Here is a 48,034-nt window from a genome sequence, read left to right as displayed (position 1 = left end):
CTAGAGAGCGTACCGCCCGCGTAGCGGGCGGTACGCTCTGCAAGAGATGTTAAGTACCTCAGCATAATTAAAATCCACATCTAAAACCTGCGGCGCACGCTGCGCGTACGCCGCAGGTTTTAGGGTTTTATATTTAATTAAGCCCACTTACTTAAGTATCTGGGCACAATTTAAAGATAAAATCCAAGAACCTGTAGCGAACGTTGTGTAAGCCGCAGGATTTGACTCTGTTTTTTAATTATCAAGATCGCAATCGCATCTAAGACATACCCATAAATAACTTATGAGTCTTACAGTAGGTCAAATAGTCGGTGGTCATTACGAAGTGACAGCACGATTGGGTGGTGGAGGATTTGGCGAGACCTATCTCTCACAAGACTTACATCTTCCCGATCGCCCCATTCGAGTCATCAAAAGGCTAAGTCCGCATATTCAAGAAGCTAGCGTCTTGCAACTATCGCGAAGGCTTTTTGAGACCGAGGCTCAAGTTCTCTATCGTCTAGGAACCCATCCCCAAATCCCCCAACTATTTGCCCACTTTGAAGAACTATCCGAATTTTATTTAGTTCAAGAATATATCGATGGCAAAGATCTCAGCTACGAACTCCCGCGCGGTAAAATTTGGGAACAGTTCGCCGTTGCCGATCTATTACAAAGTCTCTTAACCGTTCTCAGTTTTGTTCATCAAAATAATGTCATTCATCGGGATATTAAACCTGAAAACATCATTCGTCGGCGGGATGGACAGCTTTTTTTAATTGATTTTGGCGTTGTCAAGCAAATTGTTACACCCACAGCCGTATTAGCAGCACAGGCGGATACGGGCTACACCGTAGGCATTGGCACTCCAGGGTATATGCCCAGCGAGCAGGCTCATGGAGAGCCAAAATTTGCCAGCGATATCTATGCGATCGGAATGATTGGGATTCAAGCCCTCACAGGAATCCCGCCCAATCATCTTGCGAAGGATGATAATCTTGAAATTTTGTGGCGAGCATCCGCTCCGAAGGTCTATCCTGAATTTGCCGACATTCTCTCCAAAATGGTGCGGTTTGATTTTCGGCAACGCTATCCTAGTGCCGAACATGTGTATCGGGAAATTGCCGAGTTTGTGAATCGCTATCCCGTCTCCAAAGTCAATCACAGTTTGCCAACCGTTCTGATGAGCGCGGAAAACTATCAAAGACGGAATTCCTATAGTCGTGACCCAGAGGAACCCATACGCGATCGCCAAGCTCAAACCTCCCAATCTCAAGCCCAAGAGAGTATCTGGCGACATTTTCAGCCTTGGCACATCGGCTTAGGCATTGTTACCCTCGGCGCGATCGTTATTACAGCCCTGATTCTCACCTTTGGGTATTCCCACAAACCCTCTAATCCTAACAATCCAGACCTATCCCCAGAAAGTTCCGAACCTTCCGAACCCTCTCCCGCACCAACACTCTCCACCAATGCATCGAGTTCTCTTCCCACTCTGATTAAGGAATTTTCGATAAATGGCTCTAAGGATGCCATTTATGGCGTGACCATTAGTCCTGATAGCCGCATCTTAGCAGGTGCAAGTTCCGAACGGATTATCGAGCTATGGGACTTACAAACCAGTAAAAAATTGCAGACCCTCAAAGGACATACTGGGCGGGTCTATGACATCCAATATAGCCCTAATGGCAAAAGGTTAGTCAGTGCCAGCGACGATCGCACTGTAATTATTTGGGATGTTGCCACAGGTAAGCTGTTAAACAAACTGGAAGGACATCAGGAAAGAGTCTATACAGCCATTTTCAGCCCCGATGGAAAAACGATCGCCAGTTCGAGCGGCGATCGGACGATCCGTTTTTGGAATGCCGAAACAGGGAAGTTAATCAACGTTCTATCGGAAACATCTTGGGTTTACGATGTTTCATTTACTCCCGATGGTAAATTTTTGATTAGCGGCTCTAAGGATGGTGCAATCCGCCTATGGAATGTCGAAACAGGAAAAGCGATTAAAACTCTAGTAGAGACTGGTAGCTCCGTGCGATCGATCGTCTATAGCAATGATGGAAAAACGATCGCTAGTGCCATGGAAGATAATACGATCCGCCTATGGGATGGGAAAACAGGGCAATTCAAGGATTTGCTCACAGGACATACGGGAGAAGTCCATACGATCGCCTTTAGTAGCGACGATCGTTTATTAGCCAGTGGCAGTGCCGATAAAACCGTACGTATCTGGTACTTAAAAGAAAAGCGAACACCGCAAGTTTTATCGCAGCACGAGCGCGGCGTTTCCTCGGTAGAATTTAGCGAAGATCGGAAATTGCTGATCAGTGGCAGTCTCGATGGTAAGGTAAAAATCTGGAAAATAGCCAATTAGAGAGTCATCAATTAAATCGCCAATTACAGCTATAGCCAGTTATGTTAAGACATAAAACCCAGAAGAGTGTTGCGGCGCAAAGCGCCGCAACACTCTTCTGGGTTTCGACTCCCCATTCACCACCCCGTTCTTTTTGGGTTTGGAACTGTTAAAATACAGGTAGCAGTTACGACAGCAACTATGTAAGCCTCATGACATTAACCTACGAAAAGACCTTGGCAGATCGGGTCAGAGCGGATTTTGAAATTTTAGATCAAGAGGTCAATGATAAGCCCCTCATTTATTTTGACAATGCCGCCAGTTCTCAGAAACCCAAGTCAGTAATCGCTGCTTGGAAATATTATTACGAACATGACAATGCCAATGTTCACCGTGGCGCACATACCCTCAGCGCCCGCGCCACCGATGCCTATGAAGGAGCGCGGGACAAAGTAGCCAAATTTGTTAAGGCAAAGTCCTCTGAAGAAATTATTTATACCCGCAATGCCAGCGAAGCAATTAATCTCGTTGCCTATACATGGGGATGGACAAATCTGAAGGCGGGTGATGAAGTCATCCTTTCGGTAATGGAGCATCACAGTAATATCGTGCCTTGGCAGTTAATCGCCCAAAGAACGGGGGCAGTTCTCAAGTTTCTCGAACCTACGGTTACAGGCGAACTGAGCATAGAACAATTTAAATCGCTACTTAATGCGAAAACGAAACTAGTGGCGATCGTCCATGTTTCCAATACCCTTGGCTGTGTAAATCCAGTGGAAGAGATAATTGCTTTGGCTCATGCCCAAGGAGCGAAGGTCTTGTTGGATGCTTGCCAGAGCGTCCCCCACATGCCGATTGACGTACAGAAACTTGATTGCGATTGGTTAGTTGCTTCAGGACATAAAATGTGTGCGCCCACGGGAATTGGTTTTCTCTATGGCAAACGCGACCTCTTACTAGAGATGCCTCCTTTCATGGGTGGTGGAGAAATGATCGCTGATGTGTTTCTCGATCATTCTACCTATGCGGGTTTGCCCCACAAATTTGAGGCGGGTACACCTGCCATTGGTGAAGCGATCGCTCTGGGTGCAGCAGTAGATTATTTAATGGCGATCGGGATGGATAAAATCCACGATTACGAACAGGAATTAATTAATTACATGATGGACTATCTCGATGATATTCCTGATATCAAGGTTTACGGGCCGCGCCACCATCGCGCAGGTTTGGCATCCTTTTCCCTCGATCATGGCATCCATGCCAATGACCTATCAGCCATGCTCGATCAAGATGGCATTGCGATCCGTTCGGGACATCACTGTACACAGCCCCTCCATCGATTTTTAGGAATTAGCGGTACGGCAAGAGCTAGCGTCTATTTCTATAACACTAAAGCGGAAATTGATACCTTTATCAATTCCCTTAAAGAAGCGATCGCCTTTTTTAAACATGTGATGGCTTAGTCCTATGACCAGAATCGTTCTATTAGGTGCATCGGGTTCAGGACGAACTACCCAAGCTCTACATTTACAGGCTCGGTTACGCTTGCCTGCGATCTCAACTAGCGAAATTTTGCGTTTAGAGATCGCAAACGCCACGGATCTGGGCTTAGAAGTAAAAAGATTTGTTGATGCTGGTGAGTTCGTTCCCGATCGTCTCACGATCGAGCTAGTGCGATCGCGTTTAGGAATGCCAGATGCCCAGCACGGATGGATTTTAGAGGGTTATCCCCGTACAGCTTTTCAAGCCGAGGAGTTAGATTTTCTGCTAGATGAATTAGCGACTCCCCTTGACTATGCGATCTATTTACAGGCTTCTGAAGAGACATTAATGCAGCGATCGCGAGCCCGTGGTGGCTCTGACGATAGGATTGAGATCGTGCAAAAGCGCATCGAGCAGTTCTTTGAATTGACTATTCCTCTATTGGAATATTACGGTTATAAACAGAAATTACTAACAATCGATAGTGAGTTAGACATCGCCACGGTTAGTACTCGTATCGAATATGGTATCGAACATTTAGGGCAATAATTGTTAAAACCCATGAATCTCAGTCCCAATTCCGAAAGAGCCTATTGGTTAGCATGGTCGCAGATACGCGGCATTGGGTCAGTATTAACCAAGCGTCTGTATCAATCCTTTGGTTCCATGTCCGAGGCTTGGCAAGCCTCCGCAAGCGCTCTACAAGAAGTCGAAGGGATCGGCGGTCAGACCCTTGAATCCATACGACAGGCTCAGGGTGAGGTGGAGCCCCTGTCTTTATTGGCGGTACATGAGCATCGCAATCTCAATTTTTGGACACCTAGCGATCGCGAATATCCTCAACTACTATGGGAAATTCCCGATCCGCCACCAATTCTCTATTATCAAGGGCATCTCACCACTTGGAACGAACGCAATACCATCGCGATCGTCGGTACGCGCAGCGCCACTCCCTACGGGAAGCGTTGGACGAAAAAACTTGTTTCCGCTTTAGCCAGTCACGGATTTACAATTATCTCTGGTATGGCGGAAGGCATTGATGGCGAAGCCCATCGAGCCTGTTTGGAAGTTGGGGGACAGACCTTAGCGGTAATGGGAACGGGGGTTGATCGCTTTTATCCCCCCAAGCACAAGTCTCTTTACGAGCAGATCCTCGCTTCAGGGCTAGTCTTGAGCGAATATCCCCAAGGGACTCCTCCTGACAAAAAACATTTTCCAGCCCGCAATCGCATTATCGCAGGGCTCAGCCGCGTTACCTTGGTGATGGAAGCACCCGAACGATCGGGAGCCTTAATCACCGCCTATCAGGCAAATGAGTATGGACGCGATGTCTATACCTTACCTAATTCCCTTGAAGTGAATGAAGCAAGAGGTTGCTTAAACCTATTGGGCAAAGGCGCACAGGCCATTTTAGGTGTAGATGAATTACTAGAAGCCTTAGGAACATTGCCGAATTTAGATACGCCTACACCAACGATCGCCATTACCGATTTGCCTCCCATGCAACAAACCATTCTCCAAGCGATCGGTTTCGGTGACCCCGTGGGCTTAGATTGGATTGTCGAACAAACTAAAATCCCTTCAGGGGAAGTGTTAGGAACCTTAACCCAATTAGAACTAATCGGGGCGATCGCCATTTATCCAGGAATGCGATATCAAAGGTTGACGTGAGATTAACTTGAGAAGAGTTTGACGTATAGAGATAGCTATGTGGCGTTGCAAAGCAACGCCACACAGCTATCAAGGTTTTTCAATTGAAGAAATGGCGTAGCCATTTCTTCAATTGGGATAATACCAATTCCCCATAGAACGAAGATGAAGTAGCGATCTGTTATAGTGATGACTGCGTTACAAAGATTAATTTATCAAGAAACTGGAGAATCGGTAATGACCATTTCGATGTATCAGGTTGCAGTGCCTTCCGTAGTGCGATCGCTAAATAATTTAATCGCAATTCTCGAAAAGGGGGCTGCCCATGCTGAAGCCAAAAAGATCGATCCTTCAGTACTAATTGCCAGCCGTTTGTATCCTGATATGTTGCCTCTCAGCCGCCAAGTTCAGATTGCGTCGGATATTGCGAGACGTGGCATAGCAAGATTGGCTGGCACAGAAGCTCCTGCCCTAGAAGATAACGAAACTACATTTGCGGAGCTAGGCGATCAGTTGCGCAAAGTGCTTAGTTTCATTGAGACTTTTACTCCCGAACAGATTGATGGTTCTGAAGAGAAGGTAATCGCTTTACCTATCGGAAAAGAGACAATGACTTTTGCGGGACAAGCCTATTTATTGTTCTTCATTTTGCCCAATGTTTATTTCCACGTAACGACTGCCTACGATATTCTCAGACATTGTGGGGTGGAACTGGGCAAACTCGATTTCTTGGGCGCACGTCGGTAAGTAGCTGGGCATAAAGCCCAAAAGAGGGTTGCCGCGCTCCGTGCGGTAACCCTCTTTTGGGCTTTATGCCCAGCTACAGTAAGGGTTTTAAAATCACAAAATGGCTACGCCATTTTGTGATTTGGTATAAGCTGCCTAGGCAACTTATTGGCTAATCTCCATTCAGTTGCAAAATTGCCATAAACGCTGCTTGTGGAACTTCTACGGTTCCAATCGACTTCATCCGTTTTTTACCTTTCTTTTGTTTCTCTAACAATTTCTTCTTCCGCGAAATATCGCCGCCATAGCACTTACTCAATACATTCTTTCGCAAGGCTGAAATATTTTCCCGAGCAAGAATCTTAGAACCGATCGCCGCTTGAATAGGAATCTGGAACTGTTGCTTGGGAATCAATTCCCGCAGTTTCGACACCAGCGCCCGACCGACATTGTAGGACTTGTCACGATGGACGATGCAAGCCAAGGCATCCACAGGCTCCTCATTCACGAGAATATCTACAAGGACAAGATCGTTAGGACGATAGCCGATGACTTGATATTCCATGCTGGCATAGCCCTTGGTGCGAGACTTCATCTGATCGAAGAAATCCGTCACCATTTCCGCCAAGGGTAGTTCGTAAATCAGGGTAGCCCGTTCCGTGGTGATGTACTTCGTATCCACAAATACGCCCCGCCTTGCCACACATAACTCCATCAATGTACCGATGTAAATTTGGGGAGTCATAATTTCGAGCTTGACATAGGGCTCCTCGATCGATTGTCTTGCGTTGGGTGGCGGTAACTCACTGGGATTGTCCACCATTAAAATTTCGCCCGTGTTAGTAGTGACTCGATAAATTACCGATGGGGCTGTCACAATCAGATCGAGGTTGTACTCGCGTTCGAGCCGCTCCTGCACGATCTCCATATGCAGCATCCCCAAAAATCCGCAACGGAACCCAAAGCCCATCGCGTTTGAGGTTTCGGGTTCGTAGTTGAGTGCTGCGTCGTTGAGCTTGAGCTTGGTTAAAGCTTCACGTAATTCCTCAAACTGATCGGCATCCGTGGGAAACATCCCGCAGAAAACCATGGGCTTAGCTTCTTCATACCCAGGAAATGGCTCAGGCGCAGCATCGATCGCAGAGGTAATCGTGTCACCGACCCGTGCATGGGCAACCATCTTGATCGCCGCCGCTAGATAACCCACCTCACCCGCATGTAGTTCGTCAACTTGGATTTGTCCAGGAGCTAATATACCGAGTTCATCGATGACATATTCCTGTCCCGAAGCCATAAACTTAACGCGATCGCCTTTTTTGACCGTGCCATCCATCACTCGAAAGTAAACGATTACCCCTCGATAGGCATCGTAGTAGCTATCAAAGATCAAAGCGCGTAAAGGCTGATCGACCGTATCCTTTGGAGGTGGAACTTTTAAAACGATCGCCTCAAGGATCTCGCGAATCCCGATCCCCTGTTTTGCCGAGGCATGAATTGCATCCGCACAGTCTAAGCCAATTAATTCTTCAATTTCATGGGCAATGCGATCGGGATCGGCTCCTGGTAAATCGATCTTATTTAAAACGGGGACAATTTCGAGATCGTTTGCCAGAGCCAAGTAAACATTAGCCAGAGTCTGCGCCTCCACGCCCTGCGATGCATCCACTACCAGCAAAGCCCCTTCACAAGCCGCCAAACTCCGCGACACCTCGTAGGAAAAGTCCACATGTCCTGGAGTATCAATCAAATTAATCGTGTATTCATCACCATTGAGAGCCTGATAGCGCATCCGTGCCGCTTGCAGTTTAATCGTAATTCCCCGCTCTCGCTCTAAGTCCATGTTGTCGAGAAACTGCGCTTTCATATCCCGATCCGCCACTGTGCCTGTAAATTGCAACAAGCGATCGGCAAGCGTAGACTTACCATGATCGATATGGGCAATGATTGAAAAGTTACGAATGCGGGAGACGGGTACGTTGGTCATAAATATCAAAACTAAATATCAAAATATCAAAACTAGGTATCAAGACTAGGTATCAAGACTAAGTATCAAGACTTAAGCATCAAAACTAAATAAGTAAGTGGGCTTAACTAAATATAAAACCCTAAAACCTGTGCCGCAGCTTGCGCCGTAGGTTTTAGCTCTGGATTTTAATTGTGCTGAGGTACTTATCAAAACTAAATATCAAAATAATCGGGAAAGCAAGTCAAAACAGTAGAGCGACAAAACATGAGAGACAATTCGATCCTACCTTAAAGTAAATTAATGTAAACAACTATCAAAGGTGAGGACAATTAAGTTAGCCAACTAAAACCCCTAAAAAGCCCTAAAAGCTTGCTCAGAGCATTAGTACAGTACCTTAAATCTTTAGGTGAAACCAAGCAAAGTGTTACATTGTCTGGATTTGAGCCTAATATCAACATAAAGAGCTATATTCCAAAAAATCTCTTCTCAAAAATTGTGTTTAGGGTTAATGTACAAGAGCTAGTAAACTGAATGAGATTTTGCCAAATTTTATGAGCTAAGTTATCTAACTTCTCATATTACTAGGTTGTATGAGTAATAATAGCTATAGTAGTTTCATCTAAAAATTGAAACTGACTTGAAAACTATTCGGGCTAGCCTGTGCCGCAGGGATAGCTAGGCGCTTCTAAGATTAACTATGGTCAATGTAATTCAGTCAATGTAATTCAACCTAGCAAAAGATAGGAAGCAACTTCTATGTAAATTCAATTTCATCGTGTACAACAGTTACGCAGGGCAGAGTAAGCAATGAGTATAAGCAATCGAGTTCGACTATATGAACTCTCACGAGAGTTAGACCTCGACACCAAAGATGTAATCGCAGTATGCGAACAGTTAAATATAGTTGTTAAAAGTCATAGTAGTACAATTACAGAATCAGAGGCGGCATTGGTACGCATCAAAGCCCCTCAACAACACCCTAAGACTGCCGATCCCAGAGCTTCTGAAAAGAAATCTGTGACTGCGGCAAAGACCAAAGAGTCAGAGGCTCGTACTGCTAAGCAGCAAATTCTTGCCGTTACCAAGCCTACGATTCGTCTGAATACTCCGCCTGTCTCTGGTAATGTAGGAGCAGTACCTCCTCTCACTCCCCCACTTAATTCACCCCCACTGAATTCATCTAGTGCGATCGCTGAGCTTAGCTCAGAACCTCCTGCCAAAACTGCTGTTATTAACCCTTCCTTGCCCATGCCCTCTGCTTCTCCATTAGTTAAGCCTCCGCTTCGTCCCTCTGTCCTAGAGGTCGATCTGCCCGAAACCACTACTGCGTCCACTACTGCGTCCAAAATTGAATTGACATCAGAAACAGCATTGACCCCACCAGTAACTCCTAAAACGATCAAAGAACCTCAGCCCACGGCTCCAAGATCGGAATTAATTGCGCCTCCTATCCCTCCCAAGTCCCCAGAAAAGACTGCTTCTGTGGCGATCCCAGTCAAGGCTCCAGTTGAAGAGGCGGCAACAAAGGCAAATCCAGTCAAGCAAGCGCCCAAGGAACCAGCCGTTGCGAAAGAACAGGCTCCAAGAAAGGAGACTCCCAAGGTAGAGCCGCGATCGCAGACCGAAAAGACCGAGCGCCCTCTAGCACCCAAGCAAGCCTTAGTGAGCGTATCGCCGCCTCAAGTTAAGTTAAACAAGCCCGTTGCCCCAGAGCGTCCCAAAACGCCTGCGGTCACACCTAAAGTTATTATTGCGCCTAAGCCACCTGCCGCCAGACCATCCGATGAGTCACGAGTTTCGGCAAAATCCAACCAGAGTAAGTCTGAACAGACTAGGGTTGCGGCAATTTCAGCGGAGGGGAATCAAGAAACAGCAAAGGTTAACAAGCCCGAAAGACCAAAGCTCAATAAACCCGTCGAACAACCTGTGGCAATTCCTGCTGGTGGCAGACCGCAGAGCCGTGGACCAAAATTAGTCAAGGACTCGGTACTCATTGAAAGGGGAATCACGGCTCCTACCGAACCACCCCATAATTTGCGTCCACCGATGCCCACCTTGATGCGTGCTCCCGAAAAGCCCGTCATTGCGGATAAAACTGGCAAAAAGCCTGAAACCGTAGGTGGGTTTGCCCCCGTATTGCCTGAACTTTTAGAAAAGCCCACCTTACCGAATAAAGCCAACAAGCGTAAGGGCAAGTCCAAGGAAGAAGAAGAAAAAGATCTTCTTGAGCTAAAAGAAAAGAATCGTCTCAACAAGCCCAAGCGCTATCTGCGTGACTTTGCTGATGATGATGACGATGCCGCCGATCTTGAGGCAGCTAATGAGCTTGCGCAGATCAGTCTGTCCCTAGCTCGTCCTGCGGCTCGTCCTAAGGCGATCGCCGTGCCATCGAAGCCAACTATGGCGGCAGATATTAAACCAACGCAAAAGGGTAGAAAATCCGCACCTAGTCGCGATCGTCGTCACCAACAAGTCGAGGTCATTCCTGAAAAGCCTACTTCCGTTGAGATCGAAGAGGGCATGACCGTAGCCGTACTTGCTAAGCGTCTAGTCCTTTCTGAGACAGAGGTAATTCGCACCCTATTCATGAAGGGGATCATGGCGAATATTAACCAGACTCTTGATGTCGGTACGGCCAAGATGGTAGCGGCAGAGTTGGGCTATGAGGTACATGATCCTGAGGTCGTAGAGCTAGCGCTCAAGACGGAAATGATCGATGTTGGCGACCTTGATAAGCTTCAACGTCGTCCTCCCGTAGTGACCATCATGGGACACGTTGACCATGGTAAAACCACATTGCTGGATGCCATTCGTAAGAGTAAGGTGGCTCAAGGAGAAGCAGGTGGTATTACCCAGCATATTGGTGCATACCACGTTGATGTCGAACATAACGGTCAGAAACAGCAGATCGTCTTCCTCGACACCCCCGGACACGAAGCCTTTACCGCCATGCGTGCGCGTGGTACGAAGGTTACTGACATTGCCGTACTGGTTGTTGCTGCCGATGATGGAGTCCAACCCCAGACCATTGAAGCCATCAGTCATGCCCGTGCTGCGAAAGTACCTATTGTTGTTGCCATTAACAAGGTTGACAAGATCGAGGCTCAGCCCGATCGCATTCGCCAAGAATTAACGGAATATTCCCTTATTGCGGAAGAATGGGGTGGCGATACCATCATGGTTCCCGTCAGTGCGATCAAGCGTGAGAATCTTGATACCTTACTGGAAATGATCTTGCTGGTTGCTGAAGTCGAAGACTTACAAGCTAACCCCAACCGTACAGCTAAGGGCACGGTCATCGAAGCTCACCTCGATAAGGCTAAGGGACCTGTAGCCACCTTGCTCGTCCAGAATGGTACGTTGCGTGTGGGTGACATCTTCGTGGCTGGTGCTGCCTTTGGTAAGGTCAGGGCGATGGTTGACGATCGCAGTGTGCGCGTCGATAAAGCTTCGCCATCCTTTGCCGTCGAAGTCCTCGGACTGGGCGATGTCCCTGCGGCAGGTGATGAGTTTGAAGTCTATCTAGACGAAAAACAAGCTCGGGCGATCGCTGATCAACGCACCATGGATCAACGTCAAGCCCGCTTGGTACAGGCCATGGCTTCCCGTCGTGTCACCCTCGGTACTTTGTCCGAGAAGGTCAAGGAAGGCGACCTCAAGGAACTCAATATCATCCTCAAGGCAGACGTACAAGGCTCCCTCGAAGCAATTCTCGGCTCCTTGGCTCAACTACCTCAACGCGAAGTCCAACTCCGCATCCTCCTCTCTGCTCCTGGGGAAATCACCGAAAACGATATTAGTTTGGCAGCAGCTAGCTCGGCGGTCGTGCTTGGCTTTAACACTACGATGGCTCCTGGAGCAAGACAGGCTGCTGACGACCTTGGTGTTGACTTCCGCGATTACAACGTCATTTATAAGCTCTTGGAAGATATCCAAGATGCGATGGAGGGCTTACTCGATCCTGAAATGGTCGAGGAGTATCTCGGTCAAGCTGAAGTCCGAGCGATCTTTACAATTGGTAAGGGTGCTGTGGCTGGTTGCTATGTCCAAAATGGCAAGCTGGTTCGCAACTGTAATGTCCGTGTCAAACGTGGCAATGAGGTTGTCCATGCCGCCGTGCTTGACTCGCTGCGACGGGTTAAGGACGATGCCAAGGAAGTCGCCGCTGGATTTGAGTGCGGTATCTCCCTTGCTAAATTCACCACATGGAAAGAAGGCGATATCATCGAAGCCTTCCGCATGGTCACCAAGCGTCGTACGCTAGCTACTTCTTAATAAATGAAGAAGCGCCCCTAAGGGGCGCTTCTTGGCAATTTTTGAGATAATACCAATTCATGAAAGTGTGACAACCCTTTTGTAAATTAACAAACAAACTCAGTAAAGGTTTTCAAAGCTCAAAATGGCTACGCCATTTTGAGCTTTGGCATAAACACTCAGTACTTATATTAATTAAACGTAAAAATAGCTAAAATGCTTAGATTCATCCAAGTTTTTTGCAATTTTTACACTTTGGAATTTTTCATTTTATGCTTCAAAGACTATATGTGCATAACTTCAGATGCTTAGAAAATTTTGAGTTAGTCCTCAAGGATCTCCCATCTTCCCTTCTAATCGGCAAGAACGGTGCAGGTAAATCGACTATTGCTTTTGCATTAGAAATATTACAAAGTATTGGTCGAAGTATCAATAGAGTTGATCAACTCATACAGACTAAGGATTTCAATCGCGGTAGGTCTGATGTTCCTATTCGATTTGAAGTAGAAGTATTACTTAAAAATCAACTGTACAAGTATGTTCTTGCATTAGCGTTGTCTGATAATTCCAGAGAAATTCGTATATTTGAAGAACAATTACTCGTTGCAGGCAATCCAATCTATTTACGCGAAGGTGCCCAACTCAAACTTTATTCTAACAATATTCAAACTCAAACACCTCAAGGTTATCGGATTGCAATTCTTTCTAACCAGTTCCCATTAACTAGCCAATTGATGTCTGAATTTCAAGTGGATTTGCATCTTGTAGCTCTTCCATTAATTCAGGTGCAATCAGAAGACGATCCACTTTATATTTTCAAGAATTGGCTATCTCGGATGATCATTTTAGCTCCAATACCAAGCTTAATGACGGGAGAATCAAGTGGTGAAACTTTGGAGCCAAAACGAGATGGTTCAAATTTTGGTGAATGGTTTTCTGGATTGCTTAGCCGTTACCCCGCCGCTTATGCGCAGGCTGATCGATATCTTCGAGAAGTTATGCCTGATATTGAAGATTTTCAAAACGAAAAGATCGGTAAAGATGCGAAAAACATGATTGTTCGGTTTGAGGCAAATAATGCAGAACTTAGTGTTGATTTTAAAGATTTATCGGATGGAGAAAAATGCTTTTTTCTCTGTGCTGTGGTATTAGCTGCCAATAAGTACTATAGTCCTTTTTGCTTTTGGGATGAGCCTGACAACTATCTTTCTCTATCAGAGGTAGGGCATTTCATTACAACTTTACGACGCTCATTTAAGAATAGCGGTCAGATTTTAGTAACCTCACATAACGGAGAAGCAATTAGCAAGTTTTCAAATGAGAATACCTTTTTCCTTGATCGCAAAAGTCATCTAGAACCAACGTTAATTAGATTATTAAGTGAGATTGAGATTCCCATAAAGGATGATATTGTCAAGACTCTGATTCTTGGTGATATAGAACTATGAGTGTCAACAGACATCAGCCAAATCTTCTAGTATTACCAGAGGACAAAGCTAACCGTCAAATTGCTAATGGATTTCTCCTTGAATTAAGCCTCAATAGTCGAGCAATTCAAGTCCTTCAATTTGCTGGTGGCTGGGGAGATGTCGTACAGGAATTTCTGCACGATTATGTTCCGATAATGCGAAAATATCCTCAAACAATGATTGCTTTACTTATCGATTTTGACGATCATAAGCTAAACTTTTCGGGATATGAAGATCGATTAAACTATATTAAAGGTCAGATTCCAGATGATTTAAAGGAAAAAGTATTTATTCTTGGCTCTCGAACTTCGCCAGAGAAGTTAAAAACAGCCATGAATAGTAAATCTTTTGAAGCAATTGGGGAATCTTTAGCCAAAGATTGTGCTAAAAATACTAATGAAACATGGGGACACGATCTACTTAAGCATAACGGAAAAGAAATAAGGCGAATGATTTCAAGCGTCAAACCATTCTTGTTTTATTAACTTCAGTTTATTGAAAATATTTTGATTTACAAAATATTCTATTATTTCAAAGTACATAATATTAAATCAAATACATAATATTAAATCAAATATTAGTATATAAAAATCACCCTAAATTATATACAATAAACCTGTGAATCCAAATTAAATATTTCCGCAAAGGTTTGCGCGATCGCCTTAGCTATAATGAGGAGGGATACCTATCGATTGCAGCTTCGATTAAATACACTACTACCAGAATATTGGCTAGCGATCGCTATTTGAGAAAGCGCTTAATAAATAATATGACTATCACCGTCACCATCCCCGAAGCCAGTCAACAATTTTCTCAATTAATGGGACAAGTCCTGCTTGGCGAAGAAATCATCATCTGTGAAAACGGCATAGCAGTAGCAACAATTACACCTAGCAAAAGGAAACGTCAACCTCGCGTAGCAGGACAAGACAAAGGCAAAATTTTTATCGCTCCCGACTTTAATGCTCCATTACCCGATGAAATTCTTGCTGACTTTCTAGGCTAATGGGCATGAAAATATTACTTGATACCCATACCTTTCTTTGGTGGGTTGCTGATGATCCACAAATATCTGCCAACGCCAAAGAGATCATTAGCGATCCAAATAACGAAATTTACTTTAGCGTTGTCAGCGCTTGGGAAATTATTATCAAAGTTGGTACTGGAAAACTTTCTCTATCTGAACCGCCAGAAATCTATATTCCCAGTCGTATTGCCTCTAATCAGTTTGAGATCCTCCCCGTCCAGATGTCTCACATTTTAAGAATTAACAGTTTGCCTAACTTCCATAAAGATCCATTCGATCGTCTATTGATCGCCCAAAGTTTAGTTGAAGACTTATCGCTAATAACATTAGATGGGGCGATCGCACAGTATCCCGTCAAAACTATCTGGTGATTTATCACAGCTTAGAAATAGACCATTGTATTTTTGGGGTGATCGCTTGAAATTGCATTTCCAAATTAAATATTTCCGCAAAGGTTTGCGCGATCGCCTTTTTTACGTTTACAAACTCAATATCTGGGACAAACTGATTCAGATTACAAACTTGGCAATCGGAGATTCCGCAGGGAACAATGCGGTTAAATCCTGTTAGATCCATACATACATTTAGCGCAAAGCCATGCATCGTAATCCATTGACTTACTTTAATTCCAACTTGCGCGATCTTTTGAGCTTGACCAACATTATCAATCCACACACCCGTTAAGCCTTGAATACGCTTTGAAGTTACATTAAATTTAGCTAGAACTTGAATAATTACCTCTTCAAGCTGCCTCAAGTACCAATGCAAATCATGCTGATGGTGATCCAAATTCAAAATAGGATAGGCGACCAACTGCCCGATCGCATGGTGTGTAACTTCCCCACCTCGCTCAATGCGATGACACTCGATATCAGGTTCATCAAGCTTGAATTTGAGAAACTCCAAACTTGAACCTTGACCAAGGGTATAAACGGCAGGATGTTCTACCAGCAATAGCACATCGGGTAAATCCTTACCCTCACGTCTTGCTTGTTTGCGCTCCGCTACTAGCTCTTTTTGCCATTGCCATGCTGTGAGATAGGGAATTGGGCGATCGCTTTGGTAAAGCAAACAGGGGCGGCGCATAAATAGAGATTCCACGACCATTAAGGAAAATGCAGAAGTTTATTAGCGAAATTATTGACGAGATTTAGAGAGTTGCGTACTCAGATTCAAAGCGATCGCTATCCCGTTCCATTTCCATTTCTAAAAGGGAAGTGGATTGCTGCGCCTCTTGAAAATAAATAATATCCTTGCGGGGATCGACTTCACCCGTCTTAATGCGCAGATTATCGCCTACTTGAATCTGACGATTAATTCGCATAGGTAACTTCAAACCTAGATCTTCGATCAGCACTAACGCTAGTTTTTCGTTTTCGCGCAACCAATCCAACATGAGAGCTTCCCACACCACATCCTTATTGCGTCGCAGATATTCTAGGCTCCAATAACGAACTGATTGTTTCTCAACCTGATTGGCATCCCAAATCGCAGGATCGATCGCCTGCAAAATGGCTGTGAGCATTTCAGCCGTAAAGGGCAAAGATTCCTGACGCAAAAAAGCTTTGATTTGCCAATGGGCAAGTAGATCGCTGTAACGACGAATCGGCGAAGTTACCTGAGCATAGGCATCAAGCCCCAAACCTGAATGACGCGAAGCATATAAACCTAAGGAACCTTTGGTCATGCAGCGACAGATTGCAAATTCGCGCACAGGTCCCGATGGCAATTGCATCAAAGTATCGAGAGGAGGCAATTCGGGCTGTTCCTGATATCGATAGGGAATGGGAATATTATTGGCTTGGGCAAATTTTGCAGCTACTTCCCCCGCGAGAATCATCATCTCCGCAACCAATTGTCGCGAAAAAGTATCTTCCATTAGTTCTAAGGTCAAGCCATCGCCACTCTGAGAATTGACCTTGACCGTAGTATCGGGTAAATGAATTTCGATCGCCCCCTGCTCGACGCGCCATTTTTTGCGGAGACGGGCAAAGTCGGCAAGGCGATCCAGATCGTCCTCTACCCCTAGTTGCAACATTTCTTCTACATCTTCATAGGTGAGGCGATAGTTTGGCTTTACTAAACTTGCCACAATTTCATAATGGGCAACCGCACCAACCCGATCTAGATCGACGGCAAACGAAAGCGCATGGCAGACCTTATTTTCGATCAAGCTCATGGGACCTGCGGCTAACTCGATCGGGAACATGGGGATCACCCCCGTGGGCAAGTAGACACTTGTGCCCCGCTTGCGTGCATCCTTGTCTAAGGGACTATCAGGATCGAGCAATCGAGTCGGATCGGCAATGTGAATCCATATACGTTTGCCACCATCACTGAGCGTTTCAATACTCAGTCCATCATCAATTTCCGTCGTGCTGATATCGTCAATTGTATAAACATGGAGATGGGTGAGATCGCGCCGCAAGTTCTGCATATTGTCGGGAATTGGCGCATTTAGACAATCTTGGGCAGCCGCAACCACCTCATTGGCAAAATGTAGAGGAACTTGACTACGCAGCAAGTTAAGGTTTTCATGTTCGTTCCAAATGCCCAAATCAACGAGCATTTGAAAGGCGGACTGTTCGTTTTTAGAGCGCTTGGCAAAGGTTAATAACTCTTGGGCGGCGGACTTGTCTGAAGCCTCATCACCATAGAGGGCATAGCGCTCCAGACAGTCCAGCCGACTGCGATCGCTCGCAGTCCAAGTTACCTCACCGCCAGATAACCTAGTTGATAGCTTTTGTTGAAACTCTTCAATTAATTTAGCTCGTTGGGCAGCAGCTTCCGCTTGATGCTTTAGTTCTGAGACTTGCGAACTCGATCGTGGCTCGTAGAGATCCCCTTTCTGCTTAAAGTAAATCTTGTCATTATTTAATAAGCAATAGGATGCATAACAGGTAACCGCTGAGGCTTCAGAAAACAAAAGGTTGGCAAGGTTGGTGGGATTTGTTGCCTGATTTTCTTCAATCAAAATCTCCCAAGCCACTTCTAGGCTGCTGGGATCGAGAAATTTTTCGACCTTTTGTAAAAATGAGGGAATTTGGGTGTAGGTAAAACTGGCGCTTTCGCCATTCGCTTTGATGGTGTAATTTATTTCACGGGGATGGATGGTATGGCTGTTCCCATTTTCATCGATCGCTTGAAAGTGTTTCTTCCCTTCAGGACGATCGATTACGACAAGGCGGCGATCGCCATGCAATTTCACTTCGATTAGCGTACCTTTTTCCAAAATTGCCCCTTGTCCACCAAAGCCAAAAATTGTCTTTAATATTCTACCGTTTTATCTATCGGTCACCGTAGGAAAAAACAAAAAAGAGAGGTATTGCTTGACGATGCTTCTCTTTTTTGTTTTCTAGCAAGTTTAGTAAATGTTTGTTTCAAAATTCATCTAGTAAAAACGATAATTATTACCGCGTTTACTGGATGAATTTTGGACTAAACAATTTCATATTGCATAGTACTGGCGATCGCGCCTAAGGCTGAGGCGGCGATCTCAGATTGGTAACCAATAAGCGCGTCTAACGTTGATTTTGCTGGTTGTGTGGGGGCTGCAAGCATAGCAACACCCAAAACTAGCAAGGCGATACTAGATTTAATGCTAAATGTGCTATTCATCTTCATATTCCTCCAACAATGTTGTCCCAACGAGCGCAGTGACTAAAATTTACGTCTTTTTGTTTCCCGAACTTTAGCTGAGTACTATTTATAAACTTGTTACCTAGAGACTAATTGCAAGTTTAGTCATAAAGGGGAAATATAACTAAACTGTATGATAATCGCCTAAGCCATATAAGAATGTAATTTAAGCGTCAGGTTTGCAGTGATTATCATCACATTTAGCAATTATTTCTACCCCCTACAGCATAAAGCCCATAAATAAAACCCATGAATAAAACCCATGAATAAAGCCCATAAAATTAGAGATATGCCTTTTCGGGCTACTTCTAAATTTATGGGCTTTATCAAAACTTGCAAAGCTCTAGGTGGATGAGCTATCTGGATGATTTAATACCAAAACTAAAAATGGCGTAGCCATTTTTAGTTTTGGTATTAAAGCCAGAGAGAGTACCGCCCGCATAGCGGGCGGTACTCTCTCTGGCTTTCGTTTTTAATTTTGGGGATAGAGTCGTTTGATATAGCGATTAATTTGGGATTGGGCATAGGCTTTAGCCTGTGCTGAATTCACTGCAAGTGCTGACATATCTGCTTCCGTCGGCTTTACTTCATCAGGAATTTGCTCAACTTGTTCGTTGGCCGAGGTGACAGTTTCTAGCGATCGCTCACCGATCACTTCCGTAGGAATTTCAACTTGAGTCTCGGTTACTGTCCGTTCAATAGAATTAGCAATCACACTCTCAGGGGTAGCGGTGACGCTAGTATGCAAGTAGGTTTCCGTGGTTGAGCGTTCGATAAAGTTATCAGAGATGGCATCCTCAGCCATAGAGTTAGCCGCATTTTGGGCAATCCCTTTTCTAAATATCGAGCCCTGCATGAACTGATTGCCTAAAGGTTGGCTAGCCAAGGGTTTTGCAGAGGAATAAGTGTGGGTGAAAGAATGATTTGTAGGTGAAGTGGCGCTACTGCCTATCTCCAATTCTTGGGCGATCGCAGGGCTTGTTTCTTTTTCCGCCGCGCTCTGCTCTAAGCCACTGATCAAGGAACAAGGAGGGACGATCGCTCCTTTGGCAATCACCGCCCGCACAATGGAACTCGATGCGCCTATGCAGGCTCCTTCTCCGATCTTGCTATTGCCATAAACCAGCACCCCAGCCCCCAAATTTGCCCCAGCCCCAATTTCTAATAATCCATCTTGGGCGTGAAGTACAGCCCCCATGCCAATACATGCACCCGCAGCAATGGTAATACGGCTTCCCAAATCAGCTTGAATCAAAACTCCCGAAGCGATCGCTGCATTCTGATCGATTACTACATCCCCACAAACGTAGGAGCGAAAATCTCCGATCGGTTCTAAAGGTGGTAAGTAGTTCGATTGCATTACATTAATTGTTAAATTCTTTAATTCGATGACCTTGGGATCACCTAATACCGAGTTAAGAAATGGCTACGCCATTGCTTAACTCGAAAACCCTGACTAGGTTTGGTTTTTAATTCACGAAAGTGTGACAACACTTTTGTGAATTGGTATAGCTTTGTAGTCAAACCCGATTTTATATAGGCTTGGATAGAGAACCTCGCTTCGTGAGGCTCTCTAAAATCATCTCTAAAATCATCATTTATTGCGGTTTTCCAATGAGTGCGTACTCATTGGAAACCAAAAACAATCCTACTTAGCAGGGCGTTGGATAATGCCTTCAAATACGCGGCGCTTTGCCTTGGTATCAATACCGAGCAAACGCACGTATTCATCACCATGTTCCGCCAGACAAGCTTCTAAAGCCCGAATTACTTCAGACTCATTTGCCGCTGCGATCGGCGAACAGCTATGCCAAGAACTAGTACGGAAATGACGCTCATCCGCATGTTCTGTACCGATACGATAGCCTTGAGACAATAGCTGACGAATCCGCGCCAACATATCCGCACTGAGTTTGCCAGCAGCACCACCACCGTAGGAACTATTACTAGAGTTGCTGACCTTAACTGCCGTCCTTGTTGCGGCAATGGGTTGACCGCCAGGACGATGTACTAGCAATTCCACCACGCGACGTTTTGCTTTGGTATCCACACCCACAAGACGCACATACTCATCACTATATTCAGCAATATAGGATTCTAAAGCAGCGATCGCTGCCGATGGGCTATTTGCAGTGATGGCGGGAAGGGTTTGCCAAGAAGTTGTCCGAAAATGACGCTCGTCGGCATGTTCGACACTAATGCGATGACCTTGCGCCAAAAGCTGCCCCACGGTTGTCGATACATCACTGGCAGCACCATTACCATTGCTACTGCGAGGAGCGCTATAGGTCGTAGCAGCATTACCGCCACTGGACTGACCAATGCTCACCGCATTGCCGTCAGCCCGTTGAATGATGGTTTCGACTACACGACGCTTAGCTTTAGGATCGACTCCTACTAAACGTACATACTCACCTTCATGCTCTGCCAAGATATTATTTAAAGCCGCAATAACGCTGGATTCGCTTGAAGCATCGATCGCAGGACCAGTCATCCATGCAGCCGAACGAAAACGGCGAGCATCGGCATACTCAGTACTAATGCGATAGCCTTGGGCAAGGAGTTGACGTACTTGACCCGCAATATCAGCATTGCTACTGCTAGCTGCGCCATTAGACGAGGCTTTTGGGGCGCTATAGCTAGGGCTAGCCCCATTGGCGGTGGCGTTGCTGATTACCGCAGGCTTGTCGCTAGGACGCTGGATGATAGTTTCGGCAAGACGACGCTTTGCTTTGGGATCTACACCAAATAAGCGTACGTACTCGCCTTCATTTTCGACCAGTGCTGCTTGAACTGCCGAAATTACGGTTGAGGCTTCAGATGAGTGTGGAATTGCACAGGATTGCCAAGATCCAGTGCGGAACCGACGCTCATCGGCATACTCCGCCGCGACATGATATCCCTGAGCTAAGAGTTGTCGTATTTGCTGCGCTAAATCCCCAGTCATAGGTTCGTTCCTCTGTGCGTTTGTATTTGTGCTTGGGTATGTACTTGAGTTTGTACTTGAATTTGTAAAATTTTGATTGGTTTGATTAGTTTGATTAAAATCTTGCTTCTTAATTTGCGTGCTAGCAGCAGAGTTGCTAATGGGCGGTGACGAATTCTGTTGCTGGCGAATCGGTGTAATGCAGGCAATATCAGCAGCACAGCGATAGCCCTGTCGCAAGGAATCGTTGATACCGATAACATGACTCGCAAAATTTTGATCTGATTCCCGTACATTCGGTAGCAGATCGGCTTGTTGCTGCGTTGTAATCACTGCACCAGAGGGAACATATCTACCCGCAGGAATTTCTACATCTTGGACGAGAGCATGTAAGGAAATAATACAGCCGTCTCCAACTCGCGCATTAAATACCGTCGAGCGGAACCCTATAAAGCAATTATTGCCAACATATGCAGGGCCGTGAATTAACGCCATGTGCGTGATTGAGGTACTATCGCCAATCCAGACGGAATATTCTTTTCCGTCATCGCCAATCACGCGACCTTTTTCGAGCCCATGAATAACAACCCCATCTTGGACGTTTGTACTATTACCAATGTGAAAAGGATTGCCCTCATCCGCACGAATTGAGGTGCCTGGAGCAATCAAGACATTAGCGCCGATATATACGTCGCCAATTAGATTGGAAAAAGAATGAACGTAGGCGGATGGATCGATTTGGGGTTCTGCCAAATTCCTAGACCAAGGTGTAGGTGGGGCAGCAAAACTACGAACTACCATAATGAATCTGCACTTCTAAGATTTTTGCCTATATCTGGATTCGCAAAACCTAGACTATAAGAGCTTAAAAGTACTCCTCCAAATAACAACTTAATCGACAAGGTTGGAGAAATATATTGACTAGCGCTGATTGCCGAATATCTAACTTTGAATTAACTTTGAATATTTAGTTCTGATTAGTTCTGAATATTAGGTGGTACTTGCCAATAAATTATTAGTAAATTTCAATAAGCTATTAATAATTTATTAATAATTTATTAATAAAAGCCACTATTGCATTCTCTCACTATATTTTTTGCTATAGAGAGTGCGATCGCTTAGGCTCACAGTGTCGATGATCGCAATAACTGCGGCATCAATCGGACGGTTCTCGCTGTTCAGCACCTGTCTTGCTCCACTTCCACGGGTGAATAACACCCATTCATCCACGCCAGCGCCAACCGTATCAGTTGCCACTTCATAGTCTGAAAGCAACTGCCCTTGCAGATCAACAAGCTGCAAAAGCAGAAACTTGGTTCCCGATAAATTGGACTCTTTGTAGGTACTGACGACCGTACCGCAAACTTTAGCGATTTGCATATCGTTATGAGTACGTAACCATAAGTACGTAAATAGGTGTGAATACGAACAAGTCAAGTGCTGGACTAAAGCGATGCTGCTACCCAAGCATAAAAAGCGACAGCGCTAGTTAAAACCTAACTATGGACGATTCATAGGACGGATAGAGTTAACATTGTCACGGAATTGCTCGACTTCTTCGGTGTAGCGAATAGGTAGAACGTATTCGAGGTTTTCGTGAGGACGAGCAATGATGTGGGTGGAAAGCACTTGTCCGCCGTTTACACGTTTGACAGACTCAGTACCAGCGGCTACAGAAGCTTGCACTTCGGATACGTCGCCACGAACGATTACGGTCACACGACCGCTACCGATCTTTTCGTAGCCAACCAAGGTTACGCGAGCAGCCTTGACCATAGCATCTGCTGCTTCTACAACGGCAGGGAAACCAAGGGTTTCAATCATTCCAACTGCGATCGCCATAATTCATGTTCTCCTAAAAAACAAATAATGAAATTAATGAAAATTTAGTCTTTTGATACCTTTTTCCGATTGGCTTTTTGAGACAATCTTAAAAAGCATATTTAAAAGGCAACCTTAAGAGGCAACCTTAAAAGGCAACCTCAAAAGGCAAATTGTTCTACTTCTCGCGTATAACGAATAGGTAGCACATACTCTAGGTTCTCATGTGGTCGAGCAATGGTGTGAGTCGAAACAACTTCGCCCCCATTAACTCGATTGGCACCTTCAACACCAGCAGCGATCGATGCTTTCACCTCAGAGATATCTCCTCTAATGATGACAGTTACTCTTCCGCTGCCGATCTTCTCGTAACCCACAAGGGTGACACGAGCTGCTTTGACCATGGCATCAGCCGCTTCTACAATTGCGGGAAAGCCTCTAGTCTCGATCATTCCAATAGCGATTGGCATAATTTAAGCCAGTATCCTTACGAATCTCTAAAAAACTGAAGTTCTCGCGGTTGTATCTATCAAAAGATGTAGATGCACGAGCGCAACTATTGATCTTAGCTACGATCGGTTCGCTTGAAACATCAAATTTCAAATTTTTAAAACAAAATAAAAAAAGAGATGACGCTTGGCGCACTTTTGCCGCTACTTTTTAGTAGCTGGCTTTTCGCAGCTAATTTACAGATGTTTGGTGACTCCTTGTGGCAATTAATTCCTCAATCAATCATTCAAAATAATTGATAAGTATTTATTACTACGGATATAGCCATTTTAAATCTGAATAATCAGAGAAACTGAATAATATAAATATATTCAACTCTATCTTTATATCTACGATAACGAGTGGCGGTACATTTGACAATATAAGCCGTCATGATAAATCTAAATAATGGATATAATCTTGGCTTATTCCCATTGCTACGCTGGATTTGCGGTTAGGAATCTGGTCGGTCAAGATTTGCGCTCAAGGTTTGCGGTCAAGATTTAGCGATCAAGATTTAGCGATCAAGATTTAGCGATCGCCAATGGCAATAGTTTCAACTTCAGCAATTTCTAAGTTAGGTAATTCGACTAGCTCTCGTTCCTGCTCTTGGAGCGCAATCATCGGAATATTTACGGGTACTGGGGTTTCAATCCAATATTCTGAGGTTGGCAAAGTTTCTTCGAGATCGTCTAGAGGACGAGGAATGATCATGAGAGTATGAAATTCACCAATACGCTCGGCTTCGTACATGCCTGCTTCGATCGCGATCGCCACATCAGCAACATTCCCCCGAATAATCGCCGTACATAAACCCGCCCCAATGGTTTCATAGCCTGCGAGATGCACATCAGCAGATTTCAACATCATATCGGCAGCGCCAACCATCGCTGGAAATCCGCGTGTTTCTAACAGCCCGATCGCTTGGTTGCTGAGGCGACTATAGCGCCCATCAGTCAACTGGCTGAGACGGCTACTAATGGGTAAAATTGCCTCCAAATTTGGATAGGGACGCGGGATCACTATGGTTGACACTAGCTGCCCAAATTCCCTAGCAGTTTCGGCTCCTGCCTCCACAGCCATGCGGACATCCGTAATCTGTCCCCTCACAATCGCTGTACAAAAACCATTGCCGACTTTTTCATATCCTACTAGTCGCACTGTGGCTGATTTGAGCATCATATCAGCCGTGCCCACGATCGCAGGAAAACTAATAGTTGAGACCATTCCCAAAGCACTTCCTGAGAGATCGATTCTTTGAGATGCACTACTAGACATTAGCTAACTACGGTTAAATACTGTGGGTAAATATGGGTGTGGGTAAATACTGTGGGTAAATACTCTGGGACTACAAAAGAGAATTAACAAAAGAGAATTAAAAGAATTCCCCAAAATAATAGCCAAAATAATAGAGATAGTCAGATGAACTATCTTCACTGTTTATCCTCATTGTCTATCTTCATTGTATTTTACTCTCTTCCTACTAAAAAATTTGGGGAGCGCCAAATAGGTAATGTAGCTGTCGTCAATGTACTGAGACACAAAATCCAAGAATTGATTGGCGGCGCGGAGCGCCGCCAATCAATTCTTGGATTTTGATTTGTTCTAAGTCAAGTGACCGTAGCTATTAAATCGGTAAATGGGTAAAGTTAGGATTGCCATATGCGCCATATAAGCATACGCTATTCGCCTAGTCTGGATGTTTTGTGTTTCCTACCGAACTATTTACCAACCAAGATCGCGGTATTTTCAGGTTAGGATGGGCTATACGAATTATTGAGGCTGATATTGCTTACTGTCTGCTATCTTTTGGTTGAATAATGGTGAATAATCTACTCAATATGTTCAAGATGTCTTGACGCTAGGAAAATGCAACTGCCCGAAGCCATACCTAAAAAAGAGTGCGTTTTAGTCGTAGATGATACGCCGCCTAACTTACACTTGCTAATTACCATGCTAACTCGCAAGGGATATCATGCAAGAGGTGTAGAGGATGGTTACATGGCTCTGTCAGACATCCATAGCGATCCGCCTGATTTGGTGTTGCTAGATATTAATATGCCCCATATGAACGGGTTTCAAGTATGTCAGCAATTAAAATCCAGCGCATTGACCCGTGATATTCCTGTAATTTTTATAAGCGCACGGGATGAAGTATTAGATAAAGTTGAAGCTTTTGCTGTCGGTGGGGTGGACTATATTACCAAGCCATTTCAAATTGCCGAAGTGCTAGCAAGAATTGAGAATCAGTTGACCTTGCGACGATTACAAAGACAGTTGCAAGAACAAAATGAGCGGTTAAAGCAAGAGATTCACAGCAGAATTATTGCGGAAACATTGCTACAGGAAGCCAATGAGAAGTTAGGACGCTTGGTCAACTTAGATGGATTGACGCAATTAGCCAATCGTCGGTGTTTTGATGAGTACCTTGAACAGGAATGGCAGAGGTTAGCAAGGGATCAATTGCCACTGTCTCTGATCATGTGTGATATCGATTTCTTTAAAAACTACAACGACACCTATGGACATGTGGCTGGCGATGACTGTCTGCGCAAAGTATCTTCGGTGATCAAACAATCGGTGCGTCGTCCAGCGGATTTAGCGGCTCGTTATGGTGGCGAAGAATTTGTTGTCGTTTTACCAAATACTGATATAGAAGGTTCTATGGCAATTGCGGAAGTTATTCGCAAGGGTCTAATGGATTTGATGATTCCCCATGATGATTCGGCAGTTAGTACATTTGTGACCTTGAGTATGGGGGTAACTTCCTTAGTACCTATGGCTGATTCCCATCCTTCGGTACTACTTACGGCTGCTGACTACGCCTTGTACCGAGCTAAAGAGTTAGGACGGAATCAAACCTACCAGATTGGTTAGTCAGATTGATGAGGGAAAGAACAGCCTAAAGGACTACCGAAGAATTAATTCGATCAATCCATCTAGCAAGCGATCGCGTTCTATCGGTACGATATCTCCACTTTGCAAGACATCGCGAAGCATCACAAAGTGAATTAAAGTGCCAATAAATGCACGGGCTGTAACTTCAGGATCGGCTATTTGCAGTTGTGGATGTTTGGTCAAGTATTGCGTGAGGAAGTCCAAACTAACCTTCTCAAGATTCACCACAAAAGCTCTTGCCAGTTCGGGAAAGCGTCCAGATTCACCAATAATAATTCTTAAAAATGTCAGGATTTGGGGATCTGTGGCAACATTTTCCAGCATGGTAATGGCATATTGTTTTAAAAATGCGCTTGGTGATTCTTCAACAGCCTGCTGGATTTGCAACTCAAATATACTCTTGCGGCATGACATCCGCTGGATCAGCGCTGTAAATAGAGCTTCTTTATCGGGGAAGTGGCGGTAAACGGTCGCCTTAGAGACTCCTGCTGCCTCCACAATGCGATCGATGCGAGCGCCTGCATAGCCATGTTCTAGAAACTCTTGCATTGCTCCTTCAAGGATTAATTCCGTTTTCTTAGAAGATAGCTCTCGCTCCACAGGTTTTGCCTTGGTCATGATTGGGTCATTCATATACTTTTGATGTGAATTTGAATCGCGTTTTGCGCGATTCAAATTCATTTGGATAAATTATTTCGCAAGAGGGAAGAAAAGCGATCGCTTTTCTTCCCTCTTATTATTTCTATCATACTGCTTGACAAACTAAACGAAACAGTTTAGTTTAGTTTTAAAGAAAACGAAACAGTTTAGTTTTATTAGGGTGTCGCCATGCTGCAAAGTTCTTCTGATGGTGGGTCGGGTATTAAGTCTCAGCGCTGGCTTGCGGCGACGGTTGGTGTAGTTGTAATCGGTGTTGTCGGTTATGGGGTCTGGCGATCGCAGGCTAGCCAAACTGCCGCGAGCCAAACGGTCATTGCTCCTGTTAAAAGTAATACGGTAACTGCCCTAGGTCGTTTAGAACCTCAGGGAGAAGTGATTAAACTCTCAGCAAACTCGACTAATAGCAATCGGTTAGAGAAATTACTAGTGCAAGAAGGCGATCGCGTGCAGGTCGGACAGGTAATTGCGATTCTCGATAGTCGCGATCGCTTGCAAGCGGCTTACGAACAGGCTCAAGAAGATGTCAGAGTGGCGCAGTCAAAACTGGCGATTACCCAAGCGGGAGCCAAGCAGGGCGAAATTAATGCGCAACGGGCGGAAATTGTCCGTTTGCAAGCTCAGCGTCAGGGAGATGTGGAAGCACAAGCGGCGACCGTCGATCGCCTAAATTCGGAATTACAAAATGCGGAATTGGAATTTAATCGCTATCAACAGTTAGCGAGGGAAGGGGCGATTTCTAACTCGACTCTGGATAGTAAGCGATTAACTCTGAATACGGCTCAGCGCAATGTACAGGAAGCGAAAGCCGTATTAAATCGGATTCAAACTACTAGCCCTGCTCAAATTTATCAAGCGGAGGCGAATTTAGCGAGGGTGGCGGAAGTGCGGGCGGTGGATGTGGAGGCAAATCAGGTGGAGATCGATCGGGCGATCGCTGCCATGAAACAGGCGAAGGCAAATCTCGATCAAGCCTATGTCAAAGCAACGATCGCGGGGGAGATTCTTGAAATCCATACTCGCGCTGGGGAAGTTGTTTCTGATAATGGCATTGTTTCCATTGGCAAGACCCAGCAAATGTATGCGATCGCGCAGGTCTATCAGAGCGATATCCAAAAGGTCAAGCCCAACCAAAGGGTCAAGATTTTGAGCGATTCTATTTCGGGTGAATTGCTAGGGAAAGTCGAACGCATTGATTCGCAGGTGAAGCGGCAAACCATTGTCAATACCGATCCGAGTACAAATATTGATGGTCGGGTTGTGGAAGTCCATGTCGTTCTGGATCGAGATTCGAGCCAAAGGGCGGCGAAGTTTACGAATCTGCAAGTGACCATGGAGATCGAGCAATGAGCATGATCCAACAAATTCAACGCCGAACTCCCTTGGGGTGGTTGCAACTGAGTCGCGAACGTGGGCGATTGGTGGTAGCTCTTGCGGGCATCGCCTTTGCCGATGTGTTGATGTTTATGCAACTGGGATTCCAAAGCGCTTTATACGACAGCAATACGAAGCTTAGCCGCTCCCTAGATGCCGATATTGTGTTGGTCAGTCCTCAAGCTCGGAATACCCAAAATTTGAGTACATTTTCCCGTCGCAGGCTCTACCAGTCTAAGGATATTGCGGGTGTTGATTCGGCTGAAGCCTTTTATTCCAATATCATTACTTGGAGAAATCCCGATAGTCGCAAAGAAACTTCCGTACAGGCGATCGCCTTTAATCCTGAAAAGCCAGCTTTGAATCTGCCTGAAATCAATCAACAACTCGACCAAATCAAAATTCCCGATCGCGTGCTATTTGATCGCAAGTCGAGGGGCGATTATCAACAGGCGATCGCGATCGTCGAACAGGGCAAACCCGTTCAAACCGAAGTCGATCGCCGCAACGTGTTAATTACAGGGCTGTTTAGTCTGGGCGCATCCTTTGGAGCCGATGGCATTTTGGTGATGAGCGATCAGACTTTTCTCCATTTCTTTCCCAAACGCGATGTGGCAAGTATCAGTTTAGGGCTAGTTAAAGTTAAATCGGGTCATGACCCTCAGCAAGTTGCCACCGAGTTAAAAGCCTATTTACCCAACGATGTCCGCGTTCTCACCCATGCCGAATATATTGAATTTGAAGAGAGCTTTTGGAAGACCGAAAGCCCGATTGGATTCATTTTTGGTTTGGGAACGGCGATGGCGTTTGTGGTGGGGGTGGTGATTGTTTATCAAGTGCTTTCCACCGATGTTAATAGCCATATTAAGGAATACGCCACCTTTAAAGCGATGGGCTATCGCAATCAATATTTGCTAGCGATCGTGTTTGAAGAGGCGATCATTCTCGCGTTCTTGGGATTTATTCCAGGAGTGATTATCCCGATTGGGTTATATAGCCTCGCCGCAGGGGCAACCGCCTTACCGATCGCCATGACTACGGCAAGAGCTACTACGGTTTTCCTTCTCACTGTTGCTATGTGTGTTCTTTCGGGGGCGATCGCTACGCGCCGCCTACAATCCGCTGACCCTGCTGACATGTTTTAAAACCCTTACTGGTTTTGGTTTTCAATTCACAAATAAGGAATCACGATTATGGCATCATCCCTATCTTCGCTAAGTCAAACTCGAAATTCAGGCGATCGCTTTAAGCTTTCGGCAAGAGAATTTGAAGTACTTTCCATGCTTGTCGAGGGCAAGAGTAACCCTGAAATTGCCTCTAATCTCTATCTCAGTATCAATACGATTAAATCCCATGTCAATGGCATTTTCAACAAACTGGGCGTAAACGATCGCGTCCAAGCCGCAGTTTTTGCCGTTCGCAATCAGTTAGTTTAAGAAACCATTAAAGAATTACTTTCTGCGGTCAAAACTCTAAGAGATCCCCCTCAATCCCCCTTAAAAAGGGGGAAGAAGATGCATTCTCCCTCCTTTTTAAGGGGGGCTGGGGGGGATCTATCCAATTCTTAAATAGGTTCTAAAACCAGATTTTTTACAACCCAACATCCCTACACAAACCCATGCAAACATTAATAGCCCATGAGAGCGATCGCGCTACGACCAAAGATCCTGTCATCACTGTCCAAAATCTCAACCATTTCTTTGGGCATGGACAATTACGCAAGCAGGTTCTATTTGATATTAATTTGGAAATCCATGCGGGGGAAATTGTCATCATGACGGGCCCCTCAGGTTCAGGAAAAACCACATTATTGACCCTAAGCGGTGGCTTGCGTTCGGCTCAAGAGGGAAGTTTAAAGGTCTTAGGACAAGAACTATGCAGAGCCAGTGCCGAAGCCCTAACCATCGCGCGTCGGCAGAATGGTTATATTTTCCAAGCCCATAATCTGCACCATAGTTTAACGGCTTTACAAAACGTGAAGATGGGGCTGGAATTGCATAATCATCTATCCCTACAAGAAATGCGCGATCGCGCGGCTGCCATGCTCGATCATGTGGGTCTGGGCAATCGCTTAGACTATTACCCTGACGATCTATCAGGTGGACAAAAGCAAAGAGTAGCGATCGCCCGTGCGCTCGTGAGCCATCCCAAGATCGTGTTAGCCGACGAACCGACAGCAGCCCTAGATAGTAAATCTGGGCGCGATGTGGTGAACTTGATGCAAAACCTAGCCAAAGAACAAGGATGTACGATTTTGCTGGTCACTCACGATAATCGGATTTTGGATGTCGCCGATCGCATTGTAGAAATGGAGGATGGTAATCTCACCAATAACTCAATAAACAGATAAGAAATTTGAGAAGATGCGGGAGATGCGAAAAATCGCTTGGTATTTGTAGAGTGCTTTAGTCTAACGCTCGGCATCACCCGCCGCCCCGAAACTCTAGCGGAGTATGAGAAGCAACATGTCGGCGGTCGGGTGAATACCGTTGTTAGCTGGCGCGTTCGGCTAAAACGATCCTTGCCATCCTCTCAATTCACCTGACATACGATGAGTTGCTTCGGCGAATCATTGCCGAATGCCGCCTCCTCATAATTCCCATACTTCCTCTCTATAAGCAGCCTGTTATAAACGAGCAAAGCGTCGATCTCCTGCGGAAAGAACTGTCGCATCTCGAACGACAATACTTCCCCTTCGCCCTTCTCGGATTGGAAGTAGTAATGGATGTGATTGACCTGCGTCGCCGCGTCATACCGCGCCCGTGCGGTGACAATAACCCGTCCGCTCCCGTCCGCTTCTTTGTGTTCGCCCCTCCCTACCGGGTAGTGCTGCTCCGGTTCGCGGGCTAGGAGCTTCACCGACGGGTTGAATAGTTCGATTAGGAATCTGCCTCCTTCCGCCAAATGCTGCCGCACACACGCGAAACAAGACTCCAGCTCATCCCTCTTGTGAAGATGGGACAAGGATTGTGCCGAGATGAAGATGAATTTAAACTTTCTGCCGAGATCGAAGGCGCGGACATCACCTCGTACGAAGGGGATACGGAGGTGACGCTCCCGGGCTTTCATCTCCGCTAGTTCGAGCATTTGCGGTGAGATGTCGAGACCCACGATGTCAACGCCGTCTTCTTCTGCCAGAGGTATGGTTAAGCGACCTGTACCGCAAGCAAGCTCAAGTACCGGCTGACCATAATAGGAAATCTGCCTTCTGTAGAACTCCAGCATGTCACTGACGGCGTATTCGCCCATGACGAGATCATACCGCCGTGCATCACAATAGAGTTCTCCCTCTTGCATACGTTGAAACATACACCTCCTTCCTGAGAAAGCCAGCTAACTATGTATTAGACGGAAACTTTCTGTCTAATCTGAATATAGGCGATTTAGCCCGAAAGTCAGATTTCCGCCTAATCACCCTATACGTCACATTATACGAAAACTTTCTGCCTAAATACCCCATACGTTATGTTATGAAGAAACTTTCTGAATAACTACCAAAATGGCGTGTTAGCCCCACTAAATGAGCCTGACGCATTAAGTCCAGTCATCCTCTAATTTATCATCTTGACCTGTACTTGTATCGCGTCTCAATAGATCATCAATCTCTTGCCAATTAACCAGACTCGCCTCAGCATCCTGCACTAATTCCCCCTTATGCAAACAAATGAGGCGATCGCACCATGGTTGCACTAGATCAAGTTGATGGTTAATCATCACTACGGTTACAGGTTGAGGTAATTGAGTTAGCTCGGTTAAGGTATCTAATAGCAAATGGGATAAACCTCGATCTAAGGCAGAAGTTGGTTCGTCCAGCAAGATGACCTCTGGCTCCATAATTAAAGCTCTGGCGATCGCAATCCATTGCCTTTGCCCAAGGGATAACTCTAGCTCAGAGCGATTGAGCAACTTGTGATCGATTTGCAGTTTATCAATCCATTTTTGCGATCGCGCTTCAATTGCGCTCGGAGTAAAATTTTGCAATTGTAAAGGATAGGCGATCGCTTCCTTAACCGTCATCCCTAATAGGCTCGGCTCCTGTGGCACAAGCAAAACACGTCGTCGCAGGGTTTGAATGGGAAGTTCTTGAATATTTTTGCCGTTTAACAAAATCATCCCTACCGATGGATCGATTAAACGATTGAGCAAGCGTAAAAATGTGGTTTTCCCCGATCCCGTTGCCCCAATTAATGCGGTTTTGTTACCCTGTGCGATCGCTACGGAAATACCTGTCAAAAGTGTGCGAAATTTAGTTTGGTAACTAATTTGCTGCATAGCGATCGCCACATTATTGGCGATCGGCATGGATGTCAATGAAACCTTTTGCATAATGTAGCTGTCTTTGCGATTAGCGATCGAGAAATTGGGACGCACCCTCAAATTCATTAAACCCTGTCTCAAGCGAAATTAGAGAGAACAATCACATATGTACATATGGAATCTTTTTCAAAAGTTTTCGATGAAAATTTTTAGGCTACCTCTTCAAAAGCGACTGGCTCTTTTCTTTACAGGTTTATGCATATTTGCTTTAGCTACGCCGCAACTTGCACCAGTATCCGCTCAAAGCGTCCAAGCAACCGTACAGGAAATCCTTGATGGCAATCAAGTGTTTATTCAAAATAGACGTGCATCGGTCAATGATATCGCCAACCAGCAGCAACAAGTACGCACGGGATCTTCTCGCACAGCACTCAAATTTAATTCTGGGGCTGTGGCGCGTCTGTCCGCTAATTCGGTACTAACCATCGGTCAATGTGCTCGCCTGCGACAGGGGACGATTTTAATTAATGGGGCGGTGAATGCTTGTTCCTCATCGATTACAACGGGAGTGCGCGGCACGACTTATTTATTGACCGTCGATACAGCAGGAAACCAGATGGTCAAAGTATTAGAGGGAGAAGTTGTCGTTAAGCGTAGCGCTAATCCTGAAGTTGAGCCAGAAACGCAACCAACCACAAAACCTACAAATAAACCCACAAATACAAAACCCACAAATACAAAACCTTCGATCGATTCCTCATCAACTGAGACGGATAGCGGAACTTCGGTAACTCCTAAAGTTAAGCAGTTTTCGGCACCACCAACGACTCCCCCTAGCAATAACGGTAACAGACCAGTTCTTCCCCCAACCAATCCTCAAGACAGTCAGCCGCTCGATCCTCTAAACGGGCAGTTACTCAATGACAAACCCATACTCAAAGTCGATCCGAGTCTAAATTCTGGTACTCAGCTATCTGAGATCGTTTTAAAGGCTGGGGAAAAGGTCGAGGTCGATCCGATCGGGGCTTTGGGGCTAATCCAAAAGTTAAGTGAAAATGAGTTTGTCCAACTGCTCCAAAGCGAGTTATTTAAAGGTTTTACCAATCAAATTCCAGGCATTAATAAAGTTCGCGATGTTTTTAATGGTTTATTCCCTGGCGCAAACTTCCCAATTTCACTTCCCAATATCCCAACACCCAATATCCCTAGCGTTCCCAACATTCCGATTCCGAGATTCCCATTTTAATGACATATATCTGTCGCCAAACCCCAGAAGAGAAGGTTGGCGCTTTGCGCCAACCTTCTCTTCTGGGACTTTGATCTTGTCGTAAGTAGCTAAGCAAACCCCAACAAACAAGTGGCGGCACGAAGTGCCGCCACTTGTTTGTTGGGGTTTTGATTTGTCTTGAATTGGTGAATTTTAAGGATTTTGAATTTTAGCGGCGATCGCCTTGGCAATCTCCCTTAAAGCTTTCGCTGATGCAGATTCTGGATGACCTAAGACAATCGGCACACCGCGATCGCCACCTTCGCGCAGACTGATTTCTAGGGGTACACAACCAAGCAGATCTACACCCAGCTCATCGGAAGCCTTCTTGCCCCCACCAGAACCAAAAATATCGTACTGTTTGTCGGGCATATCAGGGGGAATGAAATAGCTCATATTCTCGACAATCCCTAAAACAGGAATACCCATATTCTGAAACATCTTCAAGCCCTTACGCGAATCCAAAAGGGATACGGTCTGAGGAGTAGTCACGATGACGGCTCCAGCAAGGGGAACAGACTGAGTAAGGGTTAACTGTGCATCCCCAGTTCCAGGAGGCATATCCACAATTAAATAATCTAGTTCGCCCCAGTTAGCTTGATAGAGAAACTGCCGAATCACACCATTAAGCATTGGACCACGCCAAACTACAGGCTGATCCTTAGCGATTAAAAATGCCATCGAAATCATTTTTACACCATAGTTAAAGGCTGGCTCCACCACATCCGCGCCATTTTCCGCCTTAACTACCTTGACCTGTGCTGCTTCCATCCCCAACATTACGGGGACATTTGGTCCATAGATATCTGCGTCAAGAATGCCCACCTTAGCACCCATGTCAGCTAGAGCGACCGCCACATTAACCGCTACTGATGTTTTACCGACACCCCCTTTCCCACTGGAAATTGCCAGAACATACTTGACCCCTTCAATGCCTTGTAAAGCATTGGTTGGCGCGGCTGGGGTGGCGATCGCAGGACTAGTCGCGATTACTTTTACCCAGACATCGGGAACCGAACCGATCGCCTTAATCGCTGTCTTACATTCTTGAATCAAAGGATCGCGTTTGGGGCTGTTGGGATCGTTCAACAATAGGGTGAAACTAACTACCCCATTGGACTTAATCGCAATATCGCGCACCATATTCAGATCGATAATACTTTTTTGGCGATCGGGATCGACAATGGGGGTTAGCGCTTGTTGGATCGCCTGAATATCAAGTAGATCGGTCATAGATTTTAGAGATTAAAAAAATAAAAAATTTTACTTACAGGATTTTATAGAGTTGCTAGGATGACAAGATGCAGTCAAAACATTGGCTAGCGTGGCTTTTACTGCATTTTTAGATTTATTGTCATCACAAGATACTATTACCTTGCCAAGATTTCATTAAAACCTAAATAAGAGCCAAAATAATCGATAAAGACTTATGCTTATGGGGAAACATCCTAGGGTGTTGTTAAATTATTACTCTAAGTATCTCAGCATAATTAAAATCCAGATATAAAATCTGTGGTGCGTGCGCCGCGCCCGCCGCAGGTTTTAGGGTTTTATATTTAATTAAGCCCACTTACTTATACCCCTGCAATTACCAAAATCAGTAGCTCTTTAAGATCAAAAACACTATGAGCAATCAAGTAAAAATTATGCAGCCTTCAGGAAGACTTGATGTCACAACGGCGGCTGATTTTCGACGACAAGTCAACGATATCGCCTCGGCTCCGACTCCACCTCAATACTTATTAGTCGATCTTCATGAAATCACTTTTATGGATAGTTCGGGTTTGGGGGCATTGGTTTCCGCGTTAAAATCAATTCGTAACAGTAATGGGGATATGGTCATTTGCGGTGCTAATGATCAAGTGCAGATGCTTTTTGAACTCACAAGTATGACTAAGATTTTCAAAATCTATACAACCATTGACGAATTTAACGCCACCTTAAGTTAACGTCAGTTCAGGTTAAGCTGGCAAATTTTAAAAGCCCAAAAGTAAAAGCCTTGCTACGCAAGGCTTTTACTTTTGGGCTTTGAGGAAGGGTTTGCTAAGCAAACCCTTCCTCAAAGCCCGTTTCAAATTATTTACAAACCAAAACCCGTAAAGTTGCGCCCCCTACGGGGGCGCAACTTTACGGGTTTTGGTAATTTTTGCACAAACACTCATAAAGCAAAAGAGCCGCAAAACGGCTCTTTTGCTTTAAATATGAAACTCAACCTCTAGAAGTGATAAATCATCTTCAAAAGGACGATTATGAGCTGCTTCTTTAACACAGGCTAATATATGCTCGATTCTTGAGGAGCGATCGCTAGGAGTGCGAATAAAAGTATCGATGAGGGCATTAAATCCCCAGATGCTATCGTCTTCTTGGGGAATTTCGTAGACACCATCACTAAATAAATACAACCTACTACTCGTATCAATCTCGCATACCTGCTCTTGGTAATTAATATCAGGCATCATGCCGATGGGTAGTCCCGCCGTTTTTAATAATTTAATTTTAGGAATTTCCTGATTAGAAATTAATACGGCTGGAGGATGCCCGCCACTGGCATAGATTAATTTGCGTTCTTGCTTGTCATACACCCCATACCAGATCGTGAAATACATCTCATTATGTACAGACATCTGAAAAGTATTATTGAGATCCTGCAATACCTCACTGGGGCTGTAGAAATTAGTTGTGTCCTGAGATGTCCTGCTCCGTCTGAGGCTGCGCGTCCGCATTAAATTTAACACGGAAACCGAAAGCAGAGCCGAGCCAACCCCATGTCCCGATACATCGAGTAAGTACAGGGCTAAATGATTTTTATCAAGCCAGAAATAATCAAAACTGTCACCCCCAAGCTGGGTAGATGGCAAGAAACTCGACTGAATCGAAATACTGCCTTCGATCGGTGCAGGTAAAAGCGATCGCACATACTGTGAGGCTTGGGACAGCTCTTGCTCGATTAAGCGCTTTTGCCTTTGGATTTCTTCAGTTGCTTGATAGAGTCTTAGCCCCGCTCTAACCCTTGCGCGTAACTCATTGATCCTTGGCGGTTTACTCAAAAAGTCATCGGCTCCCATTTCCAACCCACGCACCAAGTCGCCCTCTTGGTCTCTCGCTGTCAATAAAATGAGATAGATATGGGACAGTTCGACGCTGCTCTTAATTTGGCGACATACCTCTAACCCGTCAAGGATGGGCATCATCCAATCACAAATAATTAAAGACGGATTTAGCTCTCTAGCTTTGATTAATCCTTCCTCGCCATCCTTTGCTATAACCACGTCATAACCTTGACTCTTGAGAAATCTCTGAAGGGTCATTCTGATCGTTGGATCATCATCAATGATGAGAATTTGCGGCATATTGCTGTACAAAGCTTACAAAGCTATCTGTTGCTATTCGTCGATGGTGAAAGATTTGGCAACTCTAGCAAATAAATCTTTGACTTTATCCCAACGTCTTTCAGAGCTAGAAATGCTGAGAGTGTAGAGGTTACCACGATTGGTAGATACAGTCACGAGATCATGACGGGGAGCCCCCTGCAACCGTTCAACTGCATATTCAAACGTGTAATAGTTGCGATCGCCAGATTCTTTCTGAGTTGCACTGATAAGTTTGGCTTGACGACCAGAACCTTCAGGGGCAACTACGCGCTCTTTTAAGCGCAAACCAATTGCTTCAGGATTACCAATTTCTTCAAGGCTTTTGACGGTTTCTAGTTTGCTAATGGCAACAGATACGTTTTCTGAGGGTTCAATGATGTCGTGGAATAGGATATCAATGGCGGAGTTACCTTTAGTTTCTGTCCAGCCATTGGGATATAAAAAACGGTAGCCATCCTTGCTATCGGCAAACGGTACTAGACCACTTGTAGGAGTACTAGCACAACTGGTCAGAAACAAAGCAAATACTACAAGTAAGGTAGAGACGGCGCGTTTGAGCATGATTAAAGAATTTAGTGAAATATTTAGTGAAATAAATAGCAAAAATACTAGAGAATCTTATCAAAAAACAATCAAGCCTATGTGGTGCTAACTACTTTGTAAGACTTGCCAATACTAGAATACAGTACCTTAGACTCCTCGGTGAGTCTGAGACACACCAAGCCAGAAAAAAAGCGCTTTGCGCTATTTTTCTAGCTCTTGACTAGTCCTGTGAGGGGGGAGCTAGCACTAGCATAGGGTTTGACAGGAATGCGACCAGACAAATAAGCTGCACGACCTGCCTCAGTTGCCATCCCCATTGCCCGTCCCATCGCGACAGGATTGCTAGCACAGGCGATCGCCGTATTTACCAATAAAGCTGAGGCTCCTAACTCCATGGCTGCGGCTGCTTCACTCGGTACACCGATACCAGCATCGACCACCACAGGAACCTTAGCTTCTTCAATGATGATGGAAATATTGGCAGCATTGTTTAACCCTTGCCCCGAACCAATGGGAGAACCTAGGGGCATCACGGTGACGCAACCTATTTCTTCAAGGGTTTTCGCCAAACGGGGATCGGCATTGATATAGGGCAATACGGCAAACCCTTCTTTGACTAATTGCTCGGCGGCCTTGCAAGTGCCAAGAGGATCGGGCAGCAAATATTTCAGATCGGGAATTACTTCGAGCTTGACAAAATTATTATCTTCTTGCCCCAAGATTTTAGCCATCTCGCGCCCCAGTCTAGCCACGCGCACCGCTTCATCGGCGGTCTGACAACCAGCCGTATTCGGTAAAAGCCAATATTTGCTCCAGTCAATTGCCTCGGCAAGTCCTTCATGTCCTGCGGCATTGGTCTGGATGCGCCGCACGGCTACGGTGACAATTTCACAACCACTTGCCGCGATCGCCTGACGCATGACTTCAAAGTTAGAATACTTGCCCGAACCAGTCATGAGCCGTGATCGGAACTTACGTCCCGCAATTTCCAGCATATCTGCCAATCCTTCGTCAGAATTAGCATCAGTATCAGATATTTGGTTGTTTAGCGTAAAAATTGGGTTAAAAGAAGGGGAGGAGGCGATCATATCGAGGAGTTAAAAGTTGGCTTCTAGATTTGTAGGAGTAAATGCGCTTAAGTGCATTTACTCCTACGATAATCAATTTCAAGGATATATATTAGTTTGCGGTTTGAAGGCGCAATTTTTTATTAAGATACTTAGGATACTTACGTGTCTTCTGTGATATTCCCAATTTTCCATAGTATTCAATAGCAAGTAGCAATTTAGTTTCATGGCTAACCTCAAATCTATCCGCGATCGCATCGGCACTGTTAAGAATACTCGCAAGATTACTGAAGCAATGCGTCTTGTCGCCGCCGCAAAGGTCAGACGCGCCCAGCAACAAGTTCTTGCCACCCGTCCCTTTGCCGACCGTCTCGCTCAAGTTCTATATCGTCTCCAGCAGCGCATCGCTTTTGAGGATGTAAGTCTGCCCCTACTGGATAAGCGTCCTGTTAAAACTGTTGGTCTTCTAGTAATTTCTGGCGATCGCGGTCTTTGTGGTGGCTATAATTCAACTATTATCCGCCGTGCTGAAGCCCGTGCTAGAGAACTAAAAGAACAAGGGCTAAATTACACCTTTATTTTAGTTGGTCGTAAAGCGGTGCAGTATTTTTCCCGCCGCGATCAACCGATCGCAGCCAAATTTGCTAACTTAAACCAAATCCCTAACGCAGCGGAAGCCAATGCGATCGGTGATGAAATTACCTCAGCCTTTTTAGCAGGTGCAATTGACCGCGTAGAGTTAATTTACACCCGCTTTGTGTCTTTAATTAGCTCGCGTCCAGTAGTCCAAACCCTATTGCCCCTTGAGCCTCAAGGTTTAGAACCTCAAGATGATGAAATTTTCCGCCTAATTACCCGTGGCGGTAAATTCCAAGTCGAACGCGAAAAGCGAGAGATCACTGTTAAGGAATTGCCCAAAGAGTTAATTTTTGAACAAGATCCCGAACAAATTCTCGATGCCCTATTACCTCTTTATCTCAGCAATCAGATTCTCCGTGCTTTGCAAGAATCCGTAGCTAGCGAACTAGCCGCAAGGATGACCGCCATGAATAATGCTAGTGAGAATGCGGGAGACTTGATCAAGGCTCTAACCTTGCAGTACAACAAGGCTCGTCAAGCGGCTATTACTCAAGAAATTTTGGAAGTTGTTGGTGGCGCTGCCGCGTTGACATAATCCAAAAGCTCAAAATGGCTAAGCCATTTTGAGCTTTGGTATAGCTACAGTCACTTGAATTAGGACAAATCAAGCCCAAAGAACTAATTGACGGCGCTTCGCGCCGTCAATTAGGGACTTGCGAGAAAATAAGATACCAATCCAGATTTACCAGAATCGGTGGCGCGGCTCCGCCGCGCCACCGATTCTGGTTTTATATTTGGTACTTCATTAAATCGCAAGTCCCTTAGTTCTTTGGGTTTATGTCCTAGTAAACTTGGCGACAGCTATATAACTATGTTCGCTCATCCAATATTTTGAGACAAATCAAATTCCCTAAAACCAAAAAGACAAAAGACAAAAAAAGAGGAAGCGCTAAGCGCTTCCTCTTTTTGCAAGAGCATTAGTCAGAGGGAGGGCTGACCTGTTCTTTGAAAGACTTACCAGCAGAGAAGGCAGGAACCTTAGTAGCTGGGATTTCCATCTTTTCACCAGTCTTAGGATTACGTCCTTCTCTGGCTTTGCGATCGCGAGCTTCAAAGGAACCAAAGCCCACCAAAGTTACTTTATCGCCACCAGCTACAGTGTCGATGATTACTTCAAGGGTTGCAGAGAGGACTTCGTCAGCAGTCTTTTTGTTAACTGACAAGCCCTTTTCGGCTGCTTTCTTGGCAATAGCATCAACTAGTTCACCTTTGTTCATAGGTTTCCCCTTAAATATATGGATGAGTATGAGTATGAGTTAAATGTCAGAGTATTGTTTATGCGATCGCAATTTGCAAAAGCCGCACTGACTATGACTTCTGTTTGATCATTCTAATAGCAACTTGCCACTTGTGTATATACACAATGGTTAATTTATATAGATTTGAGCAGTTTTTTTTAAATACTTATTATTCAAATTCTTGATATAATCCTTACAATGCGCTTCCAGAAAGGCTTTTGAGTATCAGCTCTTTTTTGAGAATAGTGTAATGCATACAGGGCAAGCACTTCACAAAAGTTCAAGTTTTTGGGATGCTGAGCGAAATTTTTCCAGATAAAACTACATTCCCAAGATGAATGGCGGCGCTTCGCGCCGCCATTCATCTCATTGCTATAGGAAGGCTATAGGTAGCCGCTGCACGCCATTATTTCGGGGGCATCATCGAACAAGCGTAACGATCGCTATATTATTGTTAATACTTCTTAGCATTCTTGCAATTAATATTCGCAATATTTGCAATCAATATTTGCAATGCATTCTTGCAATTCTCTTCGCAATTCTTATTTAAATCATAAAATATGCAATCATCAACGCCAGCTAGTAATTCTGGACTAACTCGTCAGTCACCCCTAATAATTGCGCCATTTTTTCTATGGGGGACAGCGATGGTGGTGATGAAAGCCTTATTACCCCAAACAAGTCCGATGTTTATGGCGGCGGTGCGTTTGATTCCCGCAGGAATATTGTTGGTAGTGGGAGCAGCATATTTTGGGAGACAACAGCCCAAAGGGTGGCAAGCATGGCTATGGATTAGTTTGTTTGCCTTAATTGATGGGTCGATGTTTCAGGGATTTTTGGCTCAGGGCTTAGTACGAACAAATGCGGGGCTGGGTTCTTTGTTAATTGACTCGCAACCCCTTGCCGTTGCCTTGTTGGCAGCAGTGCTATACAAAGAAAGAATTGGCATTGGGGCTACTCTGGGGCTGTTGGTTGGAGTTGTGGGAATTGGACTGATCGGCTTGCCTGCGGAACTGATGGCGGCTCTCCTCGCAGGCGATCTGCAAACTGTTCTAGACGCAGGAATATTTACCCTTGGCGAATGGTTTATGCTGGGCGCTTCTCTATCGATGGCGATCGGGACGATTTTAATCCGTCCTGTGGTGCGCTATGCCGACCCAGTGATGGCTACGGGATGGCACATGATTATTGGGGGATTGCCTTTATTATTGTTTTCCTGCCAGTTCGAGCAGCAGCAGTGGCAAGATCTGAATGCTTGGGGCTGGTTGGGGATGAGCTATATGGCGATTATGGGTAGTGCGATCGCCTATGGTTTGTTTTTCTTTTTTGCCTCATCGGGTAGTTTGACAGCCCTGAGTGCCTTGACCTTTTCGACTCCAGTGTTTGCACTCCTATTTAGCAGCCTCTTTTTGGGCGAGAACTTAACCTTAGCCCAATGGATCGGCGTAATTTTGACCTTAAGTAGTATTTATCTAGTTAGTGTGCGAGACGCAGGACAGGATACTGATAATATTGAGGATCGCGATGACTCGTTAGGCTTTCCGAACGAAAAAATGCTGCCTACCAAGGAGCAAGTTGCCCTTAGTACGCCCTTGCCTCTGTTGCGGCAGACTAGCCATGAGTCGCCAAATAAATTTCCTAAATAAATTTCCTAAATATCCCAAATAAATTCCAGAATAAATTTCCAGAATAAATTTCTAGATTAATCGCCAAGACGCGAATAAGCCTATGCCTACCTTGTATATTTCAATCACCAATCACGGTTTTGGTCATGTGACGCGCACTGCTTCAATCCTTGCCGAATTGCAACAGCGATCGCCTGATACAAAATTAATTATTGCCACGACAGCACCGCGTTGGTTATTGGAGGAATATCTCGAAGGCAATTTTATTTACCATCCGCGTGTATTTGATGTTGGCGTAATCCAGATCGATAGTTTGCAGGTTGATCGTGAGGCAACCTTCGCCGCATGGCAACAAATTCGCGATCAACAGGCGGATTTAATTGCCGCAGAGGTGAAGTTTTTACAAGCAAATCAAGTCGATCTAATATTTGGGGATATTCCTCCCATGATTGGCGAAATTGCCAAGGTGGCAAAGATTCCCTGCTGGATGGCAGGAAATTTTGGTTGGGATTTTATTTATCGCGATTGGGGAGGGAAGTTTATTGCCTTGGCGGATTGGTTGGCGGAATCTTACAGCCATTGCGATCGCCTTTTTCGTTTACCCTTTGCCGAACCGATGCATTGCTTCCCCCATCGGCAAGATGTTGGTTTAACGGGCGCAAAGCCCAAGTATGCCCCTGAATACTTACGGGAAAAGTTTAATCTAGACAGCGATCGCCCGACAGCGCTCCTTACTTTTGGCGGCTTGAGTTTGCAATCAATTCCCTATCAAAATTTAGCCAACTTTCCAGATTGGCAATTTATTACCTTTGATCGGAGCGCCCCCGACTTGCCGAATCTGACCAAGGCTAACTGCGATCGCCTCCGCCCAGTAGATCTCATGGTAATATGCGATCGCTTAGTCACAAAACCTGGCTATGGCACATTAGCCGAAGCTCTTAGGGTAGGCATTCCAATCGTCTGTCTCACCCGTGAAGGATTTTTAGAAGCAGAAAATTTGATCTCAGGTGTCAAAAATTACGCCCAGCATCTCATTATCTCGCCCCAAGAATTTTATGAGGGCGATTGGTCATTTTTGTCAGGCTCATTTCAGGCTCCAGCCGCAGCCCAGCAGCTAGAGATGCATGGTGAAACAACTATCACTCAAGCGATTTGGGATTATCTACATTAACGCTCAGCTTGCAATTAAATTTACGCGATAACCTTTGACTTGGTTGTTTTGATACACTGGGGATCGATTGTCAGCGTAAACTAAAAAATCTTGAGCGCTGAGGAATCGACACCTATGCAAATTGAGCAATGCTACAAACTTCTAGGTTTGACATCTAACGCGACTTTAGAAGATATCAATAAGGCTTATAAAGCCCTAGCTTTACAGTGGCATCCCGATCGCATTCCTAGGGAAAATGTCCAGCAGCAATTGCAAGCCCAAGAAAAGCTGAAAGAAATCAACCATGCAAGGGATAGTTTACGCAAAGCTGCCGAGATGAAGGCTTCCACACAGTCTAAACAGACAAGCCAGACAAATCAAAACTCAAATCAAAACTCAAATCAAAGTTCTACCCAAAGCGATCGCTCATACCAGCAGCAAACTAAGCAACAAACTAAGCAGCAGGCTAAGTACCAAAGTAAATATCAGAATGCTTATCAAAGTACTTATCATCAAAATACTTATCAAGCTAAACAACAAGCGGAGCGAGCGTCCGAGCGTTATCGCCCGCATCAATCTCAGTCCTATCAAACCTATCAATCTCCCCAATCTAGCTATCAGTCCTATGATCAGTCGAGATCAAAGAGCGCCTCGTCCCAGTCAGCCCAATCTTCAGAGCGTCCTCCTAACTCCGATCTAACTGGAGCTGATTTCAGGGGAGCAAATCTTCGGGAAAAGTATCTCGAAGGTCGCAATCTTAGTTATGCCAATTTAAGTAACGCCGATTTAGCGGATGCATTTTTACATCGGGTGAATCTTCAGGGGGCAAATCTTCAGGGGGCAAATTTATTTCGGGCAAATCTATTTCAAGCTAATTTACAAAATGCCGATCTTCGTGGGGCAAATTTAATTGGTGCTGACTTGAGTGGCTCCAACTTAAGTGGGGCAAATTTAAGCGGTGCGAAGGTAGGCTTTGGCGAGAAAATTATGGTCAAGCTGACAAATGTTAACTTTCAGGGTGCAACAATGCCCAATGGCTCGATATATTCTTGATCTTTCTTGCTCTATAGCTGTCGCCTGTACTAGGACATAAACCCCAAGAATTGACTGGCGGCGCGAAGCGCCGCCAGTCAATTCTTGGGGTTTGATTTATCCTAATTCAAGTGACTGTAGCTATGGCTAACGTTAGCTAAGAGGAGAGGGCAGCACAAAGTGCTGCCCTCTCCCTTAGGTTGGATTCTCTAGTCATACAAGCGATAAAAGCTATAGTTGTAATGAGGACGTACAAAATAAAAATAGCGGGTATCGCTAAGTTTTAATCAGCAATCCACGCTATAGAGGAATTATCCGAGACATATCCATAGATTACCGATAAAAAATTGCGCGAACATCAGCAAAATTGCCTGACTTAGCCTCGACAACACTTTGCGCTCAAATCAAAACTAAAAACTCTAGCAGCACATACCTTCTGGGCGCACTACTGCCAACCATTCACTAGGAAGGGAGCAACGCAACATAATAGCTGCCGCCAACTCTATCAGAGCAATACCAAAGCTCAAAATGGCTAAGCCATTTTGAGCTTTGAAAACCCTTATACCAATTTCCAAAAGTGTGACAACACTTTCGTGAATCAAAGCCCAAAAGAGGTTTGCCGCACGGAACACGGCAAACCTCTTTTGGGCTTTGATTTTGTCCTAGATGGCGATACTCGGCAAAGTTTTAACTGAATTTTTCTGTCAAATTGTATACAAAAAGTTTTATCTCTTTCTAAAGGATGATTTGCGATCCCCACTAATATCGTAGTTTAAAAAATGGTCATTATCTTAAAGTGATTTCAATCCTCATATATTAAGCTCGTAAATTTAAAATTCACTGATTTAATGCCAACCCTACTCTTTTAATTCTTCAAAACCAATAAATAGGTCTTTTCCACATACTTTTCCACATAGTTGTATAGGGATTATGTAAGCTTATTTTCGACTAAATACCTTTCTAAACATCTTTGTTGCTTAACATCTAAAGCTTATGTCCAGTCTGTCATCAATCGTGGCGATCTCTTTGAGTTCGCTCATTTCTAGTGCGTCTTCGCCAATTTTTTTTACTAAATTTGTAACCCATAAAATTGACTGCGAGCTCTGTATAGCCAATAGACAATTGCACTCAAATAATGGCAATTCAACAAATCTTAATCAGCCCAAATATGCGATCGAACTCCGCTTAAAGTCAGATGATGAATGGATGATCATGGTCAATCGACAGCCTACATTTTGGATTAAAGATTTGCCGAAAGCGGCGATCGCTACTGCGAAACTTGCCCTGATCATGAATAGCCCAGAATTCGATCCTAATAGGCTCGAACCAGTAGTCATCAATGGTGAATACATTGGTAAATATAAAAACGATATTTTATTTAAACTGCCTAAGTCTGAGGTGGTTAATCCTTCCCTCAACTTGACTCAATGGATTAACAATTTGCGCGTTAGTGCAGGCGCAGAACCGCTAACTCTGGTTGAAGCGCAAAAACAAATGTTTCAATTGGCAAGCACTAATGAACAAATTGATGGGATTGCTTCTTGGTATGGTCCCTATTTTCAAGGTAGACAGACTGCTTCGGGTGAGCAATTCGAGCAGCAAGACTTTACGGCGGCGCATCCCAGTTTGCCCTTTGACACCTATCTCAAAGTTACTAACCAGAATAATGGTCGCTCTGTGGTAGTCAGAATTAACGATCGCGGTCCCTATGTTGGCGATCGCAATCTTGATTTGTCCCATGCCGCAGCGATCGCCCTTAACAGCGATGAGGTTGGCGTTGTCCCAATTACCGCCACGGTATTAGTCCCACCCAAGAATAACTAGGATGAACTTAGCTGGATCTCGCCTTACCTTAGATTTTCCGTGCGCGTCCCGATATCGAGAAACTGAATTAGTTTAACTGGATCGGCATTAAACATAAACGCCCTCGCATCGGGATTAATTTTATAGCCTTCTTTTTCCGCCGCCTTTTGAGCAGCATAGGGAAGAGGACTAGATAGATCGAACATTAATCTGGCATAGGGATCGCTCAGCACCTCCGCCGTATTAGGGAAAGATACGGGCTGGGTATACTCAGCCGAAAGATGGATATTGTAAAGCAGTACCGACCCATCGGTAGTACTCAATTTTTTGAGCGCGATCGCCTCTTCCGTTGGATCGCCATCGGTAGACTCCCCATCGGTAATGTTGATAATTGTGGGTGGATAACTATTGGGATGTTTTTCAATCCATTCCGTTAGTAGAATTCTGGCGAGGGCAAATACGCTGCACATCGCCGTACCACCGCTAGCGATCGGCTTAAACCAGATGGGAAAATCATTGTAGACTTCTACTAGCCCACCCATACCATCAGGTAATTTCTGAGCGCGTTTTTCCAATTCGACAGGATTTTCGTAAATCTTGCCAATGGGCGCGATCGCTGTTTCCCCAGCCAAACCATCGAGTGCCGATGCAACTTCACTATTGTATCCAATTACACCAACATCAAAATAATCGTAAATCTCATTACCCTTGACACATCTTTGTCCGAGGGAGTCAAGCAAACGATTTACGGCATCGGCAACAGCCTGCGCCTTTTGGATCGATTCACTTGTCTTATGTAAGCTTTCATTCGCTCCTTTGGTCGTTCCCTTAGTAGCACTATCATTAGAGAATGCATCCGCCATCGATCCAGATTGATCAATGAGGAATAGGAAACAACTGGGTTGGCGACGGCTAATTTCTGCTGAGTAAGGCATATTAAACTTACCCGATTCCTTATTTAGTATGTCTCAAGAATTAATCTCAGTCTAGCAAAGGTAAGCTAAATAAAAAACTTCCTGTCCAAAATTCAGCTATTTAACTTAAGCAACTTAAGCGATTTATTACAGCTATTTCCGAACAAACGAATCACAAGAAATTTCTTGGTTAAATTTTGAGTGCAAAGTGTTTTACAACGCTTTACGCTCAAATCCAAATCAAGAAACTTTTTGAAAGTTTTGCTTTGCAAAACTTTCAAAAAGTTTCTTAGGGTTCTTTTGATCGAAAGCTTATCGCGCTAGGACAAAAGCAAAACCGAAGAAGAGAAGGTTGGCGCTAAGCGCCAACCTTCTCTTTTGGATAATACCAATTCCCCAAAGTGTAGCTACACTT

At 44.8% G+C, this 48,034-nt stretch carries 39 protein-coding genes and 2 pseudogenes; 22 read left to right on the top strand and 19 right to left on the bottom strand.

Annotated features, from left to right (window positions below; translation table 11 throughout):
• Positions 1–283 precede the first annotated feature (283 nt).
• The 5 genes from PseudUWO310_RS15265 (at position 284) to PseudUWO310_RS15245 (ending at position 6,214) form a co-directional block, all read left to right on the top strand.
• Positions 284–2,356 carry a serine/threonine-protein kinase gene (locus PseudUWO310_RS15265; protein ID WP_142602718.1) on the top strand — a complete coding sequence of 691 codons (2,073 nt, stop codon included), beginning with the start codon at positions 284–286 and terminating at the stop codon, positions 2,354–2,356.
• A 191-nt stretch (positions 2,357–2,547) separates the two neighbouring features.
• Positions 2,548–3,798 (top strand): SufS family cysteine desulfurase, encoded by a 1,251-nt coding sequence (locus tag PseudUWO310_RS15260; RefSeq protein ID WP_142602716.1) that lies wholly within the window; start codon positions 2,548–2,550, stop codon positions 3,796–3,798.
• 4 nt (positions 3,799–3,802) lie between these two features.
• The gene (locus tag PseudUWO310_RS15255) at positions 3,803–4,366 is read left to right on the top strand and encodes an adenylate kinase family protein (protein WP_142602714.1); all 564 of its coding nucleotides are present in this window, start codon (positions 3,803–3,805) and stop codon (positions 4,364–4,366) included.
• 12 nt (positions 4,367–4,378) lie between these two features.
• Positions 4,379–5,488, top strand: a complete 1,110-nt coding sequence (gene dprA, locus PseudUWO310_RS15250; protein WP_142602712.1) for a DNA-processing protein DprA — start codon at positions 4,379–4,381, stop codon at positions 5,486–5,488.
• A gap of 216 nt (positions 5,489–5,704) precedes the next feature.
• Positions 5,705–6,214, top strand: a complete 510-nt coding sequence (locus tag PseudUWO310_RS15245; RefSeq protein ID WP_142602726.1) for a DUF1993 family protein — start codon at positions 5,705–5,707, stop codon at positions 6,212–6,214.
• Between the two features lie 151 nt (positions 6,215–6,365).
• On the opposite strand, the gene lepA is transcribed toward PseudUWO310_RS15245, so the two are convergent.
• Entirely contained in the window at positions 6,366–8,177 is a 1,812-nt protein-coding gene (lepA, locus tag PseudUWO310_RS15240; protein ID WP_142602710.1) for a translation elongation factor 4, read from the bottom strand.
• Positions 8,178–8,966: 789 nt separating this feature from the next.
• Between lepA and infB the strand changes: the two genes are divergently transcribed.
• The 5 genes from infB (at position 8,967) to PseudUWO310_RS15215 (ending at position 15,280) form a co-directional block, all read left to right on the top strand.
• Positions 8,967–12,434 carry a translation initiation factor IF-2 gene (gene infB, locus PseudUWO310_RS15235; protein WP_142602708.1) on the top strand — a complete coding sequence of 1,156 codons (3,468 nt, stop codon included), beginning with the start codon at positions 8,967–8,969 and terminating at the stop codon, positions 12,432–12,434.
• Between the two features lie 251 nt (positions 12,435–12,685).
• Positions 12,686–13,861, top strand: a complete 1,176-nt coding sequence (locus PseudUWO310_RS15230; RefSeq protein ID WP_142602706.1) for an AAA family ATPase — start codon at positions 12,686–12,688, stop codon at positions 13,859–13,861.
• Entirely contained in the window at positions 13,858–14,367 is a 510-nt protein-coding gene (locus PseudUWO310_RS15225; protein WP_142602704.1) for a hypothetical protein, read from the top strand. Before PseudUWO310_RS15230 ends, PseudUWO310_RS15225 begins: the two co-directional genes overlap by 4 nt.
• A gap of 284 nt (positions 14,368–14,651) precedes the next feature.
• The gene (locus PseudUWO310_RS15220; protein WP_055076636.1) at positions 14,652–14,888 is read left to right on the top strand and encodes a type II toxin-antitoxin system Phd/YefM family antitoxin; all 237 of its coding nucleotides are present in this window, start codon (positions 14,652–14,654) and stop codon (positions 14,886–14,888) included.
• Positions 14,889–14,893: 5 nt separating this feature from the next.
• Positions 14,894–15,280, top strand: coding sequence for a type II toxin-antitoxin system VapC family toxin (locus tag PseudUWO310_RS15215; protein ID WP_142602702.1), 387 nt, complete (start codon positions 14,894–14,896; stop codon positions 15,278–15,280).
• A 4-nt stretch (positions 15,281–15,284) separates the two neighbouring features.
• Here PseudUWO310_RS15215 and lipB read toward each other — a convergent pair whose 3' ends face one another.
• From lipB to PseudUWO310_RS15170, 9 genes are all read right to left on the bottom strand, one after another.
• On the bottom strand, positions 15,285–15,995 hold the full coding sequence (gene lipB / locus PseudUWO310_RS15210; RefSeq protein ID WP_142602724.1) for a lipoyl(octanoyl) transferase LipB: 711 nt from the start codon (positions 15,993–15,995) through the stop codon (positions 15,285–15,287).
• 64 nt (positions 15,996–16,059) lie between these two features.
• Positions 16,060–18,141, bottom strand: coding sequence for a ribonuclease catalytic domain-containing protein (locus PseudUWO310_RS15205; protein WP_142602700.1), 2,082 nt, complete (start codon positions 18,139–18,141; stop codon positions 16,060–16,062).
• Positions 18,142–18,347: 206 nt separating this feature from the next.
• The gene (locus tag PseudUWO310_RS15200; RefSeq protein ID WP_142602698.1) at positions 18,348–18,527 is read right to left on the bottom strand and encodes a hypothetical protein; all 180 of its coding nucleotides are present in this window, start codon (positions 18,525–18,527) and stop codon (positions 18,348–18,350) included.
• A gap of 493 nt (positions 18,528–19,020) precedes the next feature.
• A complete protein-coding gene (locus tag PseudUWO310_RS15195; RefSeq protein ID WP_142602696.1) occupies positions 19,021–19,908 on the bottom strand; it encodes a hypothetical protein in 888 nt (295 codons plus the stop codon).
• Between the two features lie 288 nt (positions 19,909–20,196).
• Complete coding sequence (locus tag PseudUWO310_RS15190) at positions 20,197–22,275, bottom strand: ribulose bisphosphate carboxylase small subunit (RefSeq protein WP_142602694.1); 2,079 nt, start codon at positions 22,273–22,275, stop codon at positions 20,197–20,199.
• Positions 22,276–22,545: 270 nt separating this feature from the next.
• The gene (locus PseudUWO310_RS15185) at positions 22,546–22,854 is read right to left on the bottom strand and encodes a EutN/CcmL family microcompartment protein (RefSeq protein ID WP_009625735.1); all 309 of its coding nucleotides are present in this window, start codon (positions 22,852–22,854) and stop codon (positions 22,546–22,548) included.
• A gap of 120 nt (positions 22,855–22,974) precedes the next feature.
• On the bottom strand, positions 22,975–23,316 hold the full coding sequence (locus PseudUWO310_RS15180; RefSeq protein ID WP_009625736.1) for a carbon dioxide-concentrating mechanism protein CcmK: 342 nt from the start codon (positions 23,314–23,316) through the stop codon (positions 22,975–22,977).
• 140 nt (positions 23,317–23,456) lie between these two features.
• On the bottom strand, positions 23,457–23,765 hold the full coding sequence (locus PseudUWO310_RS15175) for a carbon dioxide-concentrating mechanism protein CcmK (protein WP_009625737.1): 309 nt from the start codon (positions 23,763–23,765) through the stop codon (positions 23,457–23,459).
• 550 nt (positions 23,766–24,315) lie between these two features.
• Entirely contained in the window at positions 24,316–25,062 is a 747-nt protein-coding gene (locus PseudUWO310_RS15170) for a carbon dioxide-concentrating mechanism protein (RefSeq protein ID WP_009625738.1), read from the bottom strand.
• 591 nt (positions 25,063–25,653) lie between these two features.
• Here PseudUWO310_RS15170 and PseudUWO310_RS15165 point away from each other — a divergent pair.
• The gene (locus PseudUWO310_RS15165; RefSeq protein WP_142602692.1) at positions 25,654–26,661 is read left to right on the top strand and encodes a PleD family two-component system response regulator; all 1,008 of its coding nucleotides are present in this window, start codon (positions 25,654–25,656) and stop codon (positions 26,659–26,661) included.
• A gap of 33 nt (positions 26,662–26,694) precedes the next feature.
• On the opposite strand, the gene PseudUWO310_RS15160 is transcribed toward PseudUWO310_RS15165, so the two are convergent.
• Positions 26,695–27,315 carry a TetR/AcrR family transcriptional regulator gene (locus tag PseudUWO310_RS15160; protein WP_223805683.1) on the bottom strand — a complete coding sequence of 207 codons (621 nt, stop codon included), beginning with the start codon at positions 27,313–27,315 and terminating at the stop codon, positions 26,695–26,697.
• Between the two features lie 195 nt (positions 27,316–27,510).
• Here PseudUWO310_RS15160 and PseudUWO310_RS15155 point away from each other — a divergent pair, with 195 nt between their 5' ends.
• The 4 genes and pseudogenes from PseudUWO310_RS15155 to PseudUWO310_RS15140 all read left to right on the top strand — a co-directional run bounded on the left by PseudUWO310_RS15155 (position 27,511) and on the right by PseudUWO310_RS15140 (position 31,063).
• Positions 27,511–28,689: an ABC exporter membrane fusion protein gene (locus tag PseudUWO310_RS15155; protein WP_142602690.1), complete on the top strand. Its 1,179-nt coding sequence runs from the start codon at positions 27,511–27,513 to the stop codon at positions 28,687–28,689.
• Complete coding sequence (devC, locus tag PseudUWO310_RS15150) at positions 28,686–29,858, top strand: ABC transporter permease DevC (RefSeq protein WP_142602689.1); 1,173 nt, start codon at positions 28,686–28,688, stop codon at positions 29,856–29,858. The genes PseudUWO310_RS15155 and devC overlap by 4 nt, the downstream gene beginning before the upstream one ends.
• A 105-nt stretch (positions 29,859–29,963) precedes the next feature.
• Positions 29,964–30,149 (top strand): annotated as a pseudogene (locus PseudUWO310_RS15145) (response regulator transcription factor); the annotation flags it as partial.
• Between the two features lie 182 nt (positions 30,150–30,331).
• Complete coding sequence (locus PseudUWO310_RS15140; RefSeq protein ID WP_142602685.1) at positions 30,332–31,063, top strand: DevA family ABC transporter ATP-binding protein; 732 nt, start codon at positions 30,332–30,334, stop codon at positions 31,061–31,063.
• 182 nt (positions 31,064–31,245) lie between these two features.
• On the opposite strand, the gene PseudUWO310_RS15135 is transcribed toward PseudUWO310_RS15140, so the two are convergent.
• Both PseudUWO310_RS15135 and PseudUWO310_RS15130 read right to left on the bottom strand, forming a co-directional pair.
• Positions 31,246–32,022, bottom strand: coding sequence for a class I SAM-dependent methyltransferase (locus tag PseudUWO310_RS15135; protein WP_142602684.1), 777 nt, complete (start codon positions 32,020–32,022; stop codon positions 31,246–31,248).
• A gap of 225 nt (positions 32,023–32,247) precedes the next feature.
• The gene (locus PseudUWO310_RS15130; protein WP_223805682.1) at positions 32,248–33,084 is read right to left on the bottom strand and encodes an ATP-binding cassette domain-containing protein; all 837 of its coding nucleotides are present in this window, start codon (positions 33,082–33,084) and stop codon (positions 32,248–32,250) included.
• 85 nt (positions 33,085–33,169) lie between these two features.
• On the opposite strand from PseudUWO310_RS15130, the gene PseudUWO310_RS15125 reads away from it, so the two are divergent.
• Complete coding sequence (locus PseudUWO310_RS15125; RefSeq protein WP_142602681.1) at positions 33,170–34,216, top strand: hypothetical protein; 1,047 nt, start codon at positions 33,170–33,172, stop codon at positions 34,214–34,216.
• Positions 34,217–34,390: 174 nt separating this feature from the next.
• Here the strand turns inward: PseudUWO310_RS15125 and PseudUWO310_RS15120 are convergent, their stop codons facing one another.
• The gene (locus PseudUWO310_RS15120; RefSeq protein WP_142602678.1) at positions 34,391–35,470 is read right to left on the bottom strand and encodes an Mrp/NBP35 family ATP-binding protein; all 1,080 of its coding nucleotides are present in this window, start codon (positions 35,468–35,470) and stop codon (positions 34,391–34,393) included.
• Positions 35,471–35,850: 380 nt separating this feature from the next.
• Here PseudUWO310_RS15120 and PseudUWO310_RS15115 point away from each other — a divergent pair, with 380 nt between their 5' ends.
• Entirely contained in the window at positions 35,851–36,186 is a 336-nt protein-coding gene (locus tag PseudUWO310_RS15115) for an STAS domain-containing protein (RefSeq protein WP_263363449.1), read from the top strand.
• A gap of 246 nt (positions 36,187–36,432) precedes the next feature.
• On the opposite strand, the gene PseudUWO310_RS15110 is transcribed toward PseudUWO310_RS15115, so the two are convergent.
• From PseudUWO310_RS15110 to PseudUWO310_RS15100, 3 genes and pseudogenes are all read right to left on the bottom strand, one after another.
• A complete protein-coding gene (locus PseudUWO310_RS15110; RefSeq protein WP_055074150.1) occupies positions 36,433–37,587 on the bottom strand; it encodes a PP2C family protein-serine/threonine phosphatase in 1,155 nt (384 codons plus the stop codon).
• Positions 37,588–37,620: 33 nt separating this feature from the next.
• Positions 37,621–38,169: a photosystem II reaction center PsbP gene (gene psbP, locus PseudUWO310_RS15105; RefSeq protein WP_142602676.1), complete on the bottom strand. Its 549-nt coding sequence runs from the start codon at positions 38,167–38,169 to the stop codon at positions 37,621–37,623.
• Positions 38,170–38,360: 191 nt separating this feature from the next.
• Positions 38,361–39,152: pseudogene (locus tag PseudUWO310_RS15100) on the bottom strand (thiazole synthase); the annotation flags it as partial.
• Between the two features lie 292 nt (positions 39,153–39,444).
• Here PseudUWO310_RS15100 and PseudUWO310_RS15095 point away from each other — a divergent pair.
• Positions 39,445–40,392, top strand: a complete 948-nt coding sequence (locus PseudUWO310_RS15095; protein WP_142602674.1) for a F0F1 ATP synthase subunit gamma — start codon at positions 39,445–39,447, stop codon at positions 40,390–40,392.
• 382 nt (positions 40,393–40,774) lie between these two features.
• Here PseudUWO310_RS15095 and PseudUWO310_RS15090 read toward each other — a convergent pair whose 3' ends face one another.
• Complete coding sequence (locus tag PseudUWO310_RS15090) at positions 40,775–41,074, bottom strand: HU family DNA-binding protein (protein WP_009629166.1); 300 nt, start codon at positions 41,072–41,074, stop codon at positions 40,775–40,777.
• Positions 41,075–41,655: 581 nt separating this feature from the next.
• Here PseudUWO310_RS15090 and PseudUWO310_RS15085 point away from each other — a divergent pair.
• The 4 genes from PseudUWO310_RS15085 (at position 41,656) to PseudUWO310_RS23650 (ending at position 46,726) form a co-directional block, all read left to right on the top strand.
• On the top strand, positions 41,656–42,741 hold the full coding sequence (locus PseudUWO310_RS15085) for a DMT family transporter (protein WP_142602672.1): 1,086 nt from the start codon (positions 41,656–41,658) through the stop codon (positions 42,739–42,741).
• Positions 42,742–42,823: 82 nt separating this feature from the next.
• Entirely contained in the window at positions 42,824–43,891 is a 1,068-nt protein-coding gene (locus tag PseudUWO310_RS15080; protein ID WP_142602670.1) for a glycosyl transferase, read from the top strand.
• Positions 43,892–44,005: 114 nt separating this feature from the next.
• Entirely contained in the window at positions 44,006–44,923 is a 918-nt protein-coding gene (locus PseudUWO310_RS15075) for a pentapeptide repeat-containing protein (protein ID WP_142602668.1), read from the top strand.
• 972 nt (positions 44,924–45,895) lie between these two features.
• On the top strand, positions 45,896–46,726 hold the full coding sequence (locus PseudUWO310_RS23650) for a septal ring lytic transglycosylase RlpA family protein (protein WP_142602666.1): 831 nt from the start codon (positions 45,896–45,898) through the stop codon (positions 46,724–46,726).
• Positions 46,727–46,749: 23 nt separating this feature from the next.
• Here PseudUWO310_RS23650 and PseudUWO310_RS15065 read toward each other — a convergent pair whose 3' ends face one another.
• Complete coding sequence (locus PseudUWO310_RS15065; protein WP_142602664.1) at positions 46,750–47,640, bottom strand: vWA domain-containing protein; 891 nt, start codon at positions 47,638–47,640, stop codon at positions 46,750–46,752.
• Between the last annotated feature and the right edge of the window lie 394 nt (positions 47,641–48,034).

The sequence above is a fragment of the Pseudanabaena sp. UWO310 genome (genome assembly GCF_006861605.1).
Classification (GTDB): domain Bacteria; phylum Cyanobacteriota; class Cyanobacteriia; order Pseudanabaenales; family Pseudanabaenaceae; genus Pseudanabaena.
Note: the sequence above shows the minus strand (reverse complement) of the source record. Positions and strands in the feature narration are given on the sequence as shown.

Coding starts and splice junctions, on each gene's coding strand:
- PseudUWO310_RS15265 (WP_142602718.1), top strand. CDS start 284: ATGAGTCTTACAGTAGGTCAAATAGTCGGTGGTCATTACGAAGTGACA.
- PseudUWO310_RS15260 (WP_142602716.1), top strand. CDS start 2,548: ATGACATTAACCTACGAAAAGACCTTGGCAGATCGGGTCAGAGCGGAT.
- PseudUWO310_RS15255 (WP_142602714.1), top strand. CDS start 3,803: ATGACCAGAATCGTTCTATTAGGTGCATCGGGTTCAGGACGAACTACC.
- dprA (WP_142602712.1), top strand. CDS start 4,379: ATGAATCTCAGTCCCAATTCCGAAAGAGCCTATTGGTTAGCATGGTCG.
- PseudUWO310_RS15245 (WP_142602726.1), top strand. CDS start 5,705: ATGACCATTTCGATGTATCAGGTTGCAGTGCCTTCCGTAGTGCGATCG.
- lepA (WP_142602710.1), bottom strand. CDS start 8,177: ATGACCAACGTACCCGTCTCCCGCATTCGTAACTTTTCAATCATTGCC.
- infB (WP_142602708.1), top strand. CDS start 8,967: ATGAGTATAAGCAATCGAGTTCGACTATATGAACTCTCACGAGAGTTA.
- PseudUWO310_RS15230 (WP_142602706.1), top strand. CDS start 12,686: ATGCTTCAAAGACTATATGTGCATAACTTCAGATGCTTAGAAAATTTT.
- PseudUWO310_RS15225 (WP_142602704.1), top strand. CDS start 13,858: ATGAGTGTCAACAGACATCAGCCAAATCTTCTAGTATTACCAGAGGAC.
- PseudUWO310_RS15220 (WP_055076636.1), top strand. CDS start 14,652: ATGACTATCACCGTCACCATCCCCGAAGCCAGTCAACAATTTTCTCAA.
- PseudUWO310_RS15215 (WP_142602702.1), top strand. CDS start 14,894: ATGAAAATATTACTTGATACCCATACCTTTCTTTGGTGGGTTGCTGAT.
- lipB (WP_142602724.1), bottom strand. CDS start 15,995: ATGCGCCGCCCCTGTTTGCTTTACCAAAGCGATCGCCCAATTCCCTAT.
- PseudUWO310_RS15200 (WP_142602698.1), bottom strand. CDS start 18,527: ATGAATAGCACATTTAGCATTAAATCTAGTATCGCCTTGCTAGTTTTG.
- PseudUWO310_RS15195 (WP_142602696.1), bottom strand. CDS start 19,908: ATGCAATCGAACTACTTACCACCTTTAGAACCGATCGGAGATTTTCGC.
- PseudUWO310_RS15190 (WP_142602694.1), bottom strand. CDS start 22,275: ATGGTAGTTCGTAGTTTTGCTGCCCCACCTACACCTTGGTCTAGGAAT.
- PseudUWO310_RS15185 (WP_009625735.1), bottom strand. CDS start 22,854: ATGCAAATCGCTAAAGTTTGCGGTACGGTCGTCAGTACCTACAAAGAG.
- PseudUWO310_RS15180 (WP_009625736.1), bottom strand. CDS start 23,316: ATGGCGATCGCAGTTGGAATGATTGAAACCCTTGGTTTCCCTGCCGTT.
- PseudUWO310_RS15175 (WP_009625737.1), bottom strand. CDS start 23,765: ATGCCAATCGCTATTGGAATGATCGAGACTAGAGGCTTTCCCGCAATT.
- PseudUWO310_RS15170 (WP_009625738.1), bottom strand. CDS start 25,062: ATGTCTAGTAGTGCATCTCAAAGAATCGATCTCTCAGGAAGTGCTTTG.
- PseudUWO310_RS15165 (WP_142602692.1), top strand. CDS start 25,654: ATGCAACTGCCCGAAGCCATACCTAAAAAAGAGTGCGTTTTAGTCGTA.
- PseudUWO310_RS15160 (WP_223805683.1), bottom strand. CDS start 27,315: ATGAATGACCCAATCATGACCAAGGCAAAACCTGTGGAGCGAGAGCTA.
- PseudUWO310_RS15155 (WP_142602690.1), top strand. CDS start 27,511: ATGCTGCAAAGTTCTTCTGATGGTGGGTCGGGTATTAAGTCTCAGCGC.
- devC (WP_142602689.1), top strand. CDS start 28,686: ATGAGCATGATCCAACAAATTCAACGCCGAACTCCCTTGGGGTGGTTG.
- PseudUWO310_RS15140 (WP_142602685.1), top strand. CDS start 30,332: ATGCAAACATTAATAGCCCATGAGAGCGATCGCGCTACGACCAAAGAT.
- PseudUWO310_RS15135 (WP_142602684.1), bottom strand. CDS start 32,022: ATGTTTCAACGTATGCAAGAGGGAGAACTCTATTGTGATGCACGGCGG.
- PseudUWO310_RS15125 (WP_142602681.1), top strand. CDS start 33,170: ATGAAAATTTTTAGGCTACCTCTTCAAAAGCGACTGGCTCTTTTCTTT.
- PseudUWO310_RS15120 (WP_142602678.1), bottom strand. CDS start 35,470: ATGACCGATCTACTTGATATTCAGGCGATCCAACAAGCGCTAACCCCC.
- PseudUWO310_RS15110 (WP_055074150.1), bottom strand. CDS start 37,587: ATGCCGCAAATTCTCATCATTGATGATGATCCAACGATCAGAATGACC.
- psbP (WP_142602676.1), bottom strand. CDS start 38,169: ATGCTCAAACGCGCCGTCTCTACCTTACTTGTAGTATTTGCTTTGTTT.
- PseudUWO310_RS15095 (WP_142602674.1), top strand. CDS start 39,445: ATGGCTAACCTCAAATCTATCCGCGATCGCATCGGCACTGTTAAGAAT.
- PseudUWO310_RS15090 (WP_009629166.1), bottom strand. CDS start 41,074: ATGAACAAAGGTGAACTAGTTGATGCTATTGCCAAGAAAGCAGCCGAA.
- PseudUWO310_RS15085 (WP_142602672.1), top strand. CDS start 41,656: ATGCAATCATCAACGCCAGCTAGTAATTCTGGACTAACTCGTCAGTCA.
- PseudUWO310_RS15080 (WP_142602670.1), top strand. CDS start 42,824: ATGCCTACCTTGTATATTTCAATCACCAATCACGGTTTTGGTCATGTG.
- PseudUWO310_RS15075 (WP_142602668.1), top strand. CDS start 44,006: ATGCAAATTGAGCAATGCTACAAACTTCTAGGTTTGACATCTAACGCG.
- PseudUWO310_RS23650 (WP_142602666.1), top strand. CDS start 45,896: ATGTCCAGTCTGTCATCAATCGTGGCGATCTCTTTGAGTTCGCTCATT.
- PseudUWO310_RS15065 (WP_142602664.1), bottom strand. CDS start 47,640: ATGCCTTACTCAGCAGAAATTAGCCGTCGCCAACCCAGTTGTTTCCTA.